At 63.2% G+C, this 57133-nt stretch carries 54 protein-coding genes, 1 other RNA gene, 1 pseudogene and 1 riboswitch (2 of these 57 cut by a window edge); of the genes and pseudogenes, 26 read left to right on the top strand and 30 right to left on the bottom strand.

What is annotated here, in order from left to right:
* The 3 genes from LFT49_RS13805 to LFT49_RS13795 all read left to right on the top strand — a co-directional run.
* Window positions 1-779: the 3' portion of an ABC transporter permease gene (locus tag LFT49_RS13805; protein ID WP_236798895.1), read on the top strand. 103 nt of this gene lie to the left of the window's left edge; 779 of the gene's 882 nt are visible here — the last part of the coding sequence; its start codon lies beyond the left edge, outside the window; it ends in the stop codon at window positions 777-779.
* Complete coding sequence (locus LFT49_RS13800) at window positions 780-1505, top strand: ABC transporter ATP-binding protein (protein ID WP_236798894.1); 726 nt, start codon at window positions 780-782, stop codon at window positions 1503-1505.
* Between the two features lie 175 nt (window positions 1506-1680).
* On the top strand, window positions 1681-3633 hold the full coding sequence (locus tag LFT49_RS13795; protein WP_237428514.1) for a DUF6541 family protein: 1953 nt from the start codon (window positions 1681-1683) through the stop codon (window positions 3631-3633).
* 17 nt (window positions 3634-3650) lie between these two features.
* On the opposite strand, the gene LFT49_RS13790 is transcribed toward LFT49_RS13795, so the two are convergent.
* From LFT49_RS13790 to LFT49_RS13775, 4 genes are all read right to left on the bottom strand, one after another.
* Window positions 3651-4862, bottom strand: coding sequence for a lipopolysaccharide biosynthesis protein (locus tag LFT49_RS13790; RefSeq protein ID WP_236798892.1), 1212 nt, complete (start codon window positions 4860-4862; stop codon window positions 3651-3653).
* A 141-nt stretch (window positions 4863-5003) separates the two neighbouring features.
* On the bottom strand, window positions 5004-6053 hold the full coding sequence (locus tag LFT49_RS13785; RefSeq protein ID WP_236820057.1) for a glycosyltransferase: 1050 nt from the start codon (window positions 6051-6053) through the stop codon (window positions 5004-5006).
* Window positions 6050-6793: a glycosyltransferase gene (locus tag LFT49_RS13780; protein ID WP_236820055.1), complete on the bottom strand. Its 744-nt coding sequence runs from the start codon at window positions 6791-6793 to the stop codon at window positions 6050-6052. Before LFT49_RS13780 ends, LFT49_RS13785 begins: the two co-directional genes overlap by 4 nt.
* Complete coding sequence (locus tag LFT49_RS13775) at window positions 6790-7719, bottom strand: glycosyltransferase (protein ID WP_236820053.1); 930 nt, start codon at window positions 7717-7719, stop codon at window positions 6790-6792. Before LFT49_RS13775 ends, LFT49_RS13780 begins: the two co-directional genes overlap by 4 nt.
* Window positions 7720-7957: 238 nt before the next feature.
* Here LFT49_RS13775 and LFT49_RS13770 point away from each other — a divergent pair, with 238 nt between their 5' ends.
* Complete coding sequence (locus LFT49_RS13770; RefSeq protein WP_236798888.1) at window positions 7958-8839, top strand: glycosyltransferase family 2 protein; 882 nt, start codon at window positions 7958-7960, stop codon at window positions 8837-8839.
* A 59-nt stretch (window positions 8840-8898) separates the two neighbouring features.
* Here LFT49_RS13770 and LFT49_RS13765 read toward each other — a convergent pair whose 3' ends face one another.
* The 4 genes from LFT49_RS13765 to rfbB are packed head-to-tail and all read right to left on the bottom strand — an operon-like array spanning window position 8899 to window position 12475.
* Window positions 8899-9312 (bottom strand): DUF2304 domain-containing protein, encoded by a 414-nt coding sequence (locus tag LFT49_RS13765; protein WP_236798887.1) that lies wholly within the window; start codon window positions 9310-9312, stop codon window positions 8899-8901.
* Between the two features lie 8 nt (window positions 9313-9320).
* Window positions 9321-10052: a glycosyltransferase family 2 protein gene (locus tag LFT49_RS13760; RefSeq protein ID WP_236798886.1), complete on the bottom strand. Its 732-nt coding sequence runs from the start codon at window positions 10050-10052 to the stop codon at window positions 9321-9323.
* Window positions 10049-11473, bottom strand: a complete 1425-nt coding sequence (locus LFT49_RS13755) for a sugar nucleotide-binding protein (RefSeq protein WP_237428513.1) — start codon at window positions 11471-11473, stop codon at window positions 10049-10051. Before LFT49_RS13755 ends, LFT49_RS13760 begins: the two co-directional genes overlap by 4 nt.
* Before the next feature lie 3 nt (window positions 11474-11476).
* Window positions 11477-12475 (bottom strand): dTDP-glucose 4,6-dehydratase, encoded by a 999-nt coding sequence (rfbB, locus tag LFT49_RS13750; RefSeq protein WP_236798884.1) that lies wholly within the window; start codon window positions 12473-12475, stop codon window positions 11477-11479.
* A 55-nt stretch (window positions 12476-12530) separates the two neighbouring features.
* On the opposite strand from rfbB, the gene rfbA reads away from it, so the two are divergent.
* A complete protein-coding gene (rfbA, locus tag LFT49_RS13745) occupies window positions 12531-13397 on the top strand; it encodes a glucose-1-phosphate thymidylyltransferase RfbA (protein WP_236798883.1) in 867 nt (288 codons plus the stop codon).
* 54 nt (window positions 13398-13451) lie between these two features.
* Here the strand turns inward: rfbA and LFT49_RS13740 are convergent, their stop codons facing one another.
* Both LFT49_RS13740 and LFT49_RS13735 read right to left on the bottom strand, forming a co-directional pair.
* Window positions 13452-15605, bottom strand: coding sequence for a GH25 family lysozyme (locus tag LFT49_RS13740; protein WP_236820050.1), 2154 nt, complete (start codon window positions 15603-15605; stop codon window positions 13452-13454).
* 615 nt (window positions 15606-16220) lie between these two features.
* Window positions 16221-18452 carry a hypothetical protein gene (locus LFT49_RS13735; protein ID WP_236798881.1) on the bottom strand — a complete coding sequence of 744 codons (2232 nt, stop codon included), beginning with the start codon at window positions 18450-18452 and terminating at the stop codon, window positions 16221-16223.
* A gap of 523 nt (window positions 18453-18975) precedes the next feature.
* On the opposite strand from LFT49_RS13735, the gene LFT49_RS13730 reads away from it, so the two are divergent.
* The 13 genes from LFT49_RS13730 (at window position 18976) to ssrA (ending at window position 29356) form a co-directional block, all read left to right on the top strand.
* Entirely contained in the window at window positions 18976-20199 is a 1224-nt protein-coding gene (locus tag LFT49_RS13730) for a CpaF family protein (protein ID WP_236820048.1), read from the top strand.
* Window positions 20196-21053, top strand: a complete 858-nt coding sequence (locus LFT49_RS13725; RefSeq protein WP_236798871.1) for a type II secretion system F family protein — start codon at window positions 20196-20198, stop codon at window positions 21051-21053. Before LFT49_RS13730 ends, LFT49_RS13725 begins: the two co-directional genes overlap by 4 nt.
* On the top strand, window positions 21050-21991 hold the full coding sequence (locus LFT49_RS13720; RefSeq protein ID WP_236820046.1) for a type II secretion system F family protein: 942 nt from the start codon (window positions 21050-21052) through the stop codon (window positions 21989-21991). The genes LFT49_RS13725 and LFT49_RS13720 overlap by 4 nt, the downstream gene beginning before the upstream one ends.
* Window positions 21992-22065: 74 nt before the next feature.
* A complete protein-coding gene (locus LFT49_RS13715) occupies window positions 22066-22362 on the top strand; it encodes a hypothetical protein (RefSeq protein ID WP_236798869.1) in 297 nt (98 codons plus the stop codon).
* A gap of 3 nt (window positions 22363-22365) precedes the next feature.
* A complete protein-coding gene (locus LFT49_RS13710; RefSeq protein ID WP_236820044.1) occupies window positions 22366-22782 on the top strand; it encodes a TadE family protein in 417 nt (138 codons plus the stop codon).
* Window positions 22783-22924: 142 nt separating this feature from the next.
* Window positions 22925-23350 (top strand): hypothetical protein, encoded by a 426-nt coding sequence (locus tag LFT49_RS13705; RefSeq protein WP_236820042.1) that lies wholly within the window; start codon window positions 22925-22927, stop codon window positions 23348-23350.
* Window positions 23347-23793: a pilus assembly protein TadG-related protein gene (locus tag LFT49_RS13700; protein ID WP_236820040.1), complete on the top strand. Its 447-nt coding sequence runs from the start codon at window positions 23347-23349 to the stop codon at window positions 23791-23793. The genes LFT49_RS13705 and LFT49_RS13700 overlap by 4 nt, the downstream gene beginning before the upstream one ends.
* A gap of 95 nt (window positions 23794-23888) precedes the next feature.
* Entirely contained in the window at window positions 23889-25004 is a 1116-nt protein-coding gene (prfB, locus tag LFT49_RS13695) for a peptide chain release factor 2 (protein ID WP_236798865.1), read from the top strand.
* Between the two features lie 187 nt (window positions 25005-25191).
* Window positions 25192-25980, top strand: coding sequence for a cell division ATP-binding protein FtsE (gene ftsE / locus LFT49_RS13690; RefSeq protein WP_236798864.1), 789 nt, complete (start codon window positions 25192-25194; stop codon window positions 25978-25980).
* On the top strand, window positions 25977-26891 hold the full coding sequence (gene ftsX, locus LFT49_RS13685) for a permease-like cell division protein FtsX (protein WP_236798863.1): 915 nt from the start codon (window positions 25977-25979) through the stop codon (window positions 26889-26891). Before ftsE ends, ftsX begins: the two co-directional genes overlap by 4 nt.
* A gap of 27 nt (window positions 26892-26918) precedes the next feature.
* The gene (locus LFT49_RS13680) at window positions 26919-28358 is read left to right on the top strand and encodes a M23 family metallopeptidase (protein ID WP_236798862.1); all 1440 of its coding nucleotides are present in this window, start codon (window positions 26919-26921) and stop codon (window positions 28356-28358) included.
* A gap of 82 nt (window positions 28359-28440) precedes the next feature.
* Window positions 28441-28914 (top strand): SsrA-binding protein SmpB, encoded by a 474-nt coding sequence (gene smpB, locus LFT49_RS13675; RefSeq protein WP_043453530.1) that lies wholly within the window; start codon window positions 28441-28443, stop codon window positions 28912-28914.
* 73 nt (window positions 28915-28987) lie between these two features.
* Window positions 28988-29356, top strand: a transfer-messenger RNA (tmRNA) gene (ssrA, locus tag LFT49_RS13670).
* 21 nt (window positions 29357-29377) lie between these two features.
* On the opposite strand, the pseudogene LFT49_RS13665 reads toward ssrA, so the two are convergent.
* Together LFT49_RS13665 and LFT49_RS13660 are read right to left on the bottom strand one after the other, a co-directional pair.
* A pseudogene (locus tag LFT49_RS13665) lies at window positions 29378-29588 on the bottom strand (IS481 family transposase); the annotation flags it as partial.
* Window positions 29589-29626: 38 nt separating this feature from the next.
* Window positions 29627-31774 carry an acyltransferase family protein gene (locus LFT49_RS13660; protein ID WP_237428511.1) on the bottom strand — a complete coding sequence of 716 codons (2148 nt, stop codon included), beginning with the start codon at window positions 31772-31774 and terminating at the stop codon, window positions 29627-29629.
* A gap of 292 nt (window positions 31775-32066) precedes the next feature.
* Here LFT49_RS13660 and LFT49_RS13655 point away from each other — a divergent pair, with 292 nt between their 5' ends.
* Genes LFT49_RS13655 through LFT49_RS13645 form a run of 3 tightly spaced genes read left to right on the top strand, consistent with a single transcriptional unit; the run spans window position 32067 to window position 36796 of the window.
* Complete coding sequence (locus tag LFT49_RS13655; protein WP_237428510.1) at window positions 32067-32531, top strand: pyridoxamine 5'-phosphate oxidase family protein; 465 nt, start codon at window positions 32067-32069, stop codon at window positions 32529-32531.
* 57 nt (window positions 32532-32588) lie between these two features.
* On the top strand, window positions 32589-35774 hold the full coding sequence (locus tag LFT49_RS13650) for an HAD-IA family hydrolase (protein ID WP_237428509.1): 3186 nt from the start codon (window positions 32589-32591) through the stop codon (window positions 35772-35774).
* Complete coding sequence (locus LFT49_RS13645) at window positions 35771-36796, top strand: ATP-dependent 6-phosphofructokinase (RefSeq protein WP_236798857.1); 1026 nt, start codon at window positions 35771-35773, stop codon at window positions 36794-36796. Before LFT49_RS13650 ends, LFT49_RS13645 begins: the two co-directional genes overlap by 4 nt.
* Window positions 36797-36833: 37 nt before the next feature.
* Here the strand turns inward: LFT49_RS13645 and LFT49_RS13640 are convergent, their stop codons facing one another.
* Together LFT49_RS13640 and LFT49_RS13635 are read right to left on the bottom strand one after the other, a co-directional pair.
* Window positions 36834-37853, bottom strand: a complete 1020-nt coding sequence (locus LFT49_RS13640) for a zinc-dependent alcohol dehydrogenase family protein (RefSeq protein ID WP_236798856.1) — start codon at window positions 37851-37853, stop codon at window positions 36834-36836.
* A gap of 49 nt (window positions 37854-37902) precedes the next feature.
* A complete protein-coding gene (locus LFT49_RS13635; RefSeq protein WP_237428508.1) occupies window positions 37903-38373 on the bottom strand; it encodes a pyridoxamine 5'-phosphate oxidase family protein in 471 nt (156 codons plus the stop codon).
* 150 nt (window positions 38374-38523) lie between these two features.
* Between LFT49_RS13635 and LFT49_RS13630 the strand changes: the two genes are divergently transcribed.
* Window positions 38524-39459 (top strand): hypothetical protein, encoded by a 936-nt coding sequence (locus LFT49_RS13630; protein ID WP_236820032.1) that lies wholly within the window; start codon window positions 38524-38526, stop codon window positions 39457-39459.
* An 11-nt stretch (window positions 39460-39470) separates the two neighbouring features.
* Entirely contained in the window at window positions 39471-40526 is a 1056-nt protein-coding gene (locus LFT49_RS13625; RefSeq protein WP_236798852.1) for a zinc-dependent alcohol dehydrogenase family protein, read from the top strand.
* A gap of 57 nt (window positions 40527-40583) precedes the next feature.
* On the opposite strand, the gene LFT49_RS13620 is transcribed toward LFT49_RS13625, so the two are convergent.
* Window positions 40584-41048: a pyridoxamine 5'-phosphate oxidase family protein gene (locus tag LFT49_RS13620; protein ID WP_236798851.1), complete on the bottom strand. Its 465-nt coding sequence runs from the start codon at window positions 41046-41048 to the stop codon at window positions 40584-40586.
* A gap of 191 nt (window positions 41049-41239) precedes the next feature.
* Here LFT49_RS13620 and LFT49_RS13615 point away from each other — a divergent pair, with 191 nt between their 5' ends.
* A complete protein-coding gene (locus LFT49_RS13615; protein ID WP_236822041.1) occupies window positions 41240-42223 on the top strand; it encodes a S1C family serine protease in 984 nt (327 codons plus the stop codon).
* Window positions 42224-42268: 45 nt separating this feature from the next.
* Here the strand turns inward: LFT49_RS13615 and LFT49_RS13610 are convergent, their stop codons facing one another.
* From LFT49_RS13610 to LFT49_RS13565, 10 genes are all read right to left on the bottom strand, one after another.
* Window positions 42269-42646 carry a hypothetical protein gene (locus tag LFT49_RS13610; protein WP_236798849.1) on the bottom strand — a complete coding sequence of 126 codons (378 nt, stop codon included), beginning with the start codon at window positions 42644-42646 and terminating at the stop codon, window positions 42269-42271.
* Between the two features lie 82 nt (window positions 42647-42728).
* On the bottom strand, window positions 42729-43127 hold the full coding sequence (locus tag LFT49_RS13605; protein ID WP_236798848.1) for a fluoride efflux transporter FluC: 399 nt from the start codon (window positions 43125-43127) through the stop codon (window positions 42729-42731).
* Window positions 43124-43528: a fluoride efflux transporter FluC gene (locus LFT49_RS13600; RefSeq protein ID WP_236802893.1), complete on the bottom strand. Its 405-nt coding sequence runs from the start codon at window positions 43526-43528 to the stop codon at window positions 43124-43126. The genes LFT49_RS13605 and LFT49_RS13600 overlap by 4 nt, the downstream gene beginning before the upstream one ends.
* A 7-nt stretch (window positions 43529-43535) precedes the next feature.
* Window positions 43536-44249, bottom strand: a complete 714-nt coding sequence (locus tag LFT49_RS13595) for a metal-dependent transcriptional regulator (RefSeq protein WP_236798847.1) — start codon at window positions 44247-44249, stop codon at window positions 43536-43538.
* Window positions 44250-44298: 49 nt separating this feature from the next.
* Entirely contained in the window at window positions 44299-45057 is a 759-nt protein-coding gene (locus LFT49_RS13590) for a class I SAM-dependent methyltransferase (protein ID WP_236798846.1), read from the bottom strand.
* Between the two features lie 103 nt (window positions 45058-45160).
* On the bottom strand, window positions 45161-46576 hold the full coding sequence (locus LFT49_RS13585) for an aminotransferase class V-fold PLP-dependent enzyme (protein ID WP_237428507.1): 1416 nt from the start codon (window positions 46574-46576) through the stop codon (window positions 45161-45163).
* A gap of 37 nt (window positions 46577-46613) precedes the next feature.
* Window positions 46614-46727, bottom strand: a riboswitch (SAM riboswitch).
* A 151-nt stretch (window positions 46728-46878) separates the two neighbouring features.
* Window positions 46879-47691, bottom strand: a complete 813-nt coding sequence (gene hisN, locus LFT49_RS13580) for a histidinol-phosphatase (protein ID WP_236798844.1) — start codon at window positions 47689-47691, stop codon at window positions 46879-46881.
* 45 nt (window positions 47692-47736) lie between these two features.
* Window positions 47737-48852 carry a ribosome small subunit-dependent GTPase A gene (gene rsgA / locus LFT49_RS13575; RefSeq protein WP_236798843.1) on the bottom strand — a complete coding sequence of 372 codons (1116 nt, stop codon included), beginning with the start codon at window positions 48850-48852 and terminating at the stop codon, window positions 47737-47739.
* The gene (gene aroA / locus LFT49_RS13570; RefSeq protein ID WP_237428506.1) at window positions 48836-50224 is read right to left on the bottom strand and encodes a 3-phosphoshikimate 1-carboxyvinyltransferase; all 1389 of its coding nucleotides are present in this window, start codon (window positions 50222-50224) and stop codon (window positions 48836-48838) included. The genes rsgA and aroA overlap by 17 nt, the downstream gene beginning before the upstream one ends.
* A gap of 6 nt (window positions 50225-50230) precedes the next feature.
* The gene (locus LFT49_RS13565) at window positions 50231-50776 is read right to left on the bottom strand and encodes a DoxX family protein (RefSeq protein WP_236798841.1); all 546 of its coding nucleotides are present in this window, start codon (window positions 50774-50776) and stop codon (window positions 50231-50233) included.
* Window positions 50777-50971: 195 nt separating this feature from the next.
* Here LFT49_RS13565 and LFT49_RS13560 point away from each other — a divergent pair, with 195 nt between their 5' ends.
* Together LFT49_RS13560 and rsrA are read left to right on the top strand one after the other, a co-directional pair.
* Entirely contained in the window at window positions 50972-51829 is an 858-nt protein-coding gene (locus LFT49_RS13560; protein ID WP_373462123.1) for a sigma-70 family RNA polymerase sigma factor, read from the top strand.
* Window positions 51826-52086 carry a mycothiol system anti-sigma-R factor gene (gene rsrA, locus LFT49_RS13555; RefSeq protein WP_236798840.1) on the top strand — a complete coding sequence of 87 codons (261 nt, stop codon included), beginning with the start codon at window positions 51826-51828 and terminating at the stop codon, window positions 52084-52086. The genes LFT49_RS13560 and rsrA overlap by 4 nt, the downstream gene beginning before the upstream one ends.
* A gap of 103 nt (window positions 52087-52189) precedes the next feature.
* Here the strand turns inward: rsrA and LFT49_RS22750 are convergent, their stop codons facing one another.
* The 5 genes from LFT49_RS22750 to LFT49_RS13535 form a co-directional block, all read right to left on the bottom strand.
* Window positions 52190-52264 (bottom strand): 50S ribosomal protein bL37, encoded by a 75-nt coding sequence (locus tag LFT49_RS22750; protein WP_369299106.1) that lies wholly within the window; start codon window positions 52262-52264, stop codon window positions 52190-52192.
* Between the two features lie 117 nt (window positions 52265-52381).
* Window positions 52382-52843, bottom strand: coding sequence for a PadR family transcriptional regulator (locus tag LFT49_RS13550; RefSeq protein WP_236820026.1), 462 nt, complete (start codon window positions 52841-52843; stop codon window positions 52382-52384).
* Complete coding sequence (locus LFT49_RS13545) at window positions 52843-53673, bottom strand: DUF4097 family beta strand repeat-containing protein (protein ID WP_237428505.1); 831 nt, start codon at window positions 53671-53673, stop codon at window positions 52843-52845. Before LFT49_RS13545 ends, LFT49_RS13550 begins: the two co-directional genes overlap by 1 nt.
* A gap of 81 nt (window positions 53674-53754) precedes the next feature.
* Complete coding sequence (locus LFT49_RS13540) at window positions 53755-54354, bottom strand: GDSL-type esterase/lipase family protein (protein WP_236798827.1); 600 nt, start codon at window positions 54352-54354, stop codon at window positions 53755-53757.
* 156 nt (window positions 54355-54510) lie between these two features.
* Window positions 54511-57133: the 3' portion of a multifunctional oxoglutarate decarboxylase/oxoglutarate dehydrogenase thiamine pyrophosphate-binding subunit/dihydrolipoyllysine-residue succinyltransferase subunit gene (locus tag LFT49_RS13535; RefSeq protein WP_236820022.1), read on the bottom strand. It continues 1187 nt past the right edge of the window; the window shows 2623 of its 3810 coding nt (coding positions 1188-3810); its start codon lies off the right edge, out of view — the gene reads right to left on this strand; the stop codon is at window positions 54511-54513.

Below are 57133 nucleotides of genomic sequence, written 5' to 3'. Positions count from 1 at the left end.
AACTCAAGGTGCGTTACCGGGGATCTGTGCTGGGACTCCTCTGGTCATACGTGAAGCCGGGAGTGCAGTTCATTGTCTTCTACGTGGCCCTGGGGGTTTTCCTCGGCCTTGAACGGAGTGCGCGGAACCCGGAAGGGCTTTCCAACTATGCGGTCTACCTGTTCTCTGGCATCGTCCTGATTAACTTCTTCACCGAGGCCCTGGGCAACGCCGCACGGTCGATAGTCAATAACGGAAACCTCATCAAGAAGATCTATCTTCCGCGCGAGCTCTTTCCCGTTGCTTCCGTCTGGGTGTCGGCCGTGCACTTCTTCCCGCAGCTGGTGGTGCTGGTCATAGGGTGTGTCCTGGCCGGCTGGCATCCCAACCTCGTTCAATTGCTGGCTGCGGTTGCGGGTTTCGTTATCGTTGCTCTGCTCGCAACGGGACTCGGTCTGCTGTTCGGGGCGGCCAACGTCTACTTCCGCGACTCCGAGAACCTGGTGGACATGCTCCTGATGATTGCCACTTGGGCTTCCCCTGTGATGTATGCGTGGTCCATGGTCCAGGAGAAGCTTGGCCCAGGGTGGTTCGCCGTCTACCAGGCAAACCCGATCACGATTGGAGTGGAACTGTTCCACTACGCCTTTTGGTTCCCCACAACGGACGGATCGGTCGCCATGCCGCCGAATCTCTTCAGTCTCTGGCTCTTCGTTGGGCTCGGCGTGGCCCTTGCCATCCTCCTGCTGGGCCAATTCACCTTCCGGCGCCTTGAGGGCCGTTTCGCGCAGGAGCTCTAAGTGGTTAAGGCAATCGAAGTTTCCGATATCAGCAAGCAGTTTGTCCTGCGCCATACCCGGTCCATCAAGGAAGCCGTCGTTTGGCTTTTGAAGGGCCGCAAGGGGGATTTGTCCGAGAAGTTCCACGCCCTCAAAAACGTTTCTGTTGACATCGAAGCGGGGGAAACGGTGGCGCTCCTGGGCCTGAACGGTTCAGGCAAGTCCACTCTGCTCAAGCATATTTCGGGCGTCATGCTTCCAGACACGGGGACGGTAAAGACGAGGGGCCGGGTTGCGGGACTCATCGAAGTAGGCGCCGGGTTCCACCCCGACCTCTCCGGGCGGGACAACGTGTTCCTCAACGGTGCCATTCTGGGAATGACGGAACAGCAGATCAACGAGAGATTCGACGATATTGTCGAATTTTCCGAAATCGGCCAGTTCATCGACACCGAGGTTAAGTTCTACTCTTCCGGGATGTACCTTCGCCTGGCTTTTTCGGTCGCAGTGCATACAGACCCGGAAGTCTTCCTGATCGATGAGATCCTCGCGGTCGGTGACGAGCCTTTCCAGCGTAAGTGCATCGACAAGATCCAGGAACTGGCGCACGAGGGAAAGACACTCGTTGTGGTGAGCCACGACCTGGATCTGGTTTCCCGCATCTGTGACCGGGGAATCCTGATGGAGCACGGTAACGTGAAATTTGATGGACCCATTCACGAGGCTGTCTCGATCCTGAGAGCCTGACGGGCGCAATTCGCAGCAGGTCATCAGCTGCTTGCAGATTTTGTTTGACAATCAGCGGTACGAGGTGCCGCTTCGGCCCGCGTGCCGGTAACTTTTCGGAGGATTCTTGTCCTGGTTTGACCAAGTACCGCAGTTTCTCCTCGCACTGGTTCTGCTGTTCATTCCGGGGCTCGCCGTGGCCGTTGCAGCCCGCCTCGAAGGACTCCGCATCTTCGCCCTGGCCCCGGGAATCAGCGTCTCCATAGTCGCAATTTCGGCTGTTGCAGCTCCCTTCCTGGGGCTCTCCTGGTCGTTGCTTCCCGTGCTGGGCACAACGGCTGTCATGACCGGACTCGCTCTTGCTGCATCATTCTTGGTTGCGCGGAAAAGCAACAAAGTTGGGGCCAGACACAGTGGCAGACCGCAGTGGAGTGTCCTTGCTGTTTCGGCGGTCTCGGTTATTCTGGCCGCGGTGCTCGTCTCGCGCCGACTAATCAAAGCCATTGGGCAACCGGAGTCCTTTTCCCAGACATTCGACAATGTTTTTCACCTGAACGCCATCCGGTACATCCTCGATACGGGTTCCGGCTCGTCCTTGACCCTTAATGCGATGACGGGCGCCTCGTCATATCCTGCTGCCTGGCACGACCTTGTCTCGCTGCTTGTCAGCGTCGGTGGAGGAGGAATACCCGCGTCCGTCAACGTCGTCAATATTGTGCTGGCCGCTTTGGTTTGGCCGCTTGGCTGCATCTACCTTGCGCAGGCTATTTGGGGGAACCGTCCAGCAATATGCATCTCCGCCGGCGTGCTCTCGGCAGCCTTTGGCGCCTTCCCAATCTCGCTCCTCGACTTTGGGGTGCTCTACCCAAACTTTCTCGCGGTTGCACTCTTGCCGCTGGTCGTGGGCATATCGGTGGAGGTACTGGGTTTGTCGCCAGCACCGATTCGCTCCAGGTTCATTGGGGTGCTGGTCCTGCTCGCTGTGCTCCCGGGTCTTTCCCTTGCCCACCCCAGCGCCGCCATGGCCTGGATAGCGATGATGACGCCGGCCGCCGCCTACGTCTATGTCCGTCTGGTGGCGCGGACGCTTGCGTCGTCGCGCGGCCGCAGGCGCGCACTGAATCTCGCCGCGCTGGTCGCCGTCCTGGTGGGCACCGTAATGGTTGTCCGCCTTCTGTGGAACCTTGTTCGTCCTCCAGCCGAGGCGGCATTCTGGCCCCCCGTGGAGACCACGGGACAGGCCATCGGCGAGGTGATCGCGAGTTCGGCGATCGGACGCCCGGTCGGCTGGGCCGTCCTGGCGCTGACCCTTATCGGCATCTACGTGACAATTAGGTCCCGCCGGCAGCTGTGGTGGCTGGGTACATACGCTGTGGTGGGTTTCCTGTTCGTGGTTGTCAGTTCGTTTCCCGCCGACCAGTTCAGGATGTACTGGACCGGTATCTGGTACAACGACCCGCCGAGGCTTGCTGCGCTCTTGCCACTGGTGACAATCCCGCTTGCCTCCCGCGGGGCAGTTTGCATCTGGGATCTGTTCTTCAAGAGCAGCGTGAGGGGTATGGAGGCTTTGCAGCGGAAGCGGTTGGCAAGGCCTGAAGGAGCTGCAACTGATCGCGCCGGCGTTCGTCAGGTAGCGACGTACTCGACCGTTGCCGGCCTCCTCATGGTGCTGGCCCTGGGTGCGGCCACGCAGCGGGCGAATGTGCGCCAGGCGCAGGATGCGATGGCAGGCTCCTACCGGCTGGCCGCGGATTCGCCTCTGGTCTCCCAGGATGAGCTGAAGCTGATTGACCGGCTGCCGAACGAAGTGCCGAAGGATGCCGTCCTGGTTGGAAACCCATGGAACGGCAGCTCACTCGCCTACGCGCTTGCCGACCGCAAACTGATCCAACTGCACATCCTCAGTGCCGTTCCAGAAGGGACTGCAGCACTCCTGAACGGCCCTACTCCTGCGAAAGATGATCCCGCCACCTGCCCAGCGGTCCGGAAGCTGAACATCGACTACATCCTGGATTTTGGTCACCGTGAAGTGCATGGCAGGGACAACGGATACAAGGGGCTGGACAACCTCATCGCCTCCGGCCTGGCGACGTTGGAAGACTCGGAAGGCGAAGCGAAGCTCTACAAGCTGCACCTGTGTGATAGCTGACGTGCGCAGCCTGGAATTTATATAGCCCTAAGCGTCCTGAGACCAGGGAGCAGTAAGCCAAGGAAAAGGACTGCTTCACTGATTGCCATTGACATCGCGACCCCATCTATCCACCCCGCGATTGCAGTTGAGAACATTAGGCTTACGCCGATGACGGCCGAAATAACCGTCCAAGTCAGAATCAGCCGCTGGCGGCCATGCGGCAACAGGAGATTGCGAATAAACGGAGAACTGGCCGAAATAAACAAAAACGAGGCTCCGTAGAGTGCGCATGTTGCCTGGCTGGCCTTGTTAGCGGAACCAAACAGGATTTCCGACGTCAATGGACCGAGTGCGGCAAGGAAGACAGCTCCAGCCAGGCCCAGCGCAAAGTGGGCTGCGACGGCGGCTGTATGGCGTTTCCTGGCGCTGGAGGCCTGCGGTTCGAGAGTCCAGCCCTGGAAGGTATTGCCTAAAGCCATCACCGAGAAGAGGCCAAAGCGGTAGATGGTATCGGCAGAGCCGAACCCTGCCACTACCGTGCTGGGAATGAAGGCCTGGGCGATCGGAACAGGTGTTGCAGCGTACGTGGTACCGGAGAGACTGATCGCTGCCGGCCCGAATTGGCCGCGCAGATGCTTAGTGGTTCCACGCCAAGAGGTGAACGTTTTGCCCCTCTCCGTAACAACGAGTCTGTGGAAGACCACAAGACTTATCCCAACAGCAGCCAGCAGTATGACTGGATAGAGCCAGATCTCCTTGGTCACCAGTATTGTTGGGACCGCAACAAGGGTTGCCGCCACCCGGGGCAGAGTATCAAAGGTCGCAAGCAGCGTTGGCTTTCCAACCCCTATGCAAAACCATGCCGGTGACAGGCCAACCACTGCAGTCGTTAGGGACATTGCTGCGCCGTCATAGCGATGCTCGGGGGCAGCCAACTGCCACGCCAAAGCGAAGACCGCGGGAAATACCACCGCTGAGAGGACCAGACGGGTTCTGATGCTCTCCCTGTAAACCTCTGCTCTGTGGAGAGGAGAGGGGTTCTGGGCTATTTCGACCGGACCGACTGTAGTCCATCCCCAGGCAATCACAGCACCACCAAAGGCGCCGATGGCCTGCCCGGATACAAGGCTCGACCAACCTCCTTCTCCGGCAACTCGGGACAAAATGGGCAGGAGTAGGAACGGCGTTACGAGCGATAACAGGGGTAAGCCCGTAAAACCGGCAAGCCTCAACAACACGGCTTTCATACTCAAGCACTTCCTTCGATTAGTACTGCAAGCCTGCTGCGTGGCGTGACCGTATTTTTCCAAGAGGGAGCCGGAACGTCGCCCGGACACCCGCTGCCGCGGAACGGTGAAACCCGCAGCAGGGGCAGGGGCCGGCTTTGACTAAGTGGCCGTGCCGAGCGGCATCCGCGGGAGAATCACACCGAGGTAAATCTCCAACGCGCGGATCGGTGCCACGTTCTTACGGAGCACGCCACCTAAAAGGCAACGAAGCAGGCGCCAAGCTCGGGGCTGCCCATAGGTCCTCAGCGCTTCCTGCAAGCCGGGGCAGGAAGATTGGTCCACGGTCCCGGACCGTTCCAGCAGGGTCCGGGCCATGAGCGTGCGCCAACCAAGTCCTGTCTTATAGATGATGCTGCAGATACTGCGGGGCCTCGTGCTTCCTTCATAGCGCTTGACGAACCGAAGGGTGTTGCGGATCGACGTGGGCAGGCTCTGCCGCGACTCGCCCACCACATTGCCGCTGTGCTGGATGTAGTCCTGCAACACGTCGTTCTGGATGCTGATTCCCCCGAAAGCAAGCGCACAGAGTCCGATCCAGTGATCGTGATATTGGGACGGCGCAGCGAGCGATGGAAAGGGGAGGGCTACGTCAAGAAGTTCGCGGCGGAACACACACAGAGACCCCGTCACCTGGTTGTTGGCAATGAGGTCGGCGGCACCGACGTTGCGCCTGTCGGTCAGGGTTCCTTTCGCAGGATCCTGATCGGCTGTCGAAATCTCCGGTGTCACTACCCGTGCCTGGCCTGTCACCAGTGCGGAATCATCCAGATGGGGGAGCAATGCTTCGAGTTTGCCCGGGTACCAATAGTCGTCCTGGTCGCTGAGGGCAACCCAGCGCGCTGCTTCCGGGACTGCTTCCAGGGCACGCTCGAAGTTGTGGTGGAATCCGAGCCGGCTTTCGTAGCCGAGCACCTGGAAGCGCGCATCGTCGCCGCATGCCCGGCGCACCATGGCCTCAACAGGCTGGTAATCGCCATCCACGGAAATGAGGCAAACAAAGTCCTTGTGGGTCTGCGCCTGGATGGATTTGAGCTGGCGGGCGAACATTGGCTCGTCCGGCTGGTAGGCGGCAAGTGCCACCGCACCGAAGCTGCCCGCGTAGCTGTCCGGGGAGGGGAGTATCGAGTCTGCATTGTGCCCGGAGGTCATCTGGTCCGGACCCTCCTGCCCAGGGCCACGAAGAACGCGCGAAGAAGCATGATTCTCGCACGCAGAATCACCGCGGTGGGCCGGCGTGACTTGGGGGTCGTGTTCTCGTCATGCAGGCGGCGTGCAACAGTCGGCGCCTCAACATGGATCATGTCTTGGTTAAGGTTGGCCACGATGGCGATCCACTGATCGTGCGTCTCGGTCAGGAAGTCCGGAAAAGGAAGTATCAGTTTTTTCGCGGCAGCACGGAAAGCCATGGTGCACCCGTAGTATGGCCGCACCCCAATCCAGGTGGTGATGATGTTTGCCACCCACCGCCGGCTGTCGGATTCTTTCAGCTGAATCTTGTGGTACCTGTTTGCCGGGCCTCCGAAAACGGTGAAGTTGCTTGCGGCAAAGTTCTTCTCTTGAAGGGCGTTGACCAGAGTTTCCACGCGTCCGGCAGGCCACACGTCGTCCTGGTCCGACAGCATGATGTATTCGCCCCTGCTGGCGGTTATCGCCTTTTCAAAACTGGCGACGTACCCCCTGTTTTCCTTGCTGGGCAGGAAGACGATGCGGGGATCGTCGAAGCCACGGACGACGTCGAGCGTGCCGTCAGTGGACGCATCGTCAACAATGATGAGTTCGTCCATGGAAGTTAACTGCGCAAGGATGGATTCCACTTGTTCCGCAACAAATTCCTGGCCGTTGTACGTTGCCATGCAAACGGAGACCCGCACGGGCGCATTCGCGTTCATGCGCTGATCTTCCGCTGGAAGGCGGCGTCAATCTTTCCAAGGCGTCCGAGCCACCCGTCCAAACAGCCCCGGATAAATGCCTGGTACTGTCCTTTTCGGTTGGCTCCGTAAAGCAACCTGAATACGTCGCTTTCGGCCTGGAAGCGGAGTCTGCGGATCAGCCACACAGGGAATCTCGCACCATACTGCCGCCAGAGGTAGATGCTGTTCCTGGTCATGTAGTACACCCGGAAAGGGGCATGCGAATGCACGTGGCGCTTGACGCCCAACACTGTCACGTGCCAGCCGAAAAGCATCATAGGCTGTGCGTGGCCCAACGCATGCGTCATATTGCATCCCTTTCCGACCAGGGTGGCCAGCCCGTGGGACCTCACACGAAGATTGAACTCGGAGTCGACACAGTCGATGAAAAGCCTCTCGTCAAGCATTCCGGCAGTCTTGAAAGTGGACACCGGGATAACGGCTCCCGACTGGAGGGGATCGAACGCTTCGGGAAAACGAGCCCTTTTGGTGAGCAGCGGGACGTTCAGGCCATTATGCGACTGGGCGCTCACCAGGCCGGCGTTGATGCCGTTGGCCCGGGCTTCCGCATACGTGTCCAGAGCTGCTGCGATGTAGCCAGGATCAAGGGCAGAGTCCTGGTCGAGGGTCACCACGAAGTCGGGGGACCAGGACTCAATCGCGGCCTCTATACCTGCATTCAGTGCTGCCGCAATTCCAACGTTGCCCGGCATCCGAATTACGGTGCAACCGAGGTCTTCCAATTCCCGCAACACGCTGCTGTTCCGCTCGAGGTCCGATCCGTCGTCGACCACAACCGTGTGAATGACTTGCTTGCTGAGGTCTCTCACCCTCTGGGGAAGGTCCTGGGGAGGGTGGAAGGCTGAAATAACAGCCGCCACACGCGGGTCACTCCGGTGCGTCACGTCTTATCGTTCCTTCTCGCTTCATCAAATAGACCGTTCCAATGCGTCAGGGAACTGTCAGACAGCAGGCTCCAGTCTATCGTCGGTTCAGAGGGGCCTCCATTTGCCTCTTCCAGCAAGTCGAACAGGCTTCCGGAAAGGGGCGGCCAGTGGCGACGCGGTAGCATTGTCGAGGTGCTCATCTCCGGGCAGACAGATCCAACACTCTGTATCTTCAAGAAAAGGACCTACCTGGCACATGGCCATTGATGTATTGCTTCCCTACTATGGGGACGTCGACCTGATGAAACTTGCGGCCCAGAGCGTCATGAGCCAGCAGTTCGAGGATTGGCGTCTCATCGTGGTCGACGACGGGTACCCCAGCCCGGAACCCCAGCGCTGGTTCGAATCAATGACCGACCCCCGGGTAACGTACCGGAAGAACGAAACAAACCTCGGCGCCAATGGCAACTACCGCAAGGCGCTCGAACTGGCTGAAGCGCCGATTGTCGTCGTGATGGGCGCGGACGACATTATGTTGCCCAACTATCTCGACGTTGTCTCCCGCGCGTTTGACGCCTATCCCGAGGCGAGCGTTGTGCAGCCGGGTGTGCAGGTCATCGATGAGCAGGGCCGCGCTTGCTCCCCTCTCGTGGACATCGTCAAGAAGGTATACGCTCCGTCCACCAAAGAGACGGTGCTGCTCCAGGGTGAAAGAATGGCCACTAGCCTTGTCCGTGCGGACTGGGCTTACTTCCCGTCTCTGGCGTGGCGAACGGACGTAATCCGTCGTATCGGGTTTACCGAAGGCCTGCATGTGGTCCAGGACCTCGCTTTGCTGCTTGATATCGCGGCCGAAGGCGGTTCCATGGTGGTAGACCCCACCCTGTCATTCCTCTACCGCCGGCACTCGGCGTCGGACTCGTCGGTCAAGGCCCTCGACGGGCGACGGTTCGATGAAGAACGTGCCTTCTTTGAGGGCCAGGCGCGCCGCTTCCGCGAACTTGGGTGGAACGCCACAGCACGGGCAGCGGCCTTCCACACAACATCACGCTTGAACGCCGCTACTTTGGTGGCCCGGTCTTTGATGATCGGGAAAACAGACTCGCTGCCGAGGCTGTTGAAACACGTGGTCTCGTAGAAAGTTTCGTTTAACGGCCAGGTGGCTGCCCGGTGATACCGAGCAGCCACCTGGTCCTTTTAAGGCGTTGGCTCCTGGGGGCGAACTTCCGGCGGAAGCTGCCCACCGCCGGCGGCATTGCCACCCTGCAGCCGGCCCGTTTCGAGTTCCTCCACTTTGAGGCGGAGAATGCCTACCTCTTCCGCCAGAACCCGGATTTCATCCTCCGCCTGTGACTGCTCGAAGGAGAGGTGCAGGCAGACCGACACCAGCAGTACGAGTGCAATCGCGAACAGAAGGTTCGATGGAACTTTGACTCCGAGCACGCTGCTGGACCAGAAGAGAAGCTGGGGAAATGCCACCAGCACCAGCACGCCGACGCCGATGATGATCCAGATGACGGCGTACTTCTCCCGCAGGTGACGGCGCCGCAGCATCTCGAAGATGATAAGCAAAATAACGAGCACAAAAATGAAGCCAACGAGGGTGGCCATGGAAACTCCTAGTTGGACGACGGTTCATTCCTCTTGCGCGTCAAAGCGAAGAGGAGGGCGAATGCTGACCGGCCCAGATAGATGGCGGCCTTGACCGGATCGTGGCTGGGAGTGCCGCCTTGGCGTTCCCGCATCGAAACCCCAACCTGGCGCACCGTACATCCTGACCGGATGGCTACGACCAGTGAATCGATCGTGTCACCCAGGTATTCGGCCGGGTAGTGGTCCACGTACTGTCGAATGGCCTTGGCATTGGCAGCGCGAAAACCCGACGTCACGTCTGTGAGCCGGGTGCCCGCGATCCGGGAAATGGTCCAGGCCAGAACATTCATGGCCCACTTGCGGGGCCCCCGGACAGTGTAATTTCCTTTTTCCGCGAAGCGGGCACCAATGACGATGTCGGCTTCCTGGAGCCCGTCGAGCACGGCCTTGATATCGCGTGGATCGTGCTGGCCATCGGAGTCGACCTGAATGACTTGCGAGTAGCCGTGCATCTTGGCGTACTTAAAACCGGTCCTCATGGCGCCGCCCACACCCATGTTGAAAGGGAGCTGCACGACCAGCGCACCCGCCGCACGGGCGACCTGCGCAGTGTTGTCGCGTGAACCGTCGTCCACTACGAGGACGCTGCAGTCGGGGCCAAACTCGAACACTTCCCGGATGGTGTTGCCGATGGACTCCGATTCATTCCAGGCCGGCATGATCACCAGGGTGCGGTGGGCTTGCTCTGCGGGAGTCATGCTTTATCGTTTTCCGCCTTCAGGTAGGCGCTTAGCCTCGACTCGGCGTCGGGGATCTCAAACCCTGTCGACTGCGCCTTCACCAGCTTCAGGTAGCTGTTGAGCGGCCGGGGAGCCGCTGCTTTGTCCTTGAAGTACTCGGCGGTCGTGACGCCCGTTACGTCACTCCGGGCTGCCCCGGATTGCTCATAAACGTCTCCAGCGATATCCGCCCAGCTTTTCACCGGACCTTCATTGCTGAAGTTGTAGGTCCCGTAGGCCGCGTCCCCACCCAGCAGGTGTCGGATGAAGGCCGCGATGTCTTCGGTGAAACTCAGCCGGCCCTTTTGGTCGTTGACGACTGAGGGTTTGACGCCTTGGCGCGCGAGGCTTGCCATGGTGCGGACAAAGTTGTTGCCTTCCCCGATAACCCAGCTCGTCCTGACGATGTAATGGCGGGGAACGACGCTGACCACCGCATCCCCGGCCGCCTTGGTTTGCCCATAGACGCCCAGGGGCGTGAAGGACTCGTCCTCGTCGTGGCTGTCCAAAGTTCCGTCATAGACATAGTCCGAAGAGACATGGACCAAAGTGAGGTTATGTTCGACGGCGGTGCGCGCCAGGTGCGCCACCGCGGCAACGTTGATGGACCAGGAGGCGCTCCGGCCTTCTGCCGTTTCTGCGGCGTCGACGGCGGTGTAGGCGGCAGCGTTGATGATGGCGGAGTAGTTCTTCCAGTTCCTGCCCGCGAAGCTTGCCTCGCTGGTGAGGTCAAACTCCGCCCGGCTTGCGAACTCAACTGTTGTGTCGCCGTCGTACGTCCTGCGCAGTGCTTTGCCCAGTTGTCCGTCCGCGCCCACTACAAGGATCTTCTTGGCGGGCATCGGCGCGACGTCCGCCATCCGTGGGTGCGCCTTGTCCTTATCGGAGAGCTCGGCCTGGGCAAGGGGAATGGGCCACTGTATCGCCGCTGTCTCATCCGCCAGGTTGAGGAAAGTGTACTGACCCTGGGCGTCCGCGGACCAGTGGTCATTCACCAGATACGTGTAGGCCGTGTTGTCCTCGAGTGTCTGGAAGGCGTTGCCAACACCCCGTGGAATGAAGATGGCCTGGCTTGGATCAAGCTCCGCCGTGAAGACGGCCCCAAAGGAGGGCCCTTCACGCAGGTCCACCCATGCCCCGAAAATACGGCCGGTAGCAACCGAGATGAACTTGTCCCAAGGCTCCGCGTGGATCCCGCGGGTGGTGCCGGCCTTTTCGTTGTAGGAGATGTTGTTCTGGACCGGCCGGAAGTCGGGCAGCCCAAGGGCCACCATTTTTTCCCGCTGCCAGTTCTCCTTGAACCAGCCCCGGTTGTCACCATGGACCGGAAGGTCATAGAGGACGACGCCGGGAATGGGGGTTTGGTGGGCGGCAAGCTTTTTCGAGAACTCCAGGGACATTTGTTACTGGCCCTGTTCCTTGTACTTGGCCTCGGTGGCGGCTTTCTGCGGACGCCACCAAGCCTCGTTTTCCCGGTACCACGCGATGGTGTTTTCGATCCCCTCATCGAAATTGGAGAACCTGGGCTCCCACCCGAGCTCATTGCGAAGCTTGGTGGAGTCAATGGCGTACCGCAGGTCGTGGCCGGGGCGGTCAACCACGTGGTCGTACGCGTCAGCGGACTGCCCCATGTGCTTAAGGATCAGTTCGACAACTTCTTTGTTGTTCTTCTCTCCGTCAGCCCCGATCAAGTACGTTTCGCCGATGGTTCCCTTGGCGATGATGGCCAGCACAGCTGAGGAATGGTCATTGGCGTGGATCCAGTCCCTGACATTTTCGCCCTTGCCGTAGAGCTTGGGACGGATCCCGTCGATCACGTTGGTGATTTGCCGGGGAATGAACTTTTCCACGTGCTGGTACGGCCCGTAGTTATTGGAGCAGTTGCTGATGGTGGCCTGCAGGCCGAAGGATCGTACCCATGCCCTGACCAGAAGGTCGGATCCGGCCTTGGTGGAGGAGTACGGGCTGGACGGGTTGTAGGGAGTTTGCTCCGTGAAGCGCTCCGGGTCATCCAGTTCCAGGTCTCCGTAGACCTCGTCAGTCGAAATGTGGTGGAAGCGCTTGTTGTGCTTGCGGGCTGCTTCGATCAGTGTGTAGGTGCCGATGATGTTGGTGTCCAGGAACGGGCGGGGGTCGTGGAGGGAGTTGTCGTTGTGGGACTCCGCAGCGTAATGGACAACTACATCGGTGTCGGCCACAAGGGCATCTACAAGCCCGGCGTCTGCAATGTCTCCCTGAACGAAGTTGAAGCGTTCCTGCGGAAGGCCCTGCAACGACTCAAGGTTGCCCGCGTAGGTCAGCTTGTCCAGAACAGTGACGTGGTCTTCGGTGTTTTCGATAACGTAGTGGACAAAGTTCGAGCCGATAAAGCCGGCTCCGCCGGTCACTAGAAGTCGCTGCATAATTCCCTAGACTACCGGATTTGCCGCTGCCCTAAGCGAAGGGAAAGATGGGGGCATGCGCGGAATAATACTTGCCGGCGGAACCGGCTCCAGGCTTCATCCCATCACGCTGGGTGTCAGCAAGCAGTTGGTACCGGTCTACGACAAGCCGATGATCTACTACCCGCTGTCAACGTTGATCCTTGCAGGTATCCGGGACATCCTCATCATCACGACGCCCCACGACGCGGAGCAGTTTGAACGCTTGCTGGGAGACGGGTCCCGTTTCGGTGTTTCCATCACCTATAAGCAGCAGCCTTCGCCCGATGGATTGGCCCAGGCCTTTGTCCTCGGCGCCGACCACATCGGCGATGACAGCGTCGCACTGGTGCTGGGCGACAACATCTTCTACGGCCAGGGCATGGGGACCCAGCTGCGCCGTTTCAAGACCATCGACGGCGGAGCGGTCTTTGGGTACTGGGTCAAGGATCCCTCCGCCTACGGTGTGGTGGAGTTCGACGACAATGGCAAGGCCCTGTCGCTGGAGGAGAAGCCAGCGGCTCCGAAGAGCCATTATGCGGTTCCAGGGCTGTATTTCTATGACAACAATGTTGTTGATATCGCCAAGAACCTGAAGCCCTCTGCCCGTGGGGAACTGGAAATCACCGACGTAAACCGGATCTATCTGGAGGCCGGTAAGCTGCAGGTCGAAATTTTGCCGCGTGGAACCGCTTGGCTTGATACGGGCACCTTCAATGACCTCAATGATGCCTCGAACTTCATCCGAACCGTCGAGAACAGGCAGGGCCTGAAAATTGGTGCCCCCGAGGAGATTTCGTGGCGGCTCGGGTTCCTGAGCGACGACGAACTCCGCGAACGGGCCGAGCCCTTGGTCAAGAGCGGTTACGGGGCTTACCTGTTGGAGCTCCTGGCTGAAAAGTAGCCTGGACACGATTAAGGGGGGTGAAGCCGCGGCTTCACCCCCCTTAATCGTGTCCTAGTAAGTCAACGAGCGGCATCCCAACTGGGAGTTGTACGCAGCAAACATTGAGACCGCAACCCCGTAAGTGCAGACGCGGTATTGGCCGCGGGCGGTGATTGGGACAGATGTCGAGTAGCCGTGGTCACCCACCGTCTGCAGGGCGCTGTTGACATCCGGCCGCTTGAGATTGGCAGTGAAGGGATATCCTCTGGTGCTCCCGTCCGGGTACGTGACGTAGACGTGAACAGGATTGGAAATGCCGGGCAATGCAGGGTCCAGTGTCCAGCCCTGGGTTACGACCGCAGCCTGCCCATTGGACACCTGGATGCCGGCGCTGTCGAGGAATCCCATGGTGGGCGGCGTAGAGGAAACGGAGAAGTTCCTGCATCCAAGTAGGGTGGGCCCGTTGGAGACAGGTGCCACGCCAGCAGCCTGGACGCAGACCGAATAGGTGCCGGTCGAGTTGATGGGAAGTGCGGCCTGGAAACCATGGTCACCCACTGTCCCCAGTGCGGAGTTCACATCTGGCCTTTTCAGGTTGGCCGTGACGTTCACAGGTGTAGGGCTCGTCACCGCGGTTCCGTCTTTGGCGGAAATGTACACGTTGACGGGAATGCTGGTGGCGGGCTGGGTGGGATCCAGGGCCCAACCGGTGACCTGAAGGGCCGCCGAGTTGGTGGCTTGGGTGATGGTCAGGGTGTCGTAACTGCCAATGGGGGACGGATTCGCATCGACGCTTATAGTCCTGCAACCCAAGGGAGTGTTTGCATTCTGGCCTATCGCATACGTGCAGACCTTGTAAGATCCCGGAGCTGTCACGGGGACCTGATAGTCGAAACCGTGGTTGGAACCCAGGCCTGTCGCTGACTGCACGTCTGGCCTGGAAGTGTTTGCGGTCATGCGGTAGCCGGTGGTGGTTCCGTTCGGAGCTGTCACGTAGGCGTCTGTATACGAGGACGTTGAGGGATTGGCCTGGTCAGCCGCCCACCCTTTGAGCTGCAGTGTGACCTTGTCCACGGTTCGGTTTTGCGTGAGGCTGTCGAAGCTGCCTACAGGCACGCCAATTCCTGTAGCGCTTACGCTCTTGCAGCCCAGGGGCGTGTTGCCATACGTGCCGATCGAGTAGGCACATGCAGTGTATGTTCCTGAGCGGGTGATAGGCACAGATCCGTCGAAACCGTGGTTGGGCCCGTAGCCCAGGGCCTGGTCAACATCAGGTCTTGAGGCATTGGCTGTCCAGGCGTAACCCGTGGTGCTGCCGTCCGGTGACGTGACGTAGACGTGTGTTTGGTTCGAGGCGGCGGTGTTGGCAAGATCAACCGACCAGCCCCGCGCGCGCAGCGCAAATTGGGTGCCGCTGCCTGTCACGGACAGGGAGTCGAAGCTTCCTGTTGGAAGCGCCGCACCTGCAAACCGCTGCAGGGATGGATAGTCGCCGTTCCATACGTTGGAGTCGCCCGCAAATGGCCCTGTGCTGCTGTATTGCCACATGCTGTAGGTGCTCCAACTGCCTGTCGGGACTGCCCCGGCATCGTTGGTGGGCGCTCCGGGGTAGGCTGCCACCCACAGGGGGTAGTCACCGAAGCCCGCAGGGTTTCCAAGGCACTGGTTCCACCAGATTGTGTTCGTGTAGATCGCCGGAAGCCGGCCGGTCAAGGACCTCATGGTGTTTCCAAAGTCCTGTACCCAGGACGCCAGCTGCCCGGGAGTCATGTTGTAGCAGGTGTTTCCAAAGTAGAAACCGTTGATGGTCCGGCCCTCATAGGGATTGAACTCGAAATCGAGGACCGGCGGCATGGTGTACCCGTCGGCGGACCATCCGCCGCCGTTTGCTACAAAGTACCGGGCCTGGTCGGCGCCTGATGACCAGTTTGGGATGGCAAAGTGGTAGGCACCGCGGATCATTCCGACGTTCCTGGAGCCCTGGTACTGCGGGCTGAACTGGTCATTCGTCATGTAATTGCCCTCGCTGGCCTTTACATAAGCAAATCGTGCACCCATGTTCCACTGCTGCTGCCAGTCGACGTTGGGCTGGTAACCGCTGACGTCAAGTCCCTGGATTCCAAAGGTGGGCGTCCATGTCCCTTGGGTCGCCAGCGACTCGGTACTGAGTCGCTGGACAGCGGAGGTGCTGGACGACGATGTTACCCGGGCTGACCGCTGGCCCATCTGAGCGCCCTTCCCGACGGCCTCAGCCATGGACTGCGCCGGTGGCGCCGTCGGCGCCGTCGGCGCCGGGGCCGCGCTGGCTGCGGGCGAAGAGGCGGGGACTGAGGCCTCGGGTGACGGGGCGGGAGACGACGAAGGGGCGGTCCCAGCAGCTGTCCCGCTTATTGATGGTGAAGGAGTAGGCGAAGGATTGGAGTCCACCGCGAAAGCTGCACCGCTAATGCCGGGACCCAGCGTCAGCGAGCAGGCAAGGACGAGCACCCCTAAGGGTTTCAGGGCCAGGCGACGGGACTGAGACAGGTTCCGCTTCATTTTTTGCTCCGGAGAAATTGCGACGCTCCCCCGAGCGCCCTTTGGATACTGCTCAGGCGATTTCCCCCAGGAAGTCCCCTGATAGTGCTATTTCGTTAAATAACGCGCTCACCATAGCATCCTGTTACTACTGGGACCAGTGTTGTGCAGGTTGCAGCTGTGAAGACCGCGGAAGTCCCGGGGGTAGGCCGCCGGCTACAAGTTGTCTAAAGCAGGAGCACAAAGACGTCGGGGGAAAGGCGTCCTGCCCTTCCCCCGACGTCTTATTTCATGCCCTATCCTGCCAAGGCAGGAGGTTTCGTGCTAACCCCCGAGGAAGTAGCCGCTGACATCGCTCACCAGCTGCACAGTCCCCCCGGTGGAGCTGTTCCTAAGGCTCACCTTGCCGTCGGAACCCACCGGAACCACCACCAAGTTCGGCACTGTTTGGCTCTTGCCGAAGTTGACGTTGGAGGCGTTCGGTACAGCCTGCCCGGACGGGTATGCGGTGATGAAACCGTTGGAGGTAGGTTCTGTCACCGTCAGGTTGAAGACCACACCTGCAACAGAGGCAGGAATGCCCGAGGCGCCGGCTACCTGGAACGTAGCCGAGGTGTTGGTCGCAACGGGCCCGGTGGAAAGGCGTGTGTCGAGGAACCGGGACGGTCCTACCGGCACAAAAGCTCCAGCCGCGGTGGGTGTCCCGGCAATGTAGTAGCCAAAGACGTCAGCCACAAGTTGTGCTGAGCCGTTGGAGTTGTTTGTGAGGTTCACTTTGCCGTCAGCGCCCACTGGCACGGTGACCAGGTTGGGTACGGTCTGGTTCGGCGCATAGTTGACGTTCGAGGCATTGGGTGCAGCGCCGCCGGAAGGATAGGCGGTGATGAACCCATCGGATTGCGGCTGGGTGACCGTCAGGTTGAACACCACCGCGGAAACCTTGTCCGGGATGCCGGAGCTGCCGCCTACCTGGAAGGACATCGTGGCATGGGCCGCAACAGGGGAGGAGGACCGGGTATCCAGCAACCGCGAGGGTCCGACCGGGACAAGTGCGCCGGGTACAGCCGGGGTACCTCCGAGGTAGTACCCGCTGACGTCAGCTACCAACTGGGTTGCACCGGTGGAGGAGTTCTTGAGCGTTACCTTGCCGTCGCTACCCACTGGCACAGTTACCAGGTTCGGCACAGTCTGGCCTTTCCCATAGTTCACATTCGACGTCGCAGGAGCGCTTGTGAGTGAGGGGTAGGCCGAAATGAATCCGTTCGCCTCCGGTTCTGTCACGGTCAGGTTGAACACGACTGACGAGACGTTCGCCGGAATCCCTGAGGCACCGGCCACCTGGAAGGACACGGTACCTCCAGGTCCCACTTTTGAGGATGTCCTCGTATCCAGGAACCGCTTTGGCGTGACCGGAACGAATGTTCCCGGTGCCGTGGCCGTCTTGCCGCCAGCAACAGGCAGATCGGCGAACCAGTAGCGCTTGGCCACGTCATCGGTGGCCAGAGCCACGATGCCCGTGGTGCTGTTGACCGGTTGCTTACTGGTGCTCACGTTGTTCATGTTCAGTGAAGAGCCATCCTGGATAACAGGAGTCCCACGGCCGGATGCAAAGACAGGATTGTCCATGTCGGCGGTCTTTTGGTAGATGGCGCCCGAAACGCCGGTGTACGGGCAGCCACTGGCTGACGTCGCCGGCCCCGTCTGGAACGCGTGCACCTTGTTGTTTTCAGGATCAAGCACGATTTGTGGCCGGGTTTCGCAGTCAGCCAGCGTGGAGATGGTGGACCGTGAGAAGGACCCTGTACCAGGCTTGAAAACCAGAAGCTGCAGCTGCGGAAGCGTCTTGTCCGTGGCAGTTTCATCGAGGCTTGTCTTAACGGCGGCGAATACCCGGCCAGCGCTGTCCGCTTGCAGGGACTTGAGGTTGAGGTGGTCGTCTGCGATGCCCTTCCCCTGCACTGCGGGCTGGGCCTTCCAGGAGCCGGCCGACTGGCCATCCGTGTGGGTAGCCCACCAAACAGAACCTGTGGACTGGTCGGACCACATCACCCCGATCTGCTTCTTGCCAAACGCCACAACGGCGGAAATATCATCCGGCGTGGGGTGCACGTTGTTAACAGGGAGGACCGCGGGCGTGCCCCAGTTCGTGCCACCGGCCGCGGAACTGTTGACCATCACGCTGTTGGTGTATCCCGCAGTTGCGTCACCTGTGACGTGGGTCCACGTAGCCCAAATGGCCCCCGTGCTGTCCTTGTCGATGGTCATCGTTTCACTGCTGTCAGTGGTGATGGTAGTGGGGAACCCGGAGTCCAGCGTGTACTTCCCGTTTGCATAGCTGTACCGGTAGAGCCTGGCAGGTTGGTTGGGTAGAGAAGCAACTGGAGCGTTCTCGGTTGATGTTGTGACGACATGGGAGGCGACGTACAGGTGCGTGCCGTCCCATAGGGTGTCTGCAAGTGTGTTGGTTCGGCTGTCTATGGCAACCCCGGTGTCAACCCACTTTTCTGCGGTGCGATCAAGCTTGTAGATTCGCCATCCGCTTCCAGTGGTCCACATGTCAGCCCACCAGGAGCCATCGTTCCACCAGAGCTTGCTCTGAGGCTTCTCTTCCGTGGCTGCCTGCCCAGACCCGGTATATGTCACGCTGGGAAAACCATACGTTGGGGCCGGCGCAGCCACTGTTGGGGCTGCCGCGCCGGCTGGCGCCCCAAATACTGTTGCCAGCCCAGAGACAACAAGAACTGTTGCCAGTCCTTGGCCCAGGGCGCGCGTCATGCGTCTCTTCACGATTCTCCTAACAATCAGCCCCAACGCTGCTGCGTCCAGGTCCCTAAGGAAGCTGGTGCCCCCGCTCACCATTAATCCCTCCTGCAACACTTGGCACACGGGTAGTGAGTACTCCACTTGGAGAGGGCTGCCTACCGGTCCACGGGGCCAAGGTACTCAGGGTACTGATCGTTCTGCATTGTTCGGTTTGTCCACAGCCTTGTCATTTGACTTGTTGTGGCAGGACCGGCTCCTTAGGCTGGACCTCAGTCGCACTGCCTCCGCCGGGGGCGGCAGTTGTATGGGGGAACATATGGACGCGCTGGGAATAGTCGAGGACGAAGTCCGCGAGCTCATTCGCCGCCGCGGGCTGGACCCGCTCAGGCAGGCAGGCGAGGTCCGTCGATTGGTCGAAGCCGCAGTCACTGACTACGACGAACGGGCCCTCATGGGACCTCTTCCGCCCCTTGGCCCTCTTGACGCAGCGCGTCGGTTCCTTTTCGACGCCGTCGCAGGGTTCGGCGTACTTCAACCCCTCCTCGATGATCCATCGATTGAAGAGATCTGGCTCAACGCCCCCAATGAAATCTATGTCGCACGCAACGGCGAGTCAGAGCTGACGTCGCTCAGCCTTTCCGAGCAGCAGGTGCGGGATCTGGTGGAACGCATGCTCAAAAGCTCCGGCAGAAGGCTGGATATGTCGTCGCCCTTTGTGGATGCAGCGCTGCCCGACGGCTCCAGGCTCCATGTTGTCATTCCGGACGTCACGCGCCGCCACTGGGCCGTGAACATTCGTAAATTTGTCGTAAAAGCCAGCCGTCTTGAACATCTTGTGGAGTTGGGAACCCTGACCCCACAAGCTGCGCGCTTTCTTGGCGCGGCAGTTTCCAGCGGCCTCAACATCCTCGTTTCCGGGGCAACGCAGGCAGGCAAGACAACCATGCTGAACTGCTTGGCGGCCAGCATCGGAAGTCGGGAGCGCGTCATCACCGTCGAGGAAATCTTCGAGCTTCAGTTCCCCCTCAGGGACGTCGTAGGCCTGCAGTGCAGGCAGCCGAACCTCGAAGGTGAGGGCGAAATTCCACTTCGCCGACTAGTGAAGGAGGCTCTGCGCATGCGCCCGGACCGTTTGGTGGTGGGGGAGGTGCGGGAAGCTGAGAGCCTGGACATGCTGATCGCACTCAATAGCGGACTTCCCGGTATGTGTACTGTCCACGCCAACTCGGCACACGATGCAGTAACCAAAATCTGCACCCTTCCTTTGCTCGCGGGGGAGAACATATCCAGTGCGTTCGTGGTCCCCACCGTTGCATCGTGCATAGACCTAGTGGTGCACTGCAGCCGGCACGCCGATGGGCGGCGGCAAGTAACCCAAGTCCTGTCATTGGGACGCCGCGTGGAAAACGGCATTATCGAATCCTCATTGGTCTTCGCCATGGAAAACGGGGTCCTGCAGCCCCGGGCAAACGCTATGCCTGCAGCGGAGAAGCTTTCGAAGGCAGGGTACGACGTCGCCGCGCTGCTGGATCCGCGATGATCGCGGCCCTGGTGGGAACTACGGCGGGGGTTGGCTTCTTCCTCATTTGGTGGTCCTGTTGGCAAACGCCTGACTCTGCAAAGCGGGAGCGCAAGCCGGGCCGGCTGGCAGACCTGCTCGTCGGCGCCGGAGTGGATAAAGTCTCACCCCGCGGTTTGGTTGGGACTTGCCTTGGGCTCGGGGCATTTGTGGCCCTGGTCTTCTATGGTCTCAGCCGTTCCTGGCCCATCGCCTGCTGCTTCGGCCTTTTCGGCGGGTGGCTGCCAATCACCCTTCTGCGGTGGCGCGCTAAAAAGAGGACGGCCATGCTGCGTCAACTGTGGCCTGACGTTGTTGACCACCTCCGATCCGCAATCCGTGCAGGCCTGCCGCTGCCTGAGGCGCTTATCCAGCTTGGAGACAAAGGGCCCGAGGAACTGCGGCCGCTCTTCCGGGAGTTTGGGGCTGACTACCGGGCCGGTGGCCAATTCGATGGTTCGCTGAACAAGCTGAAACAGCGGCTCGCCGACCCCGTGGCTGACCGGATTATCGAAGCACTCCGGCTGACGCGGGAAGTGGGCGGCTCAGACCTGGGAAAACTCCTGGGGACCCTGGCAGAGTTCCTGAGGGAAAATGCCCGGACCCGCAGTGAACTTGAGGCACGCCAGTCGTGGACCATAAATGCCGCCCGCCTCGCAGTTGCTGCGCCCTGGATCGTCATGATTCTGCTGGCGACCAGACCGGAAGCGATACAGGCCTACAACACGCCCCTGGGCGCCGCCGTGCTGCTTGGTGGGCTGGTGGTCTCGCTGGTTTGCTACACCGTGATGTTGAAGATCGGGGCCCTGCCGCAGGACGAAAGGGTGCTGCGTTGACGAGTCTTTCCCCCGCCGCCGTAATCTGCGGAATTGCCCTGGGCTTCGGCTTGTGGCTCGTTATCTTCCGGTCTCCTCCCATGCGCCCCATAACGTTGTCTGAGCGGATTGAGCCCCAGCTGAAGTCCCAGAACCTGGAATCGCGGCTTCTGCGCAGTGGGGAGCAGAATCTAACGCCGTTCGGACCGCTTGAACGGATTCTCCGGCCGGTTTTCCGGGACTGGCTCACCACCTTGGGGAAGCTCAATCCCGCACCCGGGGCCACGGGACGTCGGCTCGCGCAGGCGGGATTGGACAAATCGCCGCTTGATTTCCGTGCAGAACAATTGCTGTGGGCGGCGGCCGGGTTTGGCGTCTCTCTGATCGTCGTCCTGGTCGGAGCAGCCGCCGGTAGGTTCAGCCCGGTCTTTGCGGCCGCAGTGGTTATCGGCAGTGCCGCAGCAGGTTTCGTACTGCGGGACTACTGGCTGGGCGCCCAAGTCCGCCGGCGGGAAACACGGATGATGGCAGAGTTTCCCAGCCTGGCCGAATTGATGGCCCTTGCTGTTGGCGCGGGGGAGAGCGCAACAGGCGCTTTGGATCGTGTGTGCAGGAGTGCCAACGGTGAGCTGTCCAAAGAGTTCTCGAAAATCCTCGCAGAGACAAGAGCCGGCAAGCCCTTGGTTGTGGCCCTGCAGGAGTTTTCTGCACGCACCGACCTTGCACCGCTGGTCAGGTTCGTCGACGGGATCATCGTGGCGGTGGAAAGAGGAACACCTTTGGCCGACGTGCTTCGCGCACAGGCGCAGGACGTACGCGACTCAGCCAAGCGCGATCTGATGGAAGCTGCCGGGAAAAAGGAGATCGCAATGATGGTGCCCTTGGTTTTCGGGGTGCTTCCCCTAACCGTCGTATTCGCGGTATTTCCCGGCCTCGCCGCCATCAACCTGGGCTTCTGATGGCTGCCAAAACCAAAGGCCCGCACTTCAGCAACAACTGCATGCCCCGTCAAGGAAACAGGAATAGGACCAAGATGAAAACCATGGAAACCCGCTTCGTGATGCTGCTTCTTGGCCTTGCGGCTTTGCTCCAGTTGCAGGTGACCCGGAGGGGCCGCCCGCAGCCGCTTCGCGCCGCGCAGGGCCGCCACGGACAGGATAACGACGAATTGTCCGTAGCGAACCCCAGCGATGATCCTGAACGCGGCGACGTTCCGGGCTGGGTGATGATAACCCTGATGTCCGCTGTCCTGGTTGCCGCCCTGCTGGCGCTTGCAGGCCCAGCACTGGAGGCGATGTTCAACCAGGCAATGGACAAGGTGGGAAACTGAACCATGGAGGTGTCCGCTCCCGGTCCGGCGGTGCAGCCGGACTTGTCCCGCCCCGGGGAGCGGGGTTCGGCCGTGGTGGACTTTGTCCTGGTAGGCGGGCTGCTGACAATGTTCTTTCTGGCGATCGTCCAGTTGACCCTGGTACTGCATGTCCGGAATACGCTCATAGATGCGGCTGCATCAGGGGCACGGTATGGAACCCTTGCTGACCGCACCGCCTCGGACGCCGAGGAACGAACCCGCAGCCTCATAAGCATGGCCTTGAACAAAGGTTTTGCAGAGCAGGTCAGTAGCGAGGAAGTAAGCGTGCAAGGTATGCGGACACTGGAGGTGACGGTCAGGTCTCCAATGCCCGTCATCGGCCTGATAGGACCGCGGGACATGCTGGAGGTGAAAGGTCATGCCGCCATCCAGCCCTGATCGGTCCCGCTCTACGTCACTGGACGGGGCCAACGTACAGTTTGGTTCCAGTCTCCGCCTGCGCCTCCAGGCGCGCCTGGCTGAGACACTCTGCTTCAAAAGCGACCGGGACTGTGAGTCGGATCAAACATCCAAAGGGCCTGTGTACCGGCAGCGGCGTTCCAGTGAACAGGGAAGCGCGGTAGTCGAGTTCACCTTCCTTGCACTCCTGCTGATGGTCCCGCTCGTGTACTTCGTAATCACGGTTGGCCAAATCCAGGGAGGATCGTTTGCGGTGGTGGGCGCCGCAGACCAGGCAGCGAAGGTGTTTGTCGCCCAGCCCGATTCCTCCACGGCCCAGGCAACAGCGGAGCGGGCGGTGGCTCTTGCCCTTTCCGACTTCGGGCACCAGCCGGACCGCGCCACCATGACCACCACCTGCAATCCCGCCGACTGCCAGGCGGCGGGCACTGCGGTAACCGTGACCGTCAGGCTGGGCGTGCCCCTGCCGTTCGTGCCGTTTGCCGAAGGGTTGTCCGCAACGGAGGTAGAAGCATCTTCTACCCAGCTCGTCGGTCGGTACCGGTGAAACGCAGGGAACCGGATGAAAGCGGACAGCTGATGGTGATGATCCTCGGCTACGTGCTCCTGGCGCTTTTAGTGGCGACCGTGGTCATCGGCATAACCGCGGTGTACCTGGAGCACAAGCGTCTCCTGTCCTTGGCGGATGCGGCGTCCCTGGCTGCGGCCGACAGCTACACACTGGGGGAAGTCTCAGCAGAGGGGGGAAGCCCATCCGCTGTCCTCAACCCCGCCCGGGTCCGAAATGTGGCCGCCGATTTCGTCGCCAGGAGCCCCGCCTCGCAGCGGTTTTCCAGCCTTGCTGTCACCGGGGCAACGGGCACGCCGGACGGTTCCACTGCCGTCGTGGTCCTCACTGCCTCCGTCCACCCGCCCGTAGTGAACTTCCTGGTTCCTGACGGCATCCGCATCGAGGCGACATCAACCGCGCGTTCGCGGCTGACCCGCTGACGCGTTGGCCGGCTGGCCGTCGCGACGACGGGCCACTGAACCGGCTCACGGGCCGGGCCGGGCGGTATGCCCCGATAGCGTAGGCTTAAACCACCATGGCCAATATTGATTTTTCCGCTGAAATCCGCGCGCTCCGCGCCACCTACGAGTCCATTGAACGCGTTTCCGACGTGGAGGCACTCAAGGAGGACATCGCAGAACTCAGCGAGCGGGCAGGGGAGCCCGACCTTTGGGACGATCCCGCGGCCGCACAGAAAATCACCTCGCGGCTCTCCCACCGACAGTCGGAACTGGAACGCCTCACCAATCTTGCGGCCCGGATCGACGATCTGGAAGTACTGGTTGAGCTCGGGCAGGACGAGGACGACGCCGACTCGATGGGGGAGGCCGCGGCCGAACTTGAGTCCATTAAGAAGGCCCTCAAGGACCTGGAAGTCGTGACACTGCTTTCGGGTGAGTACGACGAGCGCGAAGCCGTGGTTTCCATTCGCGCGGGCGCAGGAGGCGTTGATGCCGCAGACTTTGCCGAGATGCTCATGCGCATGTACCTCCGCTGGGCGGAACGGCACGGCTACCCTACAACCGTCATGGATACTTCCTACGCGGAAGAGGCTGGACTCAAGTCCGCCACTTTCGAGGTGAAGGCGCCCTACGCGTACGGGACCCTGAGCGTGGAAGCCGGGACCCACCGCCTCGTCAGGATCAGCCCCTTTGATAACCAGGGCCGCCGGCAGACCTCCTTCGCTGCTGTTGAAGTCATTCCGCTGATCGAACAGACCGACTCGATCGACATCCCCGACAACGAAATCAGGGTGGACGTCTTCCGTTCATCCGGCCCTGGCGGCCAGTCGGTGAACACGACCGACTCCGCTGTCCGCCTTACCCATATCCCGACGGGCACCGTGGTGTCCATGCAGAATGAAAAGTCCCAGCTGCAGAACCGTGCAGCTGCCATGCGCGTGCTGCAGTCCCGCCTCCTGCTTTTGAAGAAGGAGCAGGAGGATGCGGAAAAGAAGGCGCTGGCCGGGGACGTCAAGGCATCCTGGGGTGACCAGATGCGCTCCTACGTCCTGAACCCGTACCAAATGGTTAAGGACCTGCGGACCGAGCACGAGGTGGGCAATACCGCGGCAGTGTTCGACGGTGAAATTGATGACTTCATCGACGCCGGCATCCGCTGGCGAACAGACAACCGGAACGCCGAAAAGTAGCCGTCACTCCAAGGCCCGGGGACCGCTGATCCGGCGACACGCCCCTGGAAGCCCGGCCAACCGCCGAACGTTTTGCGTATAGTCAAGGGGCCGGGGCCCTACTTTCCCCAAACGAAAACCCGTGCACCGGCTGCAGAACTGGGCTGCATCTGAAGAATCAGCCGTGCCCTGCAGGGTACTTAGGGCCATGATCCGATTCGAAAATGTCACCAAGGTTTACGACCAGAAAGCCCGTCCGGCGCTGGATTCGGTCACCCTTGAGATTGACCGCGGCGAATTCGCCTTCCTTGTCGGCGCCTCCGGCTCCGGAAAGTCGACGTTCCTCCGGCTCGTTCTGAAGGAAGACCGCGCCACCTCCGGTGCCGTCTATGTCGCCGGCCAGAACGTGGCCAAGATTTCCAGCTGGCGCGTTCCGCGCCTCCGCCGGGGCATCGGCGTCGTCTTCCAGGACTTCCGCCTCCTGCCGCAGAAGAATGTGTTCGCCAACGTAGCGTTCGCCATGCAGGTCATCGGCAAGAGCCGCAGCGTTATCCGCGACACCGTCCCCGAGGTCCTCAAAACGGTAGGGCTTGAGGGCAAGGAACACCGCATGCCGCACGAGCTTTCTGGCGGCGAGCAGCAGCGCGTCGCCATCGCCCGAGCCGTGGTCAACCGGCCCGGGATCCTCCTCGCTGACGAACCCACCGGAAACTTGGACCCCACCACCTCCATGGGCATTATGGGCGTGCTGGACAAGATCAACCAGAACGGAACCACCGTGGTGATGGCCACGCACGATGACGACATCGTCAACGAGATGCGCAAGCGGGTGGTCGAGCTCAAGAACGGCGTTGTGATCCGCGACGAAGCCAAGGCCCTGTACACATCGATGATTCCGGTCGTCGGCCAGTCCCGCCGCCTGAAGGACGCCAGCGGCAGGGAAACGCCCGACGGCGGCCTGCCGGGCAACGGTGCCGAAGGCGAGGCCCAGCGATGAGACTCGCGTTCATCCTGTCCGAGATCGGCAGCGGCCTGCGCCGCAACCTTTCCATGGTGGTCTCGGTGATCCTGGTGACGTTCGTGTCCCTTACCTTCGTGGGCGCCGCCGGCATGCTGCAGATGCAGATCAACCAGATGAAAGGCTACTGGTACGACAAAGTCCAGGTGGCCATCTTCCTGTGCAGTGAAGGTTCGACGGCGCCGGGCTGCGCGTCCGGGCCCGTCACCCCTGAGCAGCAACAGGGCCTCAACGCTCTCCTGGAGTCCCCGGCTGTGGCCCAGTACATCAACGACTTCCAGTTTGAGTCCAAGGATGAGGCCTACAAGCACTTCAAGGACCAGTTCTCCAATTCGCCCATCGTCGATTCCGTGACGCCGGACCAGCTGCCGGCATCGTTCCGGATCAACATGAAGGATCCACAGAAGTACCAGATCATCAGCGAGACGTTCTCGTCCCAGCCGGGCGTGGAAACGGTCATTGACCAGCGCCAGTTGCTCGAACGCCTGTTCTCGGTGATGAACGGCGCCTCCTTGGTGGCAGTGGGCATCGCAGGTGTCATGATCGTCTGCGCCATCCTGCTGATCGCCACCACCATCAGGCTCTCCGCCTTCAGCCGACGCCGGGAAACCGGAATCATGCGGCTCGTGGGAGCCTCAAAAACGGTGATCCAGCTGCCGTTCATCCTGGAAGGCGTCATCGCAGCAGTGATCGGTGCTGCCCTGGCCTCGGGCACCCTGTGGGCGGTGGCGCAGTTCTTCCTCGGCGACTACATGTCGCGGCAATACCCCGATACGGCCTTCATCTCATCCGGCCAGACCCTGATCCTCGCTCCGGCGCTGCTGGTCCTTGGCGGATCCTTGGCAGGAATTTCGTCTCTCTTGACCTTACGTAGATATTTGCGCGTTTAGGCTGTGCACACCGACCAAGGAATGCCCATGAACCTGATTGATCAACCCTTGCCCCGTCCTCGGCACAGCCGAGGGCGGACCGCCGGACGCCGTTTGGGGGTCATCAGCGGTGTGCTCACCATTCTGCTGTCCGCGGGGATGGCCGTTGCGACGCCCGTCGCCTTCGCCGACGACCTCGAGGACCGCAAAGCTGCGCTCGAAGCAGAAGCCGCACGCGTGCAGGCTTCCCTCGAATTTGTCGATTCCCGGATTGCAAAGGCCGCCGGGGACCTGGTGATTTACCAGGGCCAGCTTCCGGGTGCCCAGCAGGCGCTGCTCGACGCGCAGGGTCGCGTGGCCAGCGCGGTGAAGGAATCGGAGGCACTGGCCGCGCGTGTGGACATGGCCCAGCAGAACAAGGCGAAGATCACCCAGCAGCTTGAAACGGACAAGCAGAAGATCGCCGATACCAAGAAACTGATCGGCCAGATTGCCACGCAAGCCTACAAATCCGGCGGCGTTCCCTCCAACCTGTCGCTGTTCTTCGGCTCCAACAGCGGCAGCAGCCTGACTGAAACCATGGACCTGGCTGACCAGGCCATGCGCAGCCAGAACGCGGCCATGGACAAGCTCAACCAGCAGAACGCCACCAACGTAAACTCTGAAGCCCGCCTTCAGGCCGTGGAAGTGGAAATCAAGGACCTCAAGGCGAAAGCCGACGCCGCTCTGGAACGGGAAAAGGCGGCGCGTGACGAAGCTGCGGCGAAGAAGGCGCAGGTAGACCAACTGATTGCGGATACCACGCGCCTTGACGCTGAGCTCCAGGCCGCCAAGCCCGGAATTCAGGCCAAACTTGCCGGTGTCCAAGCCAACCAGAACCAAGTTGCCAACGAAATCGCAGAACGTGACCGAAAAGCCCGGGAGGCGTGGGAAGCGGAGCAGCGCCGGCAGGCAGAGGCTGCTGCTGCAGCTGCCGCCGCTGCAGCAGCCGCAGCCGCGGCAGCGAACCGCCCGGCGCCGCCCGTTCAGCCGTATGTACCGCCCGCGGTAGGGTCGCCGTCGGCCTTTGGCCTCCGCCACCCGTTCGACGGCAGCATCCCCATCACCTCAGGCTTTGGCTACCGCACAACTCCGCCGGGAACGATCGACTTCTACGGCACCGGCGGCTATATGCACACGGGAATCGACTTCGGTGCCGCCTGTGGCACCCCTGTGTACGCGGCGGCGGCCGGGGAAGTCTTTAGCTCCGGCTGGAACTCCGCCGACGGTGGCGGGTGGCGCGTCAAGATTGATCATGGCCTGGTGCAGGGGAACACCCTGACCACCATCTATTACCACAACTCCAGCATCGTCGTCTCGAATGGGCAGCGCGTCTCCCAAGGCCAGCTCATTGCCTACTCCGGCAGCACCGGTAACTCCACCGGCTGCCACGCCCACTTCGAAACATGGCTCAACGGCAAGGCTGTAGATCCCATGGGGCTGCTGTAGGGGAGAACACCCCTGCCGTAGACTGGGATAGCTCTGCGCCGCCAGGCGGGGAGCTGCCAACTTGAACTTGAGGAGTTTTCCCGTGCCTAAAGAAAGTGGCCGTAAGGTGGTGGCCACCAACCGCAAGGCCCGGCACGATTACCATGTGCTGGACACCTACGAGGCCGGCATCGCGTTGATGGGCACCGAAGTGAAGTCCCTGCGCGAGGGCCATGCCTCCATGGTGGACGGATTCTGCACGTTCTATAACGACGAGCTGTGGATGGAAGCCATCCACATTCCGGAGTACAACCAGGGCAGCTGGACCAATCACGCTGCACGCCGCCGCCGTAAGCTGCTGCTGCACCGCGAGGAGCTCATCAAGATCTCCCGCAAGGTCCAGGAAGCCGGCTACACCATCGTTCCGCTGCAGCTCTACTTTGTGGACGGCCGCGCCAAGGTGGAAATCGCCGTGGCCCGCGGTAAACGCGAGTACGACAAGCGGCAGACGCTGCGGGAGCAGCAGGACAACCGCGAGGCGCAGCGTGAGATGCGCGAACGCAACCGTCGCCGGTAGGAATTATTTCGCCGGGGTATGCGTTAGTATGAATAGTCCGGCAGGCTTGCCAGCCGGTTTGGTAACAAAATACGGGGATGATCGGTTTCGACGGTGTTAGTCGCGACAGGTGAAGCGGGCCGAGGATGCAGAATTATCTCGTAAACGCTTTCTGCAAACCAATAAGTGCCGAATCTAAGCGCACTGACTTCGCTCTCGCTGCCTAAGCAGTAAGACAGTCCGTCAGCCCGGGGTTGCTATCGCCCCGGATCCTGGCGTCATTTAGATAGCCACTGCTGTTTGCTCCCGTCATCGGAGTAAACGGGACTTTTAGATGACTGGGCCCGGATCAGCCAGCTGTTTGCAGCATGGCTGGGGCCGAGAAAATCCGACGCAAACTGCGCCCGGAGAAGCCCTGACAACACGACATCGGACGGGGGTTCAATTCCCCCCATCTCCACCCAATGGTGACTCGAGCCATCCTTCACGGATGAGTCGAGTCATCTGTAGCACCCCGGTCTTCGGACCGGGGTGTTTTTCTTTGCCCTGTTTTTCTGGGCTGGCGGTTCCTTGGCGCGGTCGATGGTGAGTTCGCGGATGATCCCGCCGGTGGTGGCGTCGCTGATGGTGACGTCGTTGTGGACGAGCATCCGCACATGTTTGCGGGCGTCGGCGCAACCGATGCCGATGTGGCGAGCACCCCGGTCAACTGGCCGGGGTGCCGTAGGAGGACTTATTGCTGGGCCTCGTTAAACCTCTGAGCCAGCACGGGCACGAGGGAGCGGATGTAGCTGCGTGCCGCATGGTCATAATCGGCGTAAACCTGGAGGCCACCTATCACTGCATAGCAGCTGCGGTCGTCACAGAACTGATCGGACAGGTCGAGGACTTTCACATTAGGTTTGCCGATGCGGTGGGCGGCATCAGCGACAGGGTCCGGCAGCAAAGCCTCGGCCCGCGCGTTTGCACAGCTAATCGGGTGTTGCTGGTTGAGCGCGACGCAGTCCGGGCTGCTGTGCCGCAGGGTCAGCGGGGGATCCCGGAAGACGAAGACCCGTGAACCGGCGTCAGTCCATTCTCTGAATCGCTTGGTTACCGCATCGTTGTACTGGTCAAGCTGGGAGCGGCCGGTGCCGTCATCTATGCTTTCGCCGGCTCCAAATGATGAAACGAAAACCATGTCGGGCTTTTCCCGGACAATTCGGTCCGTAACCTGCTGACTCCACGACAAGCATCGCAGTTGCGAGTGAGGATCGGTGGCTGGGTCTCCCATGAAGGCGACTCGCTTTACATCCACAAATGGACAGCCGCCGACCATGGACTCCTTTAGCTTCCACGTGTGAAGCTTTGCAAGCTCGTATAACGCGCCTTTCCATTGCTCCGCGTGCGAGTCACCGATCAGCCATACGGTTGCTGCGGATTGCGCGCCCCCGGTGAAATCGCAGTCCGTCAGGATCTTCTGGTCTTCGAAGACTATGGGGTCAGCTGCAGGGTGACATTCGGGAGCGTCAAAACGTGGTGCTTCATTCGGACCCACATTTGCGACTTGGGCAGCCCCGAACGGATCGCTGCAATTGTTTTTCGGGTCCAGGCTGCGCGCCCCGTAACAGGGCCCTCCGGAGAGTGACTGAAGCTTCGCAGTTTCGGCTTCCTGGGCCTTGCCAAAGCTCAGCAGGAGACCGCCGCCAAGGGCGCAGACAAATGCCATAGTCGCTGCCATATATCGGACGACGTGAACTGGTTTGGCCGCGCGCAGGAGTTTAGTGCGGCCCGGGTCTTCAACAAGTTTCTTGGAAACATAGGCCAGCGCAATGGCGAGGACCAGTACAAGTATTTTGTCCTTGGTCCACAGGGAGTGGCCCAAAAGTGCCGGGGCCAAAACGATCAGTGGCCAGTGCCACAGATAAAGGGAATAGGACACGTCACCCACCAGCTGGATGGGCTTGACGGCGAAAATCCGGTTAGGGGACCAGAACGGGCTGTTGGGTCCGGAGGCGATCACGAGCGCAGTGCCGACGACGGGGACTGCCGCAGCGATACCAGGGAAATACGTCTGCTCGTTGTAGGAAAACGCGGAATACGCTATCAAACAGTATCCGAGCCATTGTGCCGCGCCGGACACAGACAGATGATAACTCGGCAGCCGCAGACGTAAAGCCGCCAATGCTTGGGGGCCACCGATCGCAATCAGGGCTCCCGCGCCGAACTCCCATACACGGGCAGGCGTGACAAAGTAGGCCGGGCTCTTGTTTGTGTATGTGAACCAGATACAAAAAGCCCAGGCCAGGGCGCTGACGACAGTAACACCCAGCGCGAGAAACACCCGCCGGCGGACACGGAGCCGGGCCGCAGCGAAGAACAGCCCAAGAAGGAGCAGCGGCCAGAGCAGATAGAACTGCTCCTCCACTGACAAGGACCAAAAGTGCTGCACGGTCGACGCGACTTCGTTATGCGCAGAGTAATCCACGGACTTGGCCGCCAGGACCCAGTTTTCAACGTAGAGAACGGACGCCATTGTTTCCTGTGCGATTGAGACCCAGCGAGAGAAAGGCAGCAGGGCCCACGCGGCCAATAGCGAAATTACGGCGACAAGGGTTGCGGCCGGAAGCAATCTCCTGATCCGCCGTGAATAGAACTTCCCGAGGTCGATCCGGTTCGAGCGCTCCAGTTCCCCAAGCAAGTGCTTGGTAATCAGGTATCCCGAAATCACGAAGAAGACGTCGACGCCGACATAACCACCTGGAAGTCTTAGTGGCCACAGGTGATTGAGCACCACGAGTCCGACGGCCAAGGCGCGAAGGGCCTGAATGTCCTTGCGGGTAGCGCTGGCCGCTTCTGTCCGCCGCACGTCAGCCCTGGATAGCAAGACCTGTCCGGTCACACGTACTCCTCAATTTTTCTGTCAAGTGAATGCAAGCCCTGCCCCCTCGACGCCGACACCTGTTTACGACCGGTGCTCGTTTCACGCGCGACGTGCAGTCGATAAAGCCAAGAAAAGGGCCCGATTTTGACCAGGTAAGGGAAGAGAATTACCCGGTTGTACTTTAGCACCGGGCATGGCGCGAATTGCTGCTGGCTATATGCACCGGGAGTCCGCGCCGAAATGTGGCCTGCACCCGGGCCGGGCCGAAATGCTCTAGTACTCCGGGCCGCCGCCCCGCTATCTTCGGAGCATGCACAACGACGCGCTGCAAACGCCTACCGAAGTCCTGGATGCAGGAACGTGCTGGGACCTCCTCCGGGGCGTGTCCGTCGGACACCTGGCCGTACTGGTGGACGGGTATCCGGAAGTCTTCCCGGTCAATTACAAGGTGGATCAACAGTCAGTTGTTTTCCGCACCGGGGAAGGTACCAAACTGCGCGCAGCCGGGGGACCGCTAGCCGTCGCGCTTGAAGCCGACGGCCATGACGCATCCAAGGCATGGAGCGTGCTGGTCAAGGGCAGAGCGGTCACCCTGGAGCCCTCAGAGGAACTCCTGGCGGGGGCCGGGCTGACACTTTTCCCTTGGCAGGCTGGCGAAAAGGATCACTTCGTCCGAATCGTCCCCACCTCCGTCAGCGGACGGCGCTTCACCATCACATCCCCGCTTACGTGGTGGAACCATGTGGGACACGCGGCACGCAGGGACACTGCTTAGTCGGCGCCGGGCCCATCGGCCCTTTCCGGAACCCGGGCTTGCTGGTACCACTTACCTATGATCGGGTCGCCCACCGCCGCTGCCGCCAAACCACCATTCGACGCCGTCATTTTCGACCTCGACGGGGTGGTCACCAACACGGCGCTGGTCCACCAGGCAGCATGGAAAGACGCGTTTGAGCGGATCCTGCATGACCCCAGGGTTCCGGCGGACGCCAACCGTGCCCCCCTCAGCAGGGCTGACTACCTCACCTTCATTGACGGGATGCCGCGTGAGGAAGGGGTGGTGCGGTTCCTCGCCGCCCGCGGAGTCAAGGTTGAAAAGGGGAAAGAGACCGACGAGGCCGGAGCCTGGACCGGATTCGGCCTGGGGGCCTGGAAGAACGAATACTTCCTGCAGCACCTCCGCGATGACGGCGTCCAGAGCTACCCCGGAACACTGGAACTGCTGCAACGGCTTGCGGGCGCGGCGGTGCCAACCGCCGTGGTCACCTCAAGCCGGAACGCCTCGCTGGTCCTGCAAGCGGCAGGCATCCATGATTTGTTCCAGGCAGTGATGGACGGAACGACGGCGGCCGGGCTGGGTCTGCGCGGAAAGCCGGCACCGGACGTTTTTCTTGAGGCCGCATCACGGCTGGGGGTGGCTCCGGCACACGCCGTGGTGGTGGAGGATTCGGCGGCGGGGGTCGAGGCCGGCCGGCGCGGCGGCTTCGGCCTCGTGGTGGGAATCGACCGCACCGGGAACCGCCGCCAGCTCGAAGCGGCCGGTGCCGGAATCGTCCTCAACGACGTGGGAGAGCTGGACCTGGGACAAGTCATCGGCAACGCATGGCACCTCGTCTACGAAGGTTTCGACGCCGCGCACGAGGGGCACCGGGAAGCGCTGACCACGATGGGCAACGGTTACATGGGCGTGCGGGGAGCGGCACCCGAGGGCGGACCCTTCAGCTACGCGGGGATGTATCTTGCGGGCGTTTACAACCGGGTCCTCGCCAAGGCCGCCGGCGAGACGCTGCTGGAAGAACACATGGTTAACGCACCCGATTGCCTGCCGCTTGATTTGCGCCTGTCCGGCCAGCCGTGGTGGTCGGAAGGCGGAATGACCGTCATCCGCGAGCGCCGTGTCCTGGACCTTAGAAAGGCGTTGCTCGAACGGAGGCTGCTGTTGGAGGGCGCAGACCACCGGCGCCTGGAAGTGGTGCAGACCCGCTTTGCATCCATGGCAGAACCCCACCTGCTTGTCCTTGAAACGGTGATTACTGCGCTGGGCTGGAGAGGTGACCTGGAAGTCCGCAGCGGCATAAATGCCGCCGTGCGCAACGCCAACCTGCCTGAACACGCCCAGGGCTCCGACACCCATCTCGCTGACATGACTGCCCCGCGTGGCTCCAGCCTGGAGCTGCCTTCCGACGGAACCTCCGTCGTCGAAGTGGAAACCACGCAAAGCCTGATCCGCATCGCCGCAGCCTATCGGACATCCCTGTCCCAGGCGGCGAAAGGAAGCGAGGGCGGCAGGAAAGGCGCGTTCCATTTCCATACCCTGCTGCTTTCCCTTGAGGCAGGCGCGACGGCGCGGATCACCAAGACAGTGGCCGTGGTGACGTCCCGCGACCGTGCTATCTCCTCCCCGGCGACTGAGGCCAGGGCCGTGCTCGGGCGCGCAGGCGGTGACTATGATGCGTTGCTGGCGGCGCACGAGGATGCCTGGCGGCGCGAAGTCCGGCCGTTTTTGGTGGACATCGATGCTCCGGTCCAGGTGAAACTGGTTCTTAACCTGCACATCTTCCATTTGTTGCAGACATTGACCCACCACACGGCCGAACTCGACGCCGGCGTCACCGCGCGCGGCCTGCATGGCGAAGGCTACCGCGGCCACGTCTTTTGGGATGAGCTGTTCGTCCTGCCGGTGCTCACCTCAAGGACGCCCGACATTGCCCGCTCCGTGCTCGATTACCGGTGGCGGCGGCTTCCCGCTGCCCGGCATGCTGCAGTGATGGCGGGACTGGAAGGAGCCAAGTTCCCATGGCAGAGCGGCAGTGACGGGACCGAGGAGACGCCAAAATGGCTGTACAACGAAAGGTCCGGAAGGTGGGTGAAGGACCACTCGCATCTGCAGGTCCACTCGGGGCTGGCCGTTGCCTTCAACGCCTGGCAGTACTTCCAGGCCACTGGGAACAAGATTTGGCTCCTCCAAAAGGGGGCCGAGCTGGTGATCGAGGTTGCCAGGTTCTTCCGATCCCTGGCCTGCTACGACGAGCAGGGCGGCCGGTACCACCTGCGCGGCGTGGTGGGACCGGACGAATACCACACGGGGTACCCTGGCCGGGACAAACCAGGCCTGGACGATAATGCCTACACCAACGTCATGGCCGCGTGGGTCTGCGCCCAGGCGGCGGGCATCATGTCCTTCCTCCATGGCAGCGAGCGTGCCGGGCTCATGGAACGCCTCGGTGTCACCGATGAGGAAACAGCCGGGTGGGCGCACATGGGAAGCGCGATGTACGTCCCCTTTCACAGTGACGGCGTCATCAGCCAGTTCGAAGGCTACGGGGATCTGAAGGAGCTTGATTGGGAGCATTACCGGGACGAGTACGGTGACATTGAACGCCTGGACCTGATCCTGGAAGCCGAGAACGACGCGACCAACTGCTACAAACTGGCAAAACAGGCGGATGTCCTGATGCTGCCGTACCTGCTGGGCCACGAAGGACTGGTCAGCATGCTTCAGCGGCTGCATTACGGGTTCGGGCAGGAACAACTCAACCGGACCATTGAGTACTACCTCGCCAGGACGGCCCATGGCTCCACGCTAAGCAGGGTTGCACACGCATCCGTCCTGGCAGGCCTGGACGCGGACAGGGCCTGGGACAGCTTCCGGGAAGCGCTCGACGCCGATTTGGACGACACCCAGCACGGCACCACCCGCGCGGGGATCCATTTAGGCGCAATGGGCGGCACGATCGACGTGGTGCAGCGCAGCTTCGCGGGCCTGCGGTTCAGCGGGGAGACCATCGTGTTCGCCCCCAACCTGCCCACGGGTCTTCGCGGCGTGGCCTTCGAAGTCCTGTACCGGGGGCACCGGCTTCGGGTGCATCTCAAGGATGGGCGGATGAGCATCGCCTCCGCCCCTGGCGACGCCGGCCCCATCAAGGTGCATGTGTACGGCACCGACGTTGTCCTGCCTCCCGGCCGGACCCGGCACTTCCCGTTGCCTGCCCGGGCCCCCGGACTGGCGGCGTCGTGAAACGGCTGGGAATCCTCACCAGTGGTGGTGACTGCCCGGGGGTCAATGCGGTCATCCGCGGAGCCGTACTGGGCGGGGACGTGGCGCACGGATACGAATTCCTGGGGTTCAGGGACGGATGGCGGGGTGTCCTTGAACAGGACGCCGTTCCTTTGCCCCGGACGAGCGTCCGTGGGATCTCGCGCCTGGGCGGAACCATCCTGGGCACGTCGCGAACCAACCCGCTGGTAGGGAAGGGAATCGATGGCGTGCGGAGCTGTTTTCGGCGCAACGGCCTGGAAGGCCTGATCGCCATCGGGGGAGAGGGGACGCTGGCGGCCGCCCGGGAACTGTGCGCGCAGGACATCAACGTGGTGGGGGTGCCCAAGACCATCGACAACGACCTTGGCGCTACGGACTACACCTTTGGCTTTGACACCGCAGTCCAGACTGCCACGGAAGCCATGGACCGCCTGCGGACCACAGGCGAATCCCATCACCGCTGCATGGTGGCGGAAGTCATGGGCCGCAACGCAGGGTGGATAGCCCTGCATTCCGGGATGGCCTCCGGCGCGCACGCCATCCTCATACCGGAGCATCCCGTATCCCTGGACCAGGTCTGTTCATGGGTGGTATCCGCCCGCGACCGCGGCAGGGCTCCCCTTGTGGTGGTGGCCGAAGCCTTCGCACCCGAGGGGCACCCTGCGCCTTACGCCCCCCGCGGCCTGGATACTTTCGGCAGGCCACGACTGGGAGGCATCGGGCTGCTGCTTGAAGGGGAACTACAGATGAGGACCGGCATCGAAACCCGGGCCACGGTCCTGGGCCACATTCAGCGCGGCGGCGAGCCAACGGCCTTCGACCGTGTCCTTGCCACCCGCCTGGGCCTGGCCGCGGTCGAATCCGCAGCAGCGGGACGGTGGGGCACCATGGTGTCGCTGCGTGGCACGGACATCGTGAATGTCGGCCTGGACGAGGCGCTGGGACAACTGAAAGTGGTGCCCGAGGCGCGCTACAAGGAGGCCGCCGTCCTGTTCGGCTGAGGTGGCGCAGTGACGGGAATCGGGCGGCCTGCAGAAACTATTGCACAGCCTGTTCGGGGCGGACCCGCAGGACCGCCGACCCGGTTATCCTGTCCGCCGCCAGGTCTTCCAGGGCCTTATCGGCAGCGGCAAACGGGTACACCGTGGTGGTGAGGGCCAGGGAAAGCCGGGCTGCGAGGGTCAGGAACTCCTGCCCGTCCCTCCTGGTGTTGGCTGTCACGCTGCGCACCTGCCGTTCAAAAAAGAGCTCCCTGGCGTAATCCAGGGCCGGGATGTCGCTCAGGTGGATGCCCGCGATTGTCAGCGTCCCGCCGCGGTCGAGGGCACGCAGGGCGACGGGAACGAGGTCACCTGCCGGTGCAAACAGGATGGCGGAATCGAGCGGTACCGGCGGTTCGGCGTACGCGTCCCCTGCATACTCCGCTCCCAGGTCCAACGCCAGTGACCGTGCGCCCGGGGACCGGGTCATGACGAACACAGAGGCGCCCTGTTTGAGTGCCAGTTGCGCGGTGATGTGGGCTGAACTGCCGAAGCCGTAGATGCCCAGGCGCCCGCCGACCGGCAGGGCTGCGCGTTTCAGGGCGCGGTACCCGATAATTCCGGAACACAGCAACGGCGCAGCTTGTTCGTCGGTAAATGAGGCAGGCAGAGGGTAGGCAAAGTCCTCCGCTACCGTCAGGTGCTCTGCGTAGCCCCCATCCCTGTCCCAGCCGGTAAAGACGGGTGACGAGCAAAGGTTCTCTTCACTTCGGCGGCAGTAGGGGCACCGGCCGCAGGTCCCGCCGAGCCACGCCACGCCAACCCTGTCACCTACTGTGAACCGCGTGCAATCCGCCCCCGTTTCAATGACGACGCCGACTGCTTCGTGGCCTGGCACCACGTGCGGATGCCGCGGCGCCAGGTCTCCTTCAGCGAGGTGGAGGTCTGTCCGGCAGACGCCGCAAACGCTCACTTCCACCAGGAGTTCGCCGGCGGCAGGTCTGGGGGTGGGCCGCTCACCCAGCAGCAGTGGATGGGTGGATATGGGCCCCGGCTGGTTCACCCACCATGCCCGCACAGCGTTCTCCTGTCCGTTGTCCTGCCGGCGTCTCCTGCCCGGCGGCCGCCTATTCGAAGCCGGCGCGGGTTGCGTCGTCCAGCGGGGTTTGCCACAGCAGCGGCGCGTTTACTGTAAAACGCCTCCCCGTGATGGACTCCGGCGTGATGCGGATGAAGTGCTCCTGCCCTACGCCCTGCCAGGGAAACAGGGCACGGCGGATGTCGTCGAGGTCGGGGCCCGTGGGCGTGGTCTCCTGTGCCTTGCCCTTGATAACGACGCTCCAGGCAAGGCCGAACTGCGGGCTGACAGCATCGGCTTCCAGTGCAACCGCGGCATCCGACTGGATTGCCTGCTGCTTGGTGCCGCTGCCGGTGCGGAACACCAGCGTTTGGCCGTCCACCTTGTAGTTGACGGGGAAGACGTCGGGGTGGCCGTCGGCGATGACGGCGAGCCGCCCCACCCCGGTTTGGGAGAGGAGTGTCCAGCATTCCGCCGCGTCAAGGATTTCCGGCGCCGGTACGTTCGTGTTGTCAGTCATAGGCCACAGCGTAGGCAACTCTCCTGCTTGCGGAAAGGGCATAAAGGCCTGGCATGGAAGGAAGGACCTATGGCCCTTGGAGGCCGGCCAGGGCGAATGCGACGCTGTGGGAGAGCCCCGGGAACCTGACTCTTCCTGCGAAAGGTGGCCATGCTGACGCATCTGTTCCTCAACCGCCTGCTGTGGGCTGTTGCCGGACTGCTGGCGCTGGGCGCTGCAGCAACAGGAATATTGCGAATGGAAATCTATGACGGCGTGGTCGCCCCAAGGCTTGTGCCCGGGGCGTACTCCCAGGACCTGCTCTCCCTGGGGGCGGGGCTCGGTCTGCTGTACCTGGCGTATGCAGCCGGGCCGCAAAGGACCAAGCACCAAATTGTGGCCCTTGGGCTCCTCGGCTACCTCTTCTACGCCTACGGAATCTACGTCATCGAGCGGACTTACAACGGCTTGTACCTGCTGTACATGGCCGTCTTCGCACTGTCTTTTTGGGCGCTGGCCACGGCGGGAGCCAGCCTGGACCGCGCAAACCCGTCGGTATCCCTGCCCCGCGCGGTGAGGATTACGTCGGCTTCGGGTGCCATTCTTCAGCCCCTGATTTTCTATCCCCTCTGGATCGGGATGCTCCTGCCCCTCATGGCGACGGGCGATCAAATCGACTCCCTCTACTCAATCTTCATCCTGGACCTTTGCTTCATCATGCCCGGGTTCCTGATCCTGTCCTTCCTGGCATACCGGAACCACCGGACAGGGTTGCTGCTCCTGCCGGCCCTGCAGGTCCTGGGCTTCACGCTCATCTTCTCCCTGGCGGTGGGCGAACTGGTCAAGCCCCTGTTCGGGGCAGCACCGGACGGGGCCGCACTCCTGCAGGCGCTTGCACTCTCGGCGCTGTTCCTGGTGCTGGCAACCGTGCACCTGGCCAAACTCCGGACCGTATGGACACCGGGGAAACGCCTTCCGGGCCGCAAGCCCGGCGAAACGCATCCCGCCGAAAGCCAACACACACAAACGCCACCCGCCTCAACGCAGCCACCGCATGGCCAGCCATCCCAAACCGGCAGGCGGCCGCAAAGCCGGCCCTCACATTAAGGAATTAGCCCATGAAAGCCCTCGTCTACGGCGGACCCGGCGAAAAGTCCTGGACCGACGTCCCGGATCCCCGCATCCAGCAACCCGGCGATGCCATCGTTAGAGTCGATACCACCACCATCTGCGGTACCGACCTGCACATCCTCAAAGGTGACGTACCCGCCGTGCAGAAGGGCCGGATCCTGGGCCACGAGGGAGTGGGGACCGTCGTGGAAACCGGCCCCTCCGTGACGGGCCTGAAAGCCAACGATCGCGTCATCATCTCGTGCATCAAGTCCTGCGGCCACTGCATCAACTGCAGGACAGGCCTGTACTCGCACTGCCTGGGAGCAGAAGGCCAGCAAGGCACCGGATGGATCTTTGGCCACCTGATCGACGGTACCCAGGCCGAGTACGTCCGCGTGCCCTACGCCGAGAACTCGCTGCACCTGTTGCCTCCCGGCGTCAGCGACGAACAAGCAGTCATGCTCTCGGACATCCTTCCCACCGGATTCGAAATAGGTGTCCAGTACGGCCGGGTCAAGCCCGGGGACAGCGTGGCTGTGGTGGGTGCAGGGCCGGTGGGCCTGGCGGCGATCACCACGGCAGGACTGTATGGCGCCGCCACCGTGGTGGCCATTGACCTGGACGCCAACCGCCTCCACAAAGCAAAGGAGTTCGGGGCGACGGACACGGTCCTCTCCGGCAGCGCTGATTGGAAGGAACAGGTCCTTGCCCTCACAGGCGGCTACGGCGTCGACGTGGCCATCGAAGCGGTGGGCGTGCCCGCAACGTTCGCTATGTGCACCGAGATTGTCCGGCCGGGCGGTTCGGTGGCCAACGTGGGCGTGCACGGAAAACCGGTGGAACTGCACCTCGAAGATCTTTGGATCCAGAACATCAACATCAGCATGGGCCTGGTGAATACCAACACCACGCCCATGCTGCTCAAGCTGGTATCACAGGGAAAGATCCGTGCGGAAAAGTTCGCCACCCATCATTTTGGCTTCGATCAGTTCCTCGATGCCTACGACACCTTCTCCCGCGCTGCCGAAACCAAAGCGCTCAAAGTGGTCCTCAAGCCCTGAAGCGTCCAGCTAAACGGGAGAATCCGGTCCAAAGCGGGCCGTACCGAAAGCCAGTTCCTACAACCAGTCGGCGGAAAAATCCACTGGAGGCCACCACCGCGTCCGTGACCTTACCGCGAACGTGCGCCCGGTGAGGTCCGTGGGCGTGAGGGCCACCAGGTGGTCCTTGATACCGGGCTGCCACGGTTCCCGGTCGGCGTCACCGTCCGGCAGGGACATCCGGGTTTCGTCGAAGGGTTCCGGCCTGCCCTTCGCCACCACGCTCCAGACTTCCGTGGCATACGGATTGAGCCCGTCCACCTCGAAGGCGGCAACTGCACCGCTGAGCAGCGCGCGGAGCTTCGTGCCCGGCGCGGTGCGGAAGACCAGCGTTTCCCCAGTCACGGAGAAATTCACGGGAAAGATCTCCGGAACGTCACCGTTGATGACCGCCAGCCTGCCGATGTAGGACGACCGAAGATACTTCCAGCACTCATCGGCGGGCAGGATTTCGGTTTGAGATCCTGCAGGGGAATCAGTCATGGTACCGATCCTAGGGCCTGGACAGCAGCCGCGCACGGGTGGCGGTTTCACCCAAGGCGTAGCGAAGCCGGGACTGGAGATGCCCCGGCCGTCGTTTTCTTCTATAAGGCCCCAACAGGGCAAACCACCGCCACAAGCGTATAGAACGGAACATGGCGGATCAGGGCGGAAACGCAGGCAGGAGGTGCGCCGTGGAGCAGGCGCCGGAACCCCAGCAACCGGAGGACGACGACGTTCTGGATGCCTATTCCCGGACCGTCATGCGGGTAGCGGCTGCGGTGACCCCGCATGTGGCGGCGATCGAGATGACTGCCCAGCGCCGTAATGGCCGGGTCAGGGTGGGAGCGGGCTCGGCCGTACTTTTCACGGAGGACGGCTACCTGCTCACGAATTCGCACGTCGTGGCCGGTACCCGGCAGGGCTACGCTGTCTTTGGCGACGGCACCAGGATGGAACTCGAGCTGGTGGGCGCAGACCCCCTGTCCGATCTCGCGGTGGTCCACGGTTCCCGGCCCAAGGTCCGGCCCGCCGTGTTTGGCGCGGCGGAGACCCTGCGTGTGGGGCAGCTTGTGGTGGCGGTGGGGAACCCCCTGGGTCTGGCAGGTTCCGTGACCGCAGGGGTGGTCAGCGGCCTGGGCCGTGCCATACCTGTCTGGTCAGGCGGTAACCGGCGTGTCATCGAGGACGTCATCCAGACGGACGCGGCCCTGAACCCCGGAAACTCCGGCGGTGCGCTCGCGGACACCCATGCCAGGATCGTGGGCATCAACACCGCGGTGGCGGGCGCCGGCCTGGGACTGGCCATCCCCATCAACGCCACCACCCGCAGGATCATTTCCGCGCTGCTGGCGGACGGGCGGGTGCGCCGCGCCTACCTTGGCCTTGTCAGCACTCCCATCCAGCTCACACCCAGTGCGGTGATCCGGACCGGGCTGCGCGAAGGACTTCGTGTCGTGGAGGTGCTGCCCGGTTCGCCCGCGGACAAGGCGGGCCTGTCCGCAGGGGACATCATCATCACGGCGGGTGGACGCGCCGTGAACAACGCCGAGAGCCTGCAGCGGCTCCTGTTTGCGGACGCCATCGGCCAGCCGCTCGACGTGGCAGTGCTGCGCGACGGCGCCGAACTGCACATCACCGCTGTTCCGGAGGAAATGACGGGAAACGGCACGGCTTAAGGTTCGACGGCGGTCAGGCACCCTGGGCAGGCAACGCCCGGTGACCTACGGACGAACCGGGGGCGCTTCCACGTCCGCGATGCCCACGAAACGGGTCCCCACGCCGTCGTACTCGCTGCGGACGTGGCCGGCGCGGACAGGCGGAACCTCCGCTGGGGCGTGGTGTCCGCACACCACGTACGTAAAGTCGGGCCACCACTTCTTGGGCCGCGCCGCTTCCTCATAGCCACAGACGGCGCATTCCAAGTGCACCCAGACGGGCCGCTTTCCCGTCCGGTTGGCGCGCGACTGCACCAGCCAGGGCGGGGGATTGTCCAGGATGGCACGGAGCTCGGCCTCCGTCATCCACTTGGGCAGGCCATGGCGCTGTGCCATTTCAAGGGGAACATCAAGGGTTATTGCCGCGTCGCGTCTGCTGATCATCACCTTCAACCATACGGGAGGCGGCCAAATCGCCTCGCCGGGCCTGGCCGGGCCGGGCCGGGCTGGAGCCGGGCTCCGGAACTCAGCCGACCAGGGCGATGCCCGCGGCCGCAGCAGCAAAGCCCAACGCAAGGTTGACCGCCACGTTCAGCACCGCCGAGCCGAACCGTGCTTCGCTGAGCAGGCGGATGGTGGCCGTGGTCCAGGAACTGAAAGTGGTGAGCCCTCCGGCCAAGCCGGTGGCCAGACCCAGCTGCCATTCGGTGCCCAGTCCCAGTCCGGTGGTCAGGCCGTGGGAGAGCCCGATGACGAAGCACCCCACCACATTGACCAGCAGGGTGGCCCAGGGCCAGTGCAGGGCTCCGCGGCCGTCCGCGCGGACGCTTCGGATGCTGCTGTGGTGCGCAAACCAGCTGTCCACCCCGAACCGCAGGAGGGCGCCGGCCACGCCAAATACCCCCACCAGGGCCGCAGCGATCATGGCCGGCCATCCCGGCTGCACGATAGGAACCTGCCGGTCCGCCACCCGGCGCCGGCGGCCGCCAGGCCGAGGACCAGGGACAGGCCCAGATAGGTGATCCATACCGGGTGGGCGGAGGCGCGCGCCAGCTGGTCCGAGGCGTAGATGACTGCCGAGAAGGTGGTGAAGGAGCCCAGCAGGCCGGGTCCCACCGCTGCCCGCAGCCAGAATGCCGTGTGCGGGCGGGCCATCCAGACTGTGGTCAGGGCCGCCAGGACGAAACTGCCGCTGATGTTGATGGCCAGCGTGGCCCAGGGGAGGGAGCCGGGTGCGTCCGGGAATGCCAGCCCCAGCCCGTACCGCAGTTCGCTGCCGATCAGCCCGCCGGCGGCCACGGCCAGCCACGCCGAGCCGTTGGGCATCGCCACGTCAGGATCCGCCCAGGACGCAGCCAGGGTGCGGGGTGTCGCTGGAGACCCACAGCGCTGAGGCGATTTCATCGGCCAGGTCGTAGTCCCGGGGCGTGCCCGAACTGCCGATCCGCACCACCATGGGGCCGCCAAACGGGCGCCGTCCCACCACCTCCACCTCGGCATCGAGGTCAATGTCCTGGGCGGCGAGGTACCGCAGCAGCTCTGGGTTGTCATCGCTGATCCGGGTGATCCGGCCGCTGTGGCCTTCGTCCAGTTCGGCGAGCAGGTGGGCGCGCGGCATCAGTACCTGGCCGTCGGCGGTGGGGATGGGGTCGCCGTGCGGGTCCCGCTTAGGGTCCCCGAGCTTCGCCGCGACGCGTTCAATGAACGTGTCCGAGACCGCGTGCTCCAGCTGTTCAGCTTCATCGTGGACCTCGTCCCAGCTGTAGCCAAGGCGCTGGACAAGGTAGGTCTCGATCAGCCGGTGGCGGCGGACCATGGCCAGGGCCAGCCGCAGGCCGGCCTCGGTGAGGGTGACGGCGCTGTACGGCTTATGGTCCACCAGGCCCTGGTCCTTGAGCTTGCGGACCATCTCCGAAACCGAGGAATTGGCCACGCCCAGCCGCTGTGCCAGCTGCGAGGACGTGATGGGCTTGTCCTGCCATTCCGTGAACGAATAGATGACCTTGACGTAGTCCTCGATCGAGGAGGAGGGCGCGCTGGTCTTCACAGGTTCAAGCCTACCGGTTGGGCCGCGGCGGCAGAGTCCGCTGCACTGGTCATGCCTTGACCGCGCGCCAGGCGAGCGTGAGGTAGGGAAGGTGGATCTGCTGGTCCGGGGCGTAGGCAAGGTGCTCGTGCAGGTACCAGTCCAGGTTGGCCAAGACCTTGGCCCTCGTTGCCTCGTTGGCGCGCAGGTAGTAGCTGCGTGACTTGGTGAGCTCCATCAGGTCCGTGGTCGTCACAGTGTCCTGCCAGTGGCTGACGTGTCCCTCGAGACCTTGGAATTCAGGCCCCACGACGGGTTTGTGGCCAGGCCGGTACACGTCACCTGCGTGCATGATCCGGGAAAGGCGGTGTACCCAGGGCACGGAGGTGTCCAGCTGGTTCCATACCAGGCCCAGGGTTCCATGCGGGCGCAGCACCCGGGCGAGTTCGGTACTTGCGGCCAGCGGGTCGCACCAGTGCCACGCCTGGGCAACGGTTACGACGTCGAAGCTGGCGGTGGGAAGGCCGGTCACCTCGGCGGAGCCCACCACAGCTGCGGCGCCCGGGCAGTGGGTCTTCAGCTGGGCGAGCATGTCCGCGGAGGGGTCGACGGCGGTGACGTCCAGGCCCAGGTCCAGCAGCAAGGAGGTGAACTTTCCGGTACCCGCGCCGACGTCCAGTGCCTCATGGGCGCTGGTGGGCACCAGCCAGCGGACCGAGTCTTCCGGATATCCGGGGCGGACGCGGTGGTAGTGCCCGCCGCCGTCCTGGAAGCTCTGGCCAAGCTCCCGGCGCCGCCCGTGATCGAGCCTGGGGCCACCCCGAACCAAGCGTGGCCTCCTTCGTGTGCTGCCGATGTGGACGTCTCTCGAATGTACCGCACGGACGGTCACCGGCTGGTGCCCCAAGGGGCACCCTCTTTGCTGCAGCTGCTCAGTCGTCGATGCAGGGGGCCGCGCCGGCCGTTCCCGGCGTGTTGGGCGCCCAGTGCGGGTAGGTGCGGAAGTCGTTGGCGGGGACCCAGCGCCCGGCGTCCACCACGTAGTCCCACCCCAGCCCGTTGCTGCGCAGCGCACGGATACCGGCGAGGAGGCGTTCGGCATCCTCCAGCCGTGAGCCGACGCCAAAACTTGCGCGGAGCGAACCGGACGGCAGGCCAAGGCGCTTCAGCAGGGGATGGGCGCAGAAGCGTCCATCGCGCAGGCCCACGCCGTGCTCGGCGGCGAGATAGGCGGCCACCAGCCCCGCGTCGTAGCCCTCCACGGAGAAGTTAACCACGCCGATGGTGTCCGTTTCCGGGTTGCTGTCCTTGAAGATCTGGTGCACGGTAACGCCGTCGATGTCCTGCAGGCCCTCCACCAGGAAGGAGCGGATCGCGGCTTTGTGGGCGTGCCACCGGTCCTGGTCGAGCTCAGCAATGACCTGGGTGGCGCGGGCCAGCGTGGCGGCTCCGAGGACGTTCGGCGAGCCCCCCTCATGGCGGGCCGGGCCGCTGGCCCAGCTGACGCCGTCGAGCCTTGCTTCCTTGACCGCGCCGCCGCCGGCAAGGTGCGGGACGCCCGCGTCCAGCCAGTCAGGCCGTCCCACCAGGACGCCGGCGCCGAACGGTGCGTAAAGCTTGTGGCCGGAAAACGCGATGTAGTCGATGTCATCCGTGCTGATGTCCACCCGGCGGTGCGGTGCCAGCTGGGCCGCATCCACCACGATCCGTGCGCCGTGCTGGTGGGCCAGCGCGGCCAGGGCGCGGATGGGAAGGATCTCGCCGGTGACGTTTGAAGCGCCGGTGACGGCCAGCAGGCTGACCCCGCCCTGCTCCAGCTCCGCGCGGACGGCGTCGAGGGTGCCGGTGATCGTCTCCGCGGCCACGATGCTGCGGTGCGGCACGCCCTGCCACGGCAGCAGGTTCGCGTGGTGTTCGATGTCCAGGTAGAGGACATCGCCGTCAGGGCGGCCATGGGTGACCGGGAGGCAACCTGCCAGGAGGTTCAGCGAGTCGGTGGTGTTGCGGGTGAAAATGACCGAGTCGTCCGGGCGTCCGCCGACGAAATCGCGGACGATGGTGCGCGCGTTCTCGTAGACAGAGGTGCTGATCTGGGAGGCGTATCCTGCCCCCCGGTGGACGCTGGCGTAGTAGGGCAGGATTTCGTTCAGGTAGGCGGACACCACGGAGAGTGCAGGGGCCGAGGCGCCGTAATCCAGGTTTGCGTACCGCACGTGGCCGCCGGTGATCAGCGGCGCCTGGATCTCGGCTCCGGTGACTGCCGCGAGGGGCCGGCCGGCAACGGCATGCCGTTCAGCAACTGCCGCTTCGGTGCTGACGGGCTGGGGGGAGACGGTGGCAGTTGTCACAGAGACCTCACTTGAATACAGGACTCCGGCATAGTGGAATCCGCGCTTGCCGCATCCGCTCCGGACCGGCCTGGTCGTCACCCGGGGCACCCCACCGCGAATGGAGGGTTGCCGGCCAGCAAACCGGGGTTTAGCGCTGGCACTCGTGACCTGGATAAAAGCGTAGGACATGCGGCTGACAGGACTGAACCCGCAGCGATTGTTAAGCGGTTTGTTACGCGATTCGAATAAACGGCGGCGGACACCCCCATCGGGAGGTGTCCGCCGCTGCTTTATTCGTTTTTTCGGGGAAAAGCCAACCGTTACAGCAAATCGTCCAAATAAGGGTTCAGGCGGTGCAATACCTCTGAGTGCAGGATCGAGTTGGTGGCCAGCGCGTTCCCGCCGAAGGGGCCGTCCTCGCCTTCCAGCGACGTGAAACGGCCGCCGGCCTCCACGACGATCGGCACAAGGGCGGCCATGTCGTAGAGGTTCAGTTCCGGTTCGCAGGCGATGTCCACGGAGCCCTCCGCCACCATGCAGTACGACCAGAAATCGCCAAAGGCACGGGTCCGCCACACGTCCTCGGTGAGGCCCAGGAACTCGTCAAGGTTTCCCCGTTCCTTCCAGCCCGTGAGGCTGGAGTAAGAGAGGGAGGCGTCCGATAGTGTCGAGACGTTGGAGACGCGGAGCCGGGTGGCAGCTGCCAGGGACCTGCCCATGTATGCGCCCATACCCTTCGCCGCCCACCAGCGCTTGCCCAGGGCCGGGGCGCTGACCACGCCCACCACCGGCTCGCCCTCGTCGACGAGGGCGATAAGGGTAGCCCAGACCGGAACGCCGCGGACGAAGTTCTTGGTCCCGTCAATGGGGTCGATGATCCAGCGCCGCGACCCGTGTCCCGTGCTGCCGAACTCCTCGCCCAGGACCGCGTCCCGGGGGCGGGAACGCGAGAGCTGGCCGCGGATGGCTTCTTCGGCGGCCTTGTCCGCATCGGTGACCGGCGTCAGGTCCGGCTTGGTCTCGACGTGGAGGTCCAGGGCCTTGAAGCGGCTCATGGTCTGGTCATCCACGGAGTCGGCCAGGACATGTGCCAGGCGCAGGTCATCGTTGTAGCTCGAAGCGGGTTGGATCATGGTTCCAAACTACAGTCTGCGCACGCTTCTGCCGGGGAGAACGCGTCAGTTGACGCTGCCGAGCTCCTTGGTTTCCTGTGCTTCCAACCTTGGATCCGTGCCGAGCAGCCGCCGCAGCGACGCCAACCGGGCGGGACCGGTGGGACCTGCGTGTCCGCCCGCCACCCAGTCGTCGAGGCCGCAGTTCACTGCAATTGCCGTGTGCTTGCAGCCCCGTTCGCAGTTCTCGATGCCGGGGGAGAGGTCGGGGAAGGAGCGCAGGATCCGGTCGGGGTCCACGTGGGCGAGGCCGAAGGACCGGATGCCCGGAGTATCAATGATCCAGCTGCCGGCCGGAGCGTCCGCGAGGCGCAGCGCCAGGGCAGAGGACGACGTGTGCCGGCCCCGTCCCGTCACGGCGTTCACTCCGCCGGTGGCCCGCTCGGCCCCAGTAAGCGCGTTCACCATGGTGGACTTGCCCACGCCTGAGTGCCCGAGCATGACGGTGACCTTGCCGCCCAGGTGGGCGCGGAGGGCTGCCACCGCGGTGCTGTCCAGCCGGGCCGAGAGGCCGTCGTCGGAGCGCGCGTCGATCCCGGAGGCCTGGGCGTCAGCGGTTCGGCTGATGATCACCGGGAAATCCAGGTGGGTGTAGTTGGACAGCAGTTCCGCTGGATCCTTGACGTCGGCCTTGGTGACCAGCAGGATCGGCTCGATACCGGCGTCGTACGCAGCCACCAAGGCACGGTCGATGAATCCGGTCCGCGGCTCCGGATTGGCGGCCGCCACCACGATCACCAGCTGGTCCGCGTTGGCCACCACGGCACGTTCGATTGGATCCGTGTCGTCGGCGCTGCGCCGCAGGAGCGTTTTGCGGTCCTGGATCTTCACCAGGCGCGCCAGCGTGTCCGGTGCCCCGGAGACGTCCCCCACGAGCGAGACGAAGTCGCCGGCAACCACCGGCGAGCGGCGAAGTTCGCGGGCGCGTGCCGCAATGACCACGCGTTCGTTGTTCGAGTCCTCACCCACGACTGCGGTGTACCGCCCCCGGTCCACCGTGATGATCCGTCCGGTGACCGCATCGTCGTGGCTGGGACGGTCCTTGGTGCGGGGCCTGGAGCCCTTCTTGTTGGGCCTGATACGGACGTCGGACTCGTCCCAGGAGTCAGTGCGCCGTGCCACCGCTGGGCTCCTCCGGTCCGGATGCCGCAGCGGCGTCCTGGGCCAGCATGCCTGTCCACAGCTGGGGGAAATCGGGCATGGTTTTGGCGGTGGTGGCGATGTCCTCCACCTGTACGCCCTCCACTGCCAGGCCCAGGATGGCGCCTGCGGTGGCCATTCGATGGTCCGCGTAGCTGCGGACGACGCCGGCGTGCAGCGCGGCGGGCCGGATCACCAGGCCGTCGCTGGTTTCCTCTGCGTCCCCGCCGAGCCGGTTGATTTCCGCCACCAATGCAGCGAGCCTGTCCGTCTCGTGTCCGCGCAGGTGGGCGATCCCGGTGAGCCGGGATGGGCCCGTGGCCAGCGCGCACAGGGCTGCGACGGTGGGGGCAAGCTCGCTGGTGTCCGCGAAGTCGCCGCCCTTGATCTCCGGGCCGCCGGTGACAGTCAGGACGCCGTCGGACAGGGTGACGTGTGCGCCCATTTTCACGAGAATCTCGCGCCACAGGTCTCCCACCTGCTGGGTATCCGCCGGCCAGTTGGGAATCCGAACTGTTCCCTTCGAGGCCAGGGCGGCCGCCAGGAACGGTCCGGCGTTGGAAAGGTCCTGTTCGATCCGCTGGTCGAAGGCACGGATTGGCCCGGGTGCCACCACCCAGTGGTTGGGAACGGAGTCGTCCACGGACACGCCGGCGCCGCGCAGGACAGCCACGGTCATGTTGATGTGGTCCAGGCTCGGCACCGGCTTTCCCACGTGCTCCAGGTGCAGGCCCTCGTCGAACCTCGCCCCCACCAGGAGGAGGGCGGAGACGAACTGGGACGACGCGCTGGCGTCGATCACCAGATGGCCGCCCCGCACCGCGCCCTTGCCTTCCACCACGAACGGGAGCGACGACGGAGCGGAGCCGTCTTCGGAGGCAACGGCCACACCGAGGGCCTTAAGCGCCTCGATGATGGTTCCCATGGGGCGCTTCCGGGCGTGCGGGTCGCCGTCGAAGACGCTGGTTCCGTTGCGGAGCGCCGCCAGCGGTGGAACGAACCGCATGACCGTGCCCGCCAGCCCGCAGTCGATCCTGGTCGGGGACGCCTCAGCCGCTGCCGGCAGCTGAACCACTTCCAGGTCAGGGCCAAAGTCGCCGTCCCCCGGCACTTCCGTGATAGTGGCGCCCAGCTGCCGGAGCGCATCGACCATCAGTGCCGAATCCCTGGAGTGCAGGGGTGCGCGCAGCCGGGACGGGCCGTCCGCCAAGGCGGCCAGGACCAAGTACCTGTTGGTCAGGGACTTTGATCCCGGAACCGTCACGGTGGCATCGACGGGCCGGGACGCAAAGGGTGCGGCCCAGTGCTCGACAGGTGTTCCGGACCCGTCCCGGGTGGCAGCTGTTGCGGTCATTCGTGCTTATGCTCCCGTGGCGTGTACGGCGCGGCGTACGGCTTTGTCCGCCTTGTTCAGCTTCTTGGTGGTGGTCCGGCGCGCGTCGGCAGCAAGGTGCGAGGCATTCCTGCGGGCATCGGCGGCCAGGTGTTCGGCACGCCAGGCCAGGCCCGGCTTGCCCGCTGTGTCCACCGAGGCCAGCAGCGCGCCGCCGCTCAGCGAGAGGTTCTTGAGCAGCTGGTTCCGGCGGTTTTCCCGCCCTTCCTTGCTGCTGATATCCGCACTACGCCACTCAACAAAGGTGTTAAGCAGCGAAATCACCGTCAGGAGGCCGGCTGAAAGCCTGGAGAACTTGCCAAGGCCGAACAGGACGCCCGCTCCCACCTGGGTTCCGCCGATGACGCGCGCCAGCGTCTTCTCGCTCGCCTGGAAGGGGAGCGAAGCCGCCGCCTTACGCAGGAGCGGCGAGAGCTGCTGGGCGGTGTCGTCGGAGTTCTTGAGCTTATCCAGTCCGGCAAGAACGAAACTGGAGGCAAGCATGGGCCGGGCGAGCGTGCGGACAAAGGACATGAATTTCCTCCTGGATGGACGAGCCGCGGCAAGCGGCGGAGTCGGTCCTAGTCTTGCACTTTTGGGGAATATTTGCCCGCTGAGGGCGGTTATCGATGTCGGGTCCGTGACAGGGACCCAGGCGATCATTCACCCGATACAGAGCGGAGTTGGGCCTTGGGGAAGGTGTTGGACGAAACCAGACCGGCGGGGCCGGTGGCATTGGATACTCTTGCCGCGGAGCCGCTGGAGTACGGCATGCCCCGGGCGGGAAGCCGGACAGTAGACTTGAAGGCAATGAGCACCTTGGATCCGGCCGCCGCGGCCATGTATGAGGCCACCCCCGCCGAAGTGAACGGCAAGGCGGGAGCCGCGCCCCTCCCGTCCGGTCAGGATGGTCCTGGTTCCCGGGCCGCCGACGCCGACGCAAATGACAGTACCGAACTGGATGTCTCCGCGGAGACCATGGAGCAGCGCCGCCTTCGCTTCGAGCGGGACGCCATGCAGTACGTGGACCAGCTGTATTCGGCTGCGATGCGCATGGCACGGAACCCGTCGGACGCGGAGGACCTGGTCCAGGAGGCCTACACCAAGGCCTTCTCGGCGTTCCACCAGTACAAGCCGGGAACCAACCTGAAGGCGTGGCTGTACCGGATCCTCACCAACACGTACATCAACCTGTACCGCAAGCGGCAGCGTGAGCCCTTGCAGTCCAACTCGGACAGCATTGAGGACTGGCAGCTGGCGCGGGCGGAGTCGCACACCTCGAGCGGACTGCGGTCCGCCGAGGCCGAGGCATTGGACCACCTCCCGGACTCGGACGTAAAGCGGGCGCTGCAGGATATCCCTGAGGAATTCCGCCTGGCGGTCTATTTCGCTGACGTGGAGGGCTTCGCCTACAAGGAAATCTCAGACATCATGAACACGCCCATCGGCACCGTGATGTCCCGGCTCCACCGCGGCCGGCGAATGTTGCGGGACATGCTCGCGGAATACGCCGCCGAGCGGGGATTCAAAACAGCCGTGGATACGTCGGAAGCGGCAGGAAGCAAAGCACAGGAGAACAGGAAATGAGCGATTGCCAGGGATTGGGCGACTGCGACGACACCCGGATGCAACGCATCTACGAATACCTTGACGGGGCGCTGACCCGCGAGGACTTGACCGAGATCAAGAACCACCTGGATGAGTGCCCTGAGTGCACCCAGCAGTACGACCTCGAGTGCGTCATCCGCAACATGGTCAAGCGCTCGTGCAAGGAGTCCGCTCCGGATAACCTGAAGAACGCCATCCTGGACAGGATCCACGCGATCCGTCCCGTGGAGGCATAGGCATAAAGCGCCGGCCTCCGGATCAGGGCCGCAGACAGCAAAGGACCCCGTAAGCCGAATGGCTTGCGGGGTCCTTCGCTTGAACCGTGTTCCTGGCATTTGCCTAGGTGTTGGGGCGCTTCCCGTGGTTCGCGCCGCCACGCTTACGGTCACGACGCTTGCGTGCACGCTTGCTCATAGCTGGCCTCCTTACTGTTGGTACTCAAAAGAGCTGCCCTCCAGTCTCCCACATGATGTGGCGCCCCGCGAACCGGGAAACGGCGAATGACCTGCGGCAGTGCCTGCAGGTCATGCCCTAATGCCGCAGGGTGCTGCGGATGGCTGCCCGGGCGTCTTCCAGGACAGTACGGACAGTTTCCAGGGTCACCGGGCCTATGGGCTCGCGCAGGGCGTACCGGCGCAGTTCTGCACGGAGGTCGTCACCGAAATGCTGCAGCATCAACTCCACGTCACGCCGTTGCACCGAGGCTGCAATGCCGTTCTCCACGCCCGCCAGGTCATCCCGGCGCCGGTCCAGCTCTGCGAGGCCCGCGGGGGTGATGTGGTAGTTGGTGCGGCGCCCGGCCTGCTCAGTGGACACCAGGCCGTCCTCCTCGAGCTTGCCCAGCCTCGGGTAGATGGTCCCGGCGCTGGGTGCATAGGTCCCGCCAAACCGGTCCCGGAGCGCCTTGATGAGTTGGTATCCGTGTTTGGGCCCGCTCTCGAGCAGGGCCAGGAGGTAGAGGCGCAACGCACCGTGTGCGAAGACGGGCGGCATCAGCGTTCCGTTTCGCCGCCGTCAACGGATGCCGGAGCGTGGAAGATGGAGGTCTTGCCCGACACCGAGTTGGTCCGCACCAGCATCAATTGGCCATCCGGCCCGGCGATGGTCTCCACCTTGCCGTTGGCCAGGAGGCACTGCTGTCCGTCCAGAACCACCGCACCGCCGGCCGACTTGGCCACAATGTCCACGCCTACGTCATGGGGCAGGCGGATGGTGAGGTCCCCGGAAACCGAGTTGGAGCCGAAATCCCGGGTGAAATCGAGCAGGTCGAAGCTGAGGTGGCCGCTGACCGTGTTGGTGCGCACATTGGTGAAGTGGCCGGACGCAGTAACCTCACCGGAGACGCTTTTGGCGGTGAGTACGCCGCGGTGGTCCCGGACAGCCACGTTTCCGCTGATGGTGTTGACCTGGAGTTCGCCGGACGTGCCCTCTGCTGCCACCGTGCCGGAGACGGTGTTGAGGCGGACGTGGGCGGAGGTGCCGGAGACCAGGCCGTCGCCGCTGACAGTTCCCGCTTCGACCTCTGTGCCGCCAGGAACGGCAACGGTGATGACGGCGGAATTCCCGCTGTTGTGATTGACCGTCTCCATGAGGTTCTTGAACCACCCCTGCGCGCCGTGCAGCTGGTGCCGGACCTCCAGCCTGCCGCCACGGAGGGAGACGGCGACGGGGTCGCCGTGGACCTCGGACACCTCAATCCGGACCACAGGTTCGGCATGCGCCACGACGCGGAAGCTGCCGCGGACCATCCCCAGCTTCAGGGACGCCACGTCTCCTACGACGATGGTCTGCGGGCTCTCGACAGTCCAGGTTTCCTCAGCCACGGTCCCTCCAAAAGACGATATATCGCGTTGCCACTACAACTTATCGCCGCCGGCGGACCGGGTCAAGATATATCTCGAAGCCTACTGCGGTGCTTCCAGGCCCAGCCACTGGAACCAGCCGCGGTGCAGAACCAGCCATGCCATGAGGCCATATCCGGCCTGACCGGGTGTGCCGCCGTTGGCGGCCAGGTCCTGGCGCCACTGTTCGTGGTTCAGGAGGGGTGAGAAGGTGTCGACGTAGAGGTGCTTGCGGCGGGTCGTGACATCCGCGAAGGCGGTGTTCAGCTCGTCAAGGCGCCGGTTCTGGGCCGGATCGAGAGTGGGGGGCGGTCCCACCACGAAAACCTCGATCCGGTTCTGGGAAGCCGAGTCCAGGATGTTGGCCAGGTTCAGCCTGCTCCGTGCCGTGGACAGGCCAAACTCGATATCGCGTCCGGACAGGCCTATGACGAGCCGATTCTCCGCTTGGGCGCTGAAGCGGCGGCCTGCTTCATCCAGCCACCGCGCCGCCAGCCCCTCAGTGCCTTCCTGGGGGCAGGGGAGCGCGTAGCTTTCCAGCAGCATGCCGTCCTGGGGAGTGCGGGCCAAGACCCGGCCCAGCCAGCCAAGCGCCCGGGGATCGCCCAGTCCGGCCAGCAGTTCATCTCCTACAGCTGCGATCCGCAGCTTCCTGTCTTCCACGCGTTCCTCTTTACTTCGGTACGGGTCTACTTCGGACGGCATCTGCCGCCGTCGCCGCCGCGGCTGCGGAGGTTGAAGGCGGCGCTGTCCATCCATTAAACAGAACTGCCCGGCCGGAGTCTGGTATTTCGACGTCCGGCCGGGCAGCCTTACTGCTTACTTCCTGTCAAATGCCTGCTTCAGGAGCGCATCCTGTTCCGCAGCGTGGCGCTTCATGGAACCGGCGGCCGTGGAGGCAGAGGCCGGCCGGGACACCAGGCGGACGCGGCGGTCGAGAATCTCCGGCAGGTTCAGGCCGATGAACGGCCATGGTCCCTGGTTTGCAGGCTCGTCCTGGGCCCACACCACCTCGGCGTTGGGGTACTTGGCGAGTTCCGCAGCGATCTCCTGGTGCGGCAGCGGGTACAGCTGCTCCACGCGGACGATGGCAGTGGTCTGGTCGCCGGTCTTCTGCCGGGTGGACAGGAGATCGTAGTACAGGCGGCCGGAAACCAGGAGGACGCGCTCGACGGCGGTGGCCGGCAGCTGCTCATGCTCACCGATCACCGGGCGGAACGTGCCGTTGGTGAAGTCCTCCACCGACGAGGCGGCGGCCTTCAGGCGCAGCAGCTGCTTCGGCGTGAAGATGATCAAGGGCTTCCGTGGGCGGCTGTAAGCCTGCCGGCGCAGCAGGTGGAAGTGCGAGGCGGCCGTGGTTGGGTTGGCCACGATCATGTTGTCCTCCGCGCACAGCTGCAGGAAGCGCTCGATCCTTGCCGAGGAGTGGTCCGGGCCCTGGCCTTCGTAGCCGTGCGGCAGCATCAGGACCAGCGAGGAGCGCTGTCCCCACTTCTGCTCTGCGGAGGAGATGAACTCGTCGATGATGGTCTGTGCACCGTTGACGAAGTCACCGAACTGGGCCTCCCAGAGGACCAGGGCATCCGGACGCTCCACGGAGTAGCCGTACTCGAAGCCCATGGCCGCATATTCGGACAGCAGGGAGTCGTAGATCCACAGCTTGGCCTGGTCATCAGAGAGGTTGCCCAGGGGCAGCCATTCCTTGCCGTTGGCGCGGTCGTGGAAGACGGCATGGCGCTGGACGAACGTTCCGCGGCGGGAGTCCTGGCCGGCCAGGCGCACGGGGACGCCTTCCATGATCAGGGACCCGAAGGCCGCGATCTCGCCGAAGCCCCAGTCGATGCCGCCCTGGCGGGACATCTGCTCGCGCTTTTCGAGCAGCTGCTTCAGCTTGGGGTGGACGGTGAAGCCCTCGGGGATCTCGACGTGGGCCTTGCCGATCCGGGCCAGGGTCTCGGCGCTGATGGCCGTGGAGGCCGGCGCGTTGACGCTGGAATCGGACTGCTGGGCCTTGGGCCGTTCGATGTCGGACACGGCGGCGGAATCCGCGGTGACGATCGGAATCGGTGAGGTCTGGGCGGCGTGGGTCTCGGCGAAGACCCGCTCCAGCCGTTCCTGGTAGTCGCGGAGCAGCTGCTCGGCTTCTTCCTCGGTGATGTCCCCGCGGCCAATGAGCGACTCGGTGTACAACTTGCGGACGGAGCGCTTGGCTTCGATCAGGTTGTACATCAGCGGCTGGGTCATCGAGGGGTCGTCACCCTCGTTGTGGCCCCGGCGGCGGTAGCAGACCATGTCGATGACAACGTCCTTGTGGAAGCGCTGCCGGAACTCGTAGGCAAGCTGGCCGATGCGGACAACGGCCTCGGGGTCGTCGCCGTTCACGTGGAATACCGGTGCCTGGATCATCTTGGCAACGTCCGTGGAGTACGTGGACGAACGCGAGGACGACGGGGCGGTGGTGAAGCCCACCTGGTTGTTGACCACGATGTGGATGGTGCCGCCGGTGCGGTAGCCGCGGAGCTGGGACAGGTTGAGGGTTTCGGCCACAACACCCTGACCGGCGAAGGCTGCGTCACCGTGCACCATGATGGGCAGGACGGGGAATGATTCGCCCTGGTCCAGCCGGTCCTGCTTGGCCCGGACGATGCCCTCAAGGACGGAGTCCACGGCTTCCAGGTGCGACGGGTTGGCGGCGAGGTAGACCTTGGTTTCCTTGCCGTTGTCCGAGGTGAACGTGCCTTCGGTGCCCAGGTGGTACTTGACGTCGCCGGAGCCCTGGACGGAGCGGGGGTCCTGCGTGCCCTCGAATTCGCGGAAGACCTGGGCGTACGTCTTGCCGGCAATGTTGGTCAGGACGTTGAGGCGGCCGCGGTGGGCCATACCGATGGCGACCTCGTCCAGGCCGTCGTCGGCTGCATCGGACATGATCGCGTCCAACAGCGGGATCAGGGACTCGCCGCCCTCAAGGGAGAAGCGCTTCTGGCCCACGAACTTGGTCTGCAGGAACGTCTCAAAGGCCTCGGCAGCGTTCAGCTTGGAGACGATCCGCAGCTGCTCTTCCCGGCTGGGCTTGGAGTAGGGGTGCTCCAGTTGGTCCTGGAACCACTTGCGCTCGGCAGGTTCCTGGATGTGCATGTATTCGATGCCGGTGGTGCGGCAGTAGGCATCGCGCAAGACGCCCAGGATGTCGCGGAACTTCAGCATCGGCTTGCCGCCGAAACCGCCGGTGGGCCATTCGCGGTCCAGGTCCCAGAGGGTCAGGCCGTAGGTGAGGACGTCAAGGTCCGGGTGCTTGCGCTGCACGTATTCCAGCGGATCGGTGTCGGCCATCAGGTGGCCGCGCACGCGGAAGGAGTGGATCAGCTGCTGGATCCGGGCCACCTTGTTGATCTCGTCAGCGGGGTCGACCTGCAGGTCGGGGCTCCAGCGGACAGGCTCGTAG

Origin of the sequence: Arthrobacter sp. FW306-06-A, from assembly GCF_021870055.1 — a bacterium.
In the GTDB taxonomy this organism is placed as follows: Bacteria; Actinomycetota; Actinomycetes; order Actinomycetales; family Micrococcaceae; genus Arthrobacter.
This window is presented reverse-complemented; position numbering and strand designations above follow the sequence as displayed.

Excerpts from the sequence above, each read along its gene's own strand:
- LFT49_RS13790 (WP_236798892.1), bottom strand. The coding sequence starts at position 4,862 with ATGAAAGCCGTGTTGTTGAGGCTTGCCGGTTTTACGGGCTTACCCCTG.
- LFT49_RS13785 (WP_236820057.1), bottom strand. The coding sequence starts at position 6,053 with ATGACCTCCGGGCACAATGCAGACTCGATACTCCCCTCCCCGGACAGC.
- LFT49_RS13780 (WP_236820055.1), bottom strand. The coding sequence starts at position 6,793 with ATGAACGCGAATGCGCCCGTGCGGGTCTCCGTTTGCATGGCAACGTAC.
- LFT49_RS13770 (WP_236798888.1), top strand. The coding sequence starts at position 7,958 with ATGGCCATTGATGTATTGCTTCCCTACTATGGGGACGTCGACCTGATG.
- LFT49_RS13765 (WP_236798887.1), bottom strand. The coding sequence starts at position 9,312 with ATGGCCACCCTCGTTGGCTTCATTTTTGTGCTCGTTATTTTGCTTATC.
- LFT49_RS13760 (WP_236798886.1), bottom strand. The coding sequence starts at position 10,052 with ATGACTCCCGCAGAGCAAGCCCACCGCACCCTGGTGATCATGCCGGCC.
- LFT49_RS13755 (WP_237428513.1), bottom strand. The coding sequence starts at position 11,473 with ATGTCCCTGGAGTTCTCGAAAAAGCTTGCCGCCCACCAAACCCCCATT.
- rfbB (WP_236798884.1), bottom strand. The coding sequence starts at position 12,475 with ATGCAGCGACTTCTAGTGACCGGCGGAGCCGGCTTTATCGGCTCGAAC.
- rfbA (WP_236798883.1), top strand. The coding sequence starts at position 12,531 with ATGCGCGGAATAATACTTGCCGGCGGAACCGGCTCCAGGCTTCATCCC.
- LFT49_RS13740 (WP_236820050.1), bottom strand. The coding sequence starts at position 15,605 with ATGGGCCAGCGGTCAGCCCGGGTAACATCGTCGTCCAGCACCTCCGCT.
- LFT49_RS13735 (WP_236798881.1), bottom strand. The coding sequence starts at position 18,452 with ATGTGGACCACTGGAAGCGGATGGCGAATCTACAAGCTTGATCGCACC.
- LFT49_RS13730 (WP_236820048.1), top strand. The coding sequence starts at position 18,976 with ATGGACGCGCTGGGAATAGTCGAGGACGAAGTCCGCGAGCTCATTCGC.
- LFT49_RS13725 (WP_236798871.1), top strand. The coding sequence starts at position 20,196 with ATGATCGCGGCCCTGGTGGGAACTACGGCGGGGGTTGGCTTCTTCCTC.
- LFT49_RS13715 (WP_236798869.1), top strand. The coding sequence starts at position 22,066 with ATGAAAACCATGGAAACCCGCTTCGTGATGCTGCTTCTTGGCCTTGCG.
- LFT49_RS13710 (WP_236820044.1), top strand. The coding sequence starts at position 22,366 with ATGGAGGTGTCCGCTCCCGGTCCGGCGGTGCAGCCGGACTTGTCCCGC.
- prfB (WP_236798865.1), top strand. The coding sequence starts at position 23,889 with ATGGCCAATATTGATTTTTCCGCTGAAATCCGCGCGCTCCGCGCCACC.
- ftsE (WP_236798864.1), top strand. The coding sequence starts at position 25,192 with ATGATCCGATTCGAAAATGTCACCAAGGTTTACGACCAGAAAGCCCGT.
- ftsX (WP_236798863.1), top strand. The coding sequence starts at position 25,977 with ATGAGACTCGCGTTCATCCTGTCCGAGATCGGCAGCGGCCTGCGCCGC.
- LFT49_RS13680 (WP_236798862.1), top strand. The coding sequence starts at position 26,919 with ATGAACCTGATTGATCAACCCTTGCCCCGTCCTCGGCACAGCCGAGGG.
- LFT49_RS13655 (WP_237428510.1), top strand. The coding sequence starts at position 32,067 with ATGCACAACGACGCGCTGCAAACGCCTACCGAAGTCCTGGATGCAGGA.
- LFT49_RS13650 (WP_237428509.1), top strand. The coding sequence starts at position 32,589 with ATGATCGGGTCGCCCACCGCCGCTGCCGCCAAACCACCATTCGACGCC.
- LFT49_RS13635 (WP_237428508.1), bottom strand. The coding sequence starts at position 38,373 with ATGACTGACAACACGAACGTACCGGCGCCGGAAATCCTTGACGCGGCG.
- LFT49_RS13630 (WP_236820032.1), top strand. The coding sequence starts at position 38,524 with ATGCTGACGCATCTGTTCCTCAACCGCCTGCTGTGGGCTGTTGCCGGA.
- LFT49_RS13625 (WP_236798852.1), top strand. The coding sequence starts at position 39,471 with ATGAAAGCCCTCGTCTACGGCGGACCCGGCGAAAAGTCCTGGACCGAC.
- LFT49_RS13620 (WP_236798851.1), bottom strand. The coding sequence starts at position 41,048 with ATGACTGATTCCCCTGCAGGATCTCAAACCGAAATCCTGCCCGCCGAT.
- LFT49_RS13610 (WP_236798849.1), bottom strand. The coding sequence starts at position 42,646 with ATGATCAGCAGACGCGACGCGGCAATAACCCTTGATGTTCCCCTTGAA.
- LFT49_RS13605 (WP_236798848.1), bottom strand. The coding sequence starts at position 43,127 with ATGATCGCTGCGGCCCTGGTGGGGGTATTTGGCGTGGCCGGCGCCCTC.
- LFT49_RS13600 (WP_236802893.1), bottom strand. The coding sequence starts at position 43,528 with ATGCCCAACGGCTCGGCGTGGCTGGCCGTGGCCGCCGGCGGGCTGATC.
- hisN (WP_236798844.1), bottom strand. The coding sequence starts at position 47,691 with ATGATCCAACCCGCTTCGAGCTACAACGATGACCTGCGCCTGGCACAT.
- aroA (WP_237428506.1), bottom strand. The coding sequence starts at position 50,224 with ATGACCGCAACAGCTGCCACCCGGGACGGGTCCGGAACACCTGTCGAG.
- LFT49_RS13565 (WP_236798841.1), bottom strand. The coding sequence starts at position 50,776 with ATGTCCTTTGTCCGCACGCTCGCCCGGCCCATGCTTGCCTCCAGTTTC.
- rsrA (WP_236798840.1), top strand. The coding sequence starts at position 51,826 with ATGAGCGATTGCCAGGGATTGGGCGACTGCGACGACACCCGGATGCAA.
- LFT49_RS13550 (WP_236820026.1), bottom strand. The coding sequence starts at position 52,843 with ATGCCGCCCGTCTTCGCACACGGTGCGTTGCGCCTCTACCTCCTGGCC.